The organism is Nonomuraea sp. NPDC004354, assembly GCF_053602555.1.
Genome location: NZ_JBSGDV010000004.1, coordinates 278,856 through 335,697 on the forward strand (window position 1 = coordinate 278,856; position 56,842 = coordinate 335,697).

A 56,842-nucleotide genomic window follows, 5' to 3' on the forward strand; every position below is an offset into this window, starting at 1 on the left:
GTGATCAGGAAGATGAACACGAACTTGGCCGGGCCGTGCTCGAAGTGCTTACCCTCCTTCAGGGGAGGCAGCTTGGCCTGCCGCTCAGCGATGCGCTCCTCCAAAGGCTTGCGGTAAAACACGGGTGTCCTCCAGGGGTCAGCCGACCGATAGGTTTGCGTGCAGGTTATTGGTGGGCTATTAGTTTGTACACAAAGTAACCTACCAGGGAATGGAGGAGGAAACCTCATATGGAGCCTGTGACAGGCGTAACAGACCTGCTGGCGCTGGATCGGCAGGTGTGCTTCGCCTTGAGCATCGCCTCGCGCAGCGTCATCGGGCTGTATCGGCCACTGCTGCAGCCGCTGGGTCTGACTCATCCGCAGTACCTGGCCATGCTCGCGCTCTGGCAGTACGAGCCTCTGTCGGTCAAGGAGCTGGGAGAGCTGCTTCAGCTCGATCCGGGCACCTTGTCTCCGCTGCTCAAGCGGCTTCAGGCCCTCGGCTACATCCATCGCGAGCGCAACAGCAAGGATGAGCGTGCCCTGGCGCTGACCCTGACTCCAGCCGGTAAGGAGCTACGAGCCGAAGCGGAGAAGATCCCACCCGCCATCGTGGCACGTCTCGGCATGGACATCGAAGAGTTGCAGCACCTGCACCAGTCGTTGATGCGAGTGATCGCGGCAGCACGCGGCGCCGACGAGCCCAAGCCGCACGATTCCTGACCGTTCCACGTCATTCGTCCAGGTCGAGCGACACGCCCATACTCCCTGAGGACACCGGTCACGCCGGCGGACGTCGAGCCGGGTGATCCGCGGTGGTGCCGCTCCGGCGACGGCTCAGCACCGCGGCGATGGGAATGGCGGCGGCCAGGCCGCTCAGCAGGACGGCCGCGAGCGCTCCAAGGACGGCCGGTTCGTCGCCGAAGGCGAGGCCGACCGCGGCGAGCGCCGGTCCCACGTTGCGCACCGCGGTGACTCCCCCCATGGTGGTACGGAGTGCCCGCGGCCCGGTGGCCATGGCCGTGCCGAGGCCGAAGGCGATGGCGGAGAAGACGAAGCCCGCGAGCGGGCTGAGTGAGCCGATCAGCGCGACGACGTCCCGCCAGTTGCCCAGGAGCATGCCGGCCAGCACGACGAGGAAGGTCACGTTCGACGCTCCGACCGCCACGGGATGCCATGACAGGGCTGTGGGCGACGCGTAGTGGCGCACCGTCAACCCGACGGCGAACGGCACGAGCTGGAGGACCGCCACGGTCAGCATCAGTGCCGGGACGTCCAGTGCGACTCCACCGCCCACGCCGGCCGCCTTGAGCATCACGTTCGCCGTGGGACCGAAGGTGATGCTGCCGACGGCGGCCAGCAGGACCTGCATCGCCGCACCTGCGACCACGTCGCCCTTCTGCACCATGCCGAGTTTCGCGCCGAGCGGCCCACCCGGTGAGGACGCGATCAGGAGCAGCGCGATGTACGCCGCCGTGGGCAGGCCGAACAGGGCGGCGAGGCCCCAGCCGAGGAGCGGGACGGCGACCAGGTTGGCCAGGAGGACCAGCACCAGCAGCAGGACATTCGCGAACACGGCGCGCAGGGCCGACAGTGTCGCTCCGAGACCGGCGGCGAACATGGTGGCCGCGATGAAGACGACGGTGACGGCGTTGAACAGCAGCTGCAGCGTGTCCATATGGATCCCCGGTCGTCGGGCCAGAACGGCGTCACCATGCTCAGTCCGTGAGGTCGCCGAGCCAGCGCAGTGCGGTCAGCCCTGGCATGAAGCAGTATTCGCCGCCTCGCGTGACCACGAACCGCGGTGTGGAGAGCAGCCGCCGCCGTACGGGACGCCGGGGAATGGTGAAGTCGCCGGAGCCGTCGGTGGAGCCGATGACAGGGTCCTTCGCGTCACCCGCGCCGAAGAAGACGCCGTCGTTCATCCATTCGGACTGGACGAACTCGAACTGCCGCCCGAGATGCGCTCCGACGAAGGCGAACATCAGCCCGCGGTCGGCCCCGTCGTCCTCCAGGACGCCCTCGGGCAGCGGCGGCCCGTACGCGGTGCCGCGCCTGATCATGCGATGCAGCCTCGGCACCCCGGCCACCCTCGCGTCACGAGGATTGCCCCGGCGGATGTGGCAGCCGCCGGGAGTGGTGAAACCTGCCGGATCGTCCTGCTCGAACAGGAAGATGTTGTTGCGCGTCCGGTCGGCGCCGAGGCCGGGGTCGTCGTGTCGCGGGCTGAGCGCCAGCGGAGCGCCGCTGCGCCAGCGTCCCATGAGCTTCGCGGCCAGCAGTTCCTCGTCTTCAGGCCCGGTGGCGTTGTCCTTCAGGTATCGCCGGAACAGGGCCACGCGCTGGTGGAGCTTGCGGAAGACCACGTAGGTGCCGTTGCGTCCGAGGACATCGGGTTGCGGGGTCTGGATGCCGCCGAGCTCGTCGCGATAGCCGAGCACGAACTCCCCCGCCTTGAGCGGCGCTTCCAACGGGTTCGAGCCGGCGATGCCGCTGCCCTCGACGGCGGGATGGCTGATGCCGTCGCGGTAGCCGAAAGGTTCGGTCTCGGTGGGCAGCGCGTGGCAGTTCTGCCGCCAGATCGCCGTCACTCCGGGCAGGGCCTCGTAGGCCGGGCGAGCACGGTCGATGGCGGCCTCCAGCCGTGCGCTGTCGGGCGCGAGCGCCACCAGCACCACGTGGACGTCGGGTGTGCCGAGCGGCGACTCCCAGTTGTCGGGGCTGCTCTCGCCGACGTCGCCCAGCACGGTGGCCCGTGCGGCCATCCCCTGCCGGAACTCCCAGGCGAAGGTGTCCAGCCACTTCTGAGGGACACCGAGCGCTTTGAGACCGTGGTAGGTGAGCGCGACGCTGACCCAGGTCTCGCCCAACGGGCTGACCGTGTCGGCGGCCGAGGTCACCACGGCGCTCACGCGCCGCATCAGCTCCCGCCCATGGTCGCGGTCGTCGATGCGGAACAGGATGTAGGTCGCCGCGTACGGCGTCGGCCGGGGGCTGAGGACCCCGCGCTGGATGTCGTCGAGCTCGAGCTTGACCTGGGTGTCCTCGCTCACCGGAACCCGCCTCCTCGTAGCGCTACTTCGCCGAGACGATGTTGTTCCAGAAGGCGCGCAGGCTCTCGTCGACGCCGAACAGCGAGCTGAAGATCGTGGTGTCGGCGAAGATCACGTCACCGGCGCGGTCACCGCCGGGTGGCATCCACAGGAACATGTTGAACTCGGTGTTCCCGGCCTCGGTGAACGGGTGGGGCCTGGACATGTCGATCGGCTGCCTGCCCAGCACGTGGATGGCGCTCGGGTCGTCGGTGGTCACGGCGTAATGAGGCAGGTGCTTGTGGAAGTTGAAGCTGGACACCCCTTCCAGCCAGCCCTTGGTGTCCAGGTCCCTGACGATGGACAGCGGGGCGCTCCTGTTCCCGTCCGTCACCGCGGGACGGAGCCCGTACCGGTTCTCGACGGGTATCCCCAGCCCTGCCATCAGCGATCGGGTGTACCTGCCGAAGCGTTGCTGGCGGGGCACCAGCGCGTCGCCGTGGTGGTGGTATTCCATGTCGCGCACCACCATGTCGTTCGACGCGCCGACGTCGTGATGCGGTCCCAGTGCCAGGCAGGTTCCCTCGCGGGAGAGGAAGTCGCGCACCGCCTCGATCTCCGCGGGTGTGGCGTCCTGGCCGGTGATCATGTGGTCCAGTCCCCACACGAACAGGGTGTCGGTGTCCGCAAGGACCCGCTCGTCCAGTGGAGTGTGGAATCCGGCCTGGTCGACGCGCTGGTACACGGGTACGACGTGCCCGCTGGTCTCCTCGACGAACTGCTGGAAGGGCAGCCATCCCCAGAAGAACAGCTCCAGCCCGCCCGCGATGCCTTGCTGGAACCGCAGCGGATCCGACCATTTCGGGTCCTCGTAGGCAGGCCACGTCACGCGCCGCACTTCGGTCATCGTGGAGAACCGGTTGTCCAGTTCGGCGGTGTTCCTGCCGGCCTCGGCTGGATAGCTCCATGCGACGTAGATGGTCAACCGCCGCCGGCCGGGAGTGTACTGGCGCGGCACGTGGTTCTGGTTGTAGGTGCGCGCCGTTCTCAACTCGCTCATCTCGTCTCCGCATGGCGCCGGCGGGCATCACTGCATCTGGTCGAGCATCTCCGACAGGGCGCTCTTGACCAGCAGAGCCTTCTTGATCTCGTCGGCGGTGACGTACGGGTACTCGCCGTACTCGATGAAGCTCGGGCAGTGGTGCTCGCGAACGAATCTGATGAACGCCTCCGGGTTGGTCTTCCAGTCCTCGGGGAAGCCCTCGAGGTTCTCGAAAACCGTGTTCACCCCTGATCGGGCGAACAGTGCGATGGCGTCTTCGGTGTACTTGTCGAAATCGGTGTCGAAGATTCCCTGGTACATGAAGCGGGTGTCGTCGTCGAAGAGCACCCAGCGCAGGTAGTGCAGCTTCAGAGGGGCGAGCAGGTCCGGGTCGTCCTCCAGCGCCTTGGCGAGCGTGTGTCCGTAGCCTCGGATGACCTCAGCTCGGCCGGGCTTGACGTCCGCGATGATGGTGAACCCGTAGCACGCAGGGGTCCGCGGGTAGACGGGACCGTACTTCCCCTGCTCCAGGTGGTCGGTCTCTTTCGGGATGACGACCGCCTGCGGCCTGATCTCCATACCCGTCCCTCTCCATCGTTGTACACCAAGGGGGAAACGGTGGAGCGACCTGACTGCGGCCATTATCCCATAATGCGGCGCTGTACGGCAGGCGCGTGCACGCCCAGGGGCCGGCCGCGTCCAACGGAGTGGACACGGCCGGCCGTGAGTTTCGTCGTTCAGCCGGCGCGGTCGGCCGCACCGGACTTGATGGTCTCGATGAACTCCCCGAGCTTGTCCTCGGGCAGGTTCTGGGCGAGGTCCGACTCGCTGATCATCCCGACGAGCCGCCGATCGTCGATCACCGGCAGTCGCTTGACCTTGTGCTGCATCATCTGCCGGAGCACATCATCGACGTCGGCGGTCGCCTCGACGTAGACGGGCTTGCCCTGGGCGAGCTCCGCGGCGCGGCACTCCTGCGGATCCTTGCCCTCGGCCAGGCACTTGATCACTATGTCGCGGTCGGTGATGATGCCGTGCAGCTTGTTGTCGGTGCCGCAGATCGGCAACGCTCCCACACCGAGGTCACGCATCTTGCGTGCGGCATCGATGAGGGTCTCGTTTTCGCCGATGCACTCGGCACCCACATGCATGATTTCCCGTGCCGTCGTCATCCGGGCCCTCCTCAGGTGTGTCCTTCCTTCCGTGCCGCCTACCCCATTCATCAGCGGTCATCCGCGCGTTCCAGAGATCGGCGGTGCGAACGTTCAGCTCAACGCCTTCTCCAGTTCCGTCTTGGACATGCTCGACCGGCCTCTGATGTTGCGGCGCTTGGCCTCGGCGTACAACTGATCCTTCGTGCGACCGCCCGCGCCGGAGCCGGAGCGCCGGCTGGAGGAGGTGTCCTTGGTCGAGGTGGAGCCGGCGGCGCGCGGGCTCTCGCCCAGCCCCCTACCCCTCCCCCACTCCCGGATTCGTCGTCGGCGCAGCCTCCTGTGGCCGTATTCCGGGCCTGCGCTCGCGCCCGCCGTCCCGCGCGTCCCTCGACTTGCGGCTACTAATGATGGCTGTTTTCATTTGTCTGCGACGTTGTTCATCGAGGGAGCGGCATGCGAGTACGCGGCAGTGACACTTCCAGGCTGAGACGGATCAACATGGTCACTGCCCTGCGCGCGCTGCGTGGGCACGGCGCGATCGGCCTGACCGAGCTGGCCTCGCGGGCCGGGCTGTCCAGGCCCACCGTCGAGGGGCTGGCCGAGGACCTGCTGGCCTCGGGCTGGCTGGCCGAGTCGCCGCCGGAGACCGGTCAGATGGGCAGGCCCAGGAGGCTGTTCCGCTTCCGCGCGGAGGCCGGGTACGTGCTCGGCGTGGACGTCGGCTCCTTCTCCGTGCGCGCGCTCGTGTGTGACCTGGAAGGCCACATCGTGGGCCGGTCCGTCACCCGGCTGACGTCGGAGGCGAGCCGGGTGGACAGGCTGGACGGGATCAGGAGCGCCGCCCGCGGGGCGTTGCGGGACGCCGGTCTCGAAGCCGGCCGCCTGATGGCCGCCTGCGTCGGCACCACGGGCGTGGTGACACGGGAGGGCGTGGTCAAGCTCTCCGTGGCCCTGCCCGAGTGGACGGGCGTCGACCTGGTGGCCGAGCTGGGTGACGACATCGGACCCGTGGTCCTGGTCGAGAACGACTGCAACCTCGCGGCGCTGGCCGAGCGGTGGACGGGCGTCGCGACGGGCGCGCGGGACCTGGTCTTCGTGCTGTCGGGCGTGCGTACCGGCGCCGGTCTGCTGATCCGCGGCGAACTGCACGCAGGCGGACGCGGCATGGCCGGCGAGATCGGCGCGTTGCCGCTGATCGGCTGGCATCGTGCCCCCTCACACCTGGCCGCGTTCCCCGGCCTTCCGGCGGGAACGGCCGCCGAGGAGGTGGCCGGGCTGGTCTTCGCGGCCGCCAGGCAGGGCGATCCCGCCGCGCGCTGGGCGGTCGAGCAGTACGCCCATGACCTGGCCGAGGGCATCGCCGCGCTGGTGCTGACGATGGACCCCGACCTGGTCGTGGTCGGCGGCGGCGTCTCCCGGTCGGGTGACGTCCTGCTGGAGCCGTTGCGCCGCCATCTCGACCCGCTCTGCCTGGAACCGCCGGAGCTGGCCGTCTCGACCCTGGGAGACCAGGCGGTCGTGCTCGGCGCGGTACGGCACGCCCTCGACCACGTGGACGCCCGCCTCTACGACGTGGACGCCACGCTGCCCGAGGCCCAGCCCTCCTGACGGCGGGGCGGCAGGAACCGGCCGGCGCGACGGGCACGCTGCGGACTCTTGACGGGAAGGCGCTTGCCGCCACATATTTAGCCTTGCTTCGTTAATAAGTCGGGCAGGCGCTCGACGCGCAGGAGAAGAGCGCTTCCATGTCCATGAGCCGCCGCTTCCAGGTCACCCGCCAGGCCCTCACCCTCGACGGTGAGCCGTTCCAGGTGTTGTCGGGCGCCATGCACTACTTCAGGACGCTCCCCCAGCAGTGGCCCGACCGTCTCGCCAAGCTGCGGGCGATGGGGCTGAACACGGTCGAGACGTATGTGCCGTGGAACCTGCACGAGCCCCGTCCGGGCGAGTTCACCTTCGCCGGCCTGGCCGACCTGGAGGGCTTCCTCACCGCCGCCGAGGAGGCCGGGCTGTACGCGATCGTCCGCCCCGGCCCCTACATCTGCGCGGAATGGGAGAACGGCGGCATCCCGGCCTGGCTGGAGTTCCGGCGGCGCTGCCATGACCCCCGCTGGCTGGAGCCCGTCGACCGCTGGTTCGACGAGCTGATCCCGCGGATCGCCGCGCGGCAGGTCAGCCGGGGCGGCAACGTCCTGATGGTGCAGGTCGAGAACGAGTACGGATCCTACGGCGACGACCACGTCTACCTGCGCCACCTGGCCGGGGGCCTGGTCCGCAGGGGGATCGACGTGCCGCTGTTCACCTCCGACGGGAGCTGGGACCTCATGGTCACCGGCGGCACCGTGCCGGAGATCTACGCGACGGCCAACTTCGGCGGCGACCCGGCCGGTCACTTCGCCGAATTCGCCAGGAACCGCGACGACCCCGAGTTCTGCATGGAGTTCTGGAACGGCTGGTTCGACCACTGGGGCGAGAAGCACCACGTACGCGACCCGGACGAGGTCGCCAAGCTGCTCGACGAGATGCTCAGCCGGGGCGCGTCGGTCAACCTCTACATGGCGCACGGCGGCACCAACTTCGGCTTCATGGCCGGCGCGAACGCGGGGGGCGAGCAGGCCGACGGCCGGTACGAGCCGACGGTCACCTCCTATGACTACGACGCGCCGATCTCCGAGCACGGCGAGCCGACCGCCAAGTTCTGGGCCTACCGCGAGGTCCTCGGCCGCCACACCGAGCTGCCGCCCGCGCCGTCCCGCGAGCCGGTCGCCACGCTGCCCGCCCGGGAGATCGCCTGCGAGGCCCGCCTGAGCCTGCTGGACTGCCTGGACGAGCTCTCCACGGGCACGGTGCGCAGCGCTGTTCCCCGCACGTTCGAGGAGCTCGGCCAGGCATACGGGCTGGCCGTCTACCGGGGCCACGTGCCCGGCCCCCGGCCGGAGCCGCTGCCGCTGACGGTCACCGGGCTGCACGACCGGGCCTGCGTGCTGATCGACGGCGTTCCCCGGGCGACCCTGGAGCGCGACGCCGTCACCTCGCTGCCCCTCGCCACCCCGGAGCGCGGCGTGGAGGTGACGCTGATCGTCGAAGCGATGGGCCGCGTCAACTACGGCCCGATCCAGGGCGAGAGCAAGGGCGTCACCGGCGGCGTGCGGCACGAGCGGCAGTTCGTCTTCGGCTGGGAGATCGACCCCGTCCCGCTCGACTCGATCGAGGGCCTGCCCTGGGGGCGCGAGACCAGCGCCGCCGGGCCGTCGTTCCACCGCGCGACCCTGCACGTGGAGGAGGTCAGGGACGGCTTCGTCGCCCTGCCCGGCTGGGGCAAGGGCTACGTCTGGGTCAACGGCTTCAACCTCGGCCGCTACTGGTCGCGCGGCCCGCAGGTCACCCTCTACCTGCCCTGGCCGCTGCTGCGCCGGGGCGCCAACGACCTCGTCGTGCTGGAGCTCGACGAGGCGCCCGCGCAGCCGCGGGTCGAGATCCGCGCGGCCCCCGACCTGGGAGAGCCGTGACCCTGCCCGCGGCCGTCACCACCACCCGGCTGCGCCTGGTCGTCAAGGCGGCCAACCGCACCTGGGGCAACCTGTCCGTCAACGAGATCAGGACCCGCTGACCCATCCGCGCGACGACCCCGGCGGGCCCCACGCCCGCCGGGCCCTCGGCGACCCTTGGCACGGCCGCGGACACCCGCGGATCCCGCCCTTGACAGTCTCGGGCGGCGATTAATAAAACAAGCAACGATTAATAAGTCGGCCAAGCCGGAGAGGACACTCATGGTCACACTCGCCGTCATCGGGGCGGGACTGCGCGGGCTCGGTTACGCCCGCCACGCCCTGGAGAGCGGCCGGGCCCGCGTCGTCGCGGTGGCGGAACCGGACCCGCGCCGGCGGCAGAGCCTCGCGGAGGAGCACGACATCCCGGCCGGGAGCGTCTTCGCGGACTGGCGCGACCTGCTGGCCCGCGACCGGCTGGCCGACGCGATCATCGTGGCCACCCAGGACCGCATGCACGTCGAGCCCGCCGTACGGGCCGCCGAGCTCGGCTACCACATCCTGCTGGAGAAGCCGATGGCGCCCACCGAGGCCGACGCCGCCGCCATCGCCGAGGCCGCGCAGCGGAACGGCGTGCTGCTGGCCGTCTGCCACGTCATGCGCTACACGCCCTACACCAGGACGCTCAAGGCGCTCATCGACAAGGGACGCATCGGCCAGGTGATGAACATCCAGCACCTGGAGCAGGTCGGCTGGTGGCACCAGGCGCACTCCTTCGTGCGCGGCAACTGGCGCAACGAGGCGGAGTCCGCCCCGATGCTGCTGGCCAAGGCGTGCCACGACCTGGACTGGATCATCCATCTGAAGGGCGCGTTGCCCGAGCGGATCTCCTCCTTCGGCAACCTGGTGCACTTCCGCGCCGAGCAGCGGCCCGCCGGCGCGGCCGACCGCTGCCTCGACTGCCCGATCGAGTCCGCCTGCCCCTACTCGGCCAAGCGCATCTACCTCGGCTGCCTGGGCGACCCGCTCAAGGAGTTCTGGCCGCTGTCGGCGGTCACGCACGACCACACCGAGGCCGGCGTGCTGGCCGCGCTGCGCGAGGGGCCCTACGGCCGCTGCGTCTACGCCAGCGACAACGACGTGGTCGACACGCAGGTCGTGACCATGGAGTTCGCCGACGGCACCTCCGCCACCTGCACGGTCACCGCCTTCGCCGCCCTCGAGCACCGCAAGACGCGCGTCTTCGGCACCCACGGCTCGATCGAGGGCGACGGCGTGACCTTGCGGCTGCACGACTTCCTCACCGACAAGGTGTCGGTGATCGACACCCGCGCCGACGCGGACGCCTCGGCCGCCACCGGGCACGGCGGCGGCGACGGGGCGCTGCTCGACGCGTTCGTCGCCGCGGTCGCCCACGGCGACCCCTCGCTGGTGCTGACCAGCGGCCAGGAGAGCCTCGCGACACACCGGGTGGTCTGGGCGGCCGAACGCGCCAGGCACGCCGGGACCGTCGTCCCCCTCACCCTCCCATGAAAGGCCCCCCATCATGCGTAAGTTGACGGCCGTCCTCACCGTCGGAGCCCTCGCCCTCGGCCTGGCCGCGTGCGGCAAGAAGAACAGCGAGCCGGGCACCGTCCAGGCGACGCTGGCCTACCGCTCCCTGTGGGGCGCCGACGAGCCACAAGGCAAGATCATCAAGGCGATCTTCGACGACTTCGCCCAGCAGACGGGCACCAAGGTCGACCTGAAGTTCGTCGGCCGCAAGGGCAACGAGAACCTGTCCACCGAGATGGCCGCGGGCCGCGGCCCCGACCTGTTCGACACCTCCACCGACAACCTGGCCACCTACGCCGCGCAGAACCTGGTCGCCCCTCTGGACGACGTGCTGGCCGCTCAGGTACCGGGCGAGGGCAGGACGGTCCAGGACGTCCTGCCCGAGTCGGTGCGGCAGGCCTCCTCGAACGACAAGGGCCTGGCGTTCGTCCCGCACACGGTGATCTCGACCGCCGTCTGGTTCGACGCCGCCAAGCACTCCGACCTGGCCGGCGCGCCGCCGCAGAGCTGGGAGGACTTCATCGCCTACCTCGACCGGGCGAAGAAGGACGGCCGCACCCCGATCGGCCAGGACGGCACGATCAACTTCTACAACGTGTACTGGTTCTACAGCATCCTCGTCCGGGCCAACGGCGCCGGCAGCCTCAAGGCGCTGGCCACCGACGCCGCCGCCTGGGACAAGCCCGAGGTGCTCGCGGCGGCCGAGAAGGTCGCCCAGCTCGCCAAGGGCGGCTACTTCCAGAAGGACTTCATGGCCACCAAGTTCCCCGCCGCCCAGGACGCCTGGGCGCAGGGCCGCTACGACCTGAACCTCAACGGCACCTGGCTGGCCGGCGAGACCAAGCCCAAGCTGGCCGCGGGCGCCAAGATCGCCTCCTTCCAGCTCCCGGTGGGCGGCAAGGACTCCGTCGAGGTCGGCACGCTCGGCTGGGGCGTCAACATCAAGGGCACGAACGTGGCCACCGCCAAGAAGTTCCTGGCCTTCGCGCTGCAGAAGAAGTACGTCGAGCAGATCTCCACCAGCGCGCTGAACATCCCCTCGCGGGCCGACGTGCCCGCGCCCGAGCACCTGGTGGCCGTGCAGAAGGCGGTCGCCGACGCCGCGGCCACGCACCGCACCTACGACGACGCCGCCGCCGACAAGACCTGGTGGAACGACCGGTTCCTGCCGCTGCACGACAAGCTCATCTCCGGCGCGATCGACCCCGCCGCGTTCGTCGCCGAGGGCAAGAAGACGACCGCCGACTACCTCGCGAACAAGAACTGAGCCGATGGGAGCGGGAACCCTCACCCAGGCGCCCCCCGTGGCGCCGCCGGTCAAGGCCAGGGCTCTGCGTCCGGGGCGGGAACGGGCCTTCTGGCCCTTCCTGCTCCCCGCCCTCATCGCCTACACCGCGCTGTTCGTCGCGCCCTCGCTGTTCGGGTTCTGGGTCAGCCTCAACGCCTGGGCGGGGCCGGGCTCGGAGATGACCTGGCGCGGGCTGGACAACTACCTGGCGCTGGTGGGCGACGACGCGTTCCGCACGTCGTTCGTCAACACGTTCGTGCTGGCGCTGGCCGGCGGCGGGCTGGTCTTCGGCTTCACGTTCCTGTCGATGGTGGTGCTGCGGCACATCAGGGGCCGCGCCTTCATCCGGTCCGTGATGTTCCTGCCCATGATCATCTCGATGATCGCGGTGGGCGCCGCCGTCGGCTTCCTGCTGAACCCCGACGGCGTGGTCAACACCGCGCTCGGCTGGCTCGGTCTGGACCCGCGGCCCTGGCTCGGGCCCGACCTGGTCTTCCGCTGCGTCGTCGGCGGCCTGGTCTGGTCGAGCACCGGCTTCTACGTGGCGCTGATGATGTCGGCGGCCGACTCCATCCCGGCCCACGTCTACGAGGACGCCCAGCTCATCGGGGCCACCAGGTGGGAGCAGTTCCGGCACATCACGCTGCCGCTGACCTGGGACGTCTTCGCGGTGTCCGCCGTGCTGTGGGTGGTCAACAGCCTGAAGATCTTCGAGATCGTGCTCGCGTTCACCACCGGCGGCACGCCGGGGAGCCCGCCGCTGCAGGCCAGGACGGTGGCGGTGCAGCAGTACTCCCTGGTGGCCGGGAACGGCGTGCCCCAGCTCGGCAACGCCGCCGCGATGGGCGTCGTGGTGCTGCTCGTCACCGTCGTGCTCATCGCCCTGACCCGGCGCATCACCAGGCGCGACCGAGTGGAGCTGTCATGAGACGCCTGATCGGCGACGTCCTGCTGCCGCGGGCCACCGCGATCGCCCTGTGGGCATGGGTGGCCGTCAACCTCGCGCTGGTCGTCTGGGTGGGCGCGCAGTCGCTCAAGGACTCCGGCGAGGTGTGGCTCGACCCCTTCTCGCTGCCCGCCGACCCGCACTGGGACAACTACGCCTCCGCCTGGCAGGCGGCCGAGTTCTCCGCCGCCGCGCTGAACAGCACGGTCCTGACCCTGCTCGGCTCGCTGCTCATCGTGGCGTTGTCGGCGCCCGCGGCGTACGTGCTCGCCCGCTCCAACCGGCCCGTGGCCGGCCCGCTGACCGGCTACTTCGCGATGGGCCTGAGCATCCCGCTGCAGACCCTGGTGATCCCCGTCGTGGTGATCAAGCTGTCGCTCTACACCTTCATGGAGGACTGGGTCACCGGCTGGTGGGACAACCGCATCACGCTGCTGGTCTTCCAGGTGGTGCTCTCGCTGCCGTTCGCGGTGTTCGTCCTGACCGGGTACATGCGCTCGCTGCCGCACGAGATCGAGGAGGCCGCCGAGATCGACGGCGCGGGCCCGCTGCGCTCCTTCGTCCGCATCGTGCTGCCGGTCGCCAGGCCCGGCGTGATGACCGTGCTCGTGCTGAACATCATCGGCCTGTGGAACGAGACCCTGCTCGTGCTGCTGATCTCGCCGCTGCCCGAGGAGCGCACGCTGCCCGCGGCGCTGCTCAACCTCTACAGCTCCATGCAGTACAGCTCCGACTGGGGCGGCCTGTTCGCCGGGATCGTGATCCTGATCTACCCCATGATCGTGCTCTACCTGTGGCTGGGCCGCCGCATCGTCGACGGCATGACAGCCGGAATCGGCAAATGACCCCCCGAAAGGAACAGAGTTTGCGTACGCGATTCGGGTGGGCGGGGCTCGCCCTGCTCGCCATGTTGGTGTCGCCGGCCGTACCCGCCCAGGCGGCGGCCGGCCCCGGGAAGACCTTCTACGTCGACGCCGCCTCAGGCGACGACGCTGCCTCGGGACGGAGCCCGGCCGCGGCCTGGCGGAGCCTGGACAGGGCCGGCCAGGTGCGGCTGGGCCCGGGTGACCGGCTGCTGTTCCGCGCCGGGCAGCGCTGGGTGGGTCAGCTCAGCCTGCGGGGTGCGGGCCTGCCGGGGCGTCCGGCGCTCGTCGGCTCCTACGGCGAGGGCGCCAAGCCGGTCATCGACGGGCAGGGCCAGGTGGACGCCGCCATCCGGATCAGCAACGTGCACGACTTCACCGTCGACGGCCTGGCGGCCACCAACCACAGCGCCGACACCTCCCTCTACCGCAGCGGCGTCAACCTGTTCGCCAAGGACGCGGGCCGGCTGGAGAACGTCACGCTGCGGAACCTGAACATCCATGACGTCAACGGCCAGGGCGGCCACAGCGTCGCCGCGGCCGGGCTGCTCGTCTCCATCCGCGGCAACACGACGCCGACCTACTTCCACAACCTGGTCCTGGAGCGGAACGAGATCTCCAAGATCGGCTCCTACGGCCTCATCATGTGGTCCACGTGGTCCCGTCGCAGCGGCATGACCAGCCTGTACCCCGTGGAGACCGGCATTCCCGACAGCGAGGTCGTCACCTGGACGCCCAGCACCGGCGTCCGCATCCGGGACAACTACGTGCACGACGTGACCGGCGGCGGCATCACCCCCATGCACACCGCGGGCGCCGTGATCGAGCGCAACCGGGTGGAGCGCGCCGTACGCGGCAGGACCAAGACCACCGGCGGCAACGTCGGCATCTGGTGGCAGGGCAACGACGACATCGTGGTCCAGCACAACGAGGTCTCCCACACCGGGTTCAACGGCCCGGGCAGCGACGGCCACGGTTTCGACGCCGACGCCGACAACAACCGCAGCCTCGTCCAGTACAACTACAGCCACGACAACGACGGCGGCTTCTTCCTGGCGGTCTCCTTCGCCGCCGCCCCGACCAGGGACACGGTCGTCCGGTACAACGTCAGCAGGAACGACGGCTACGAGGGCCTGGCCGCCTCGACCTCCACCACCGGCACCCACTTCCTCAACAACACGCTCTACATCACCGACCGTGCCGTCGAGGTCAAGCCGCCCTACAGCGGGGCGGGCACGTACCGCTTCGAGCGGGTCGTGCGCCTGTACAACAACGCGGCGGGCGTGGTCGTGCGCAACAACGTCTTCGTCAACCTCGCCGGTGCCGGCTTCGACAACAAGAACGGCGTCATCTACGACCACAACCTCTACTGGGGCACCGAGCAGCCGCCGACCGGCAACGACCACGCGGCGGTCGTCGCCGACCCCCGGCTGGCCGCACCCGGCCAGGACAACCCGGAGGGCTGTCGGCCGCTCGACGGCTCGCCCGCCTTCGACGCGGGCGTGAGCGTGCCGGCCGAGCACGACTACGCGGGCACCCCGATCCCCGACGGCGCCCCCGACCTCGGCGCCTTCCAGCGGGAGATCGCCCCCGCGAAGGTGAGCGCGTCCTTCGAACCCAAGGGCCACCTGCGGCGCCTGGCCGACCGTGACCCGGCGACCGCCTGGCGAAGCGTGCCCGAGCCGCGCCTGCCCGGCACCATCGACCTGACCGGGGCCACCGGACGCGCCTTCCGCACGGTCACGGTGTCGGCCGCGCACGCCGCCTCCCACGCGATCACCGAGGTCGAGGTGCAGACCCGCGACGGCGAGGACTGGGTCACCAGGGCGAGCGGGAAGCCGGCCTGGACGACCGACGACGACACCGTCGAGCAGCAGGTGATCACCCTGCCCGAGACGGTCAAGGCCGCACAGGTCCGCCTGGTCGTCAGGGCGGCGGCGGGTGGCCCGATCCAGATCAACGAGATCGCCCTCGGCGTGCCCGCGGCGAGCGAGCCGTACCGGCCGGGACCGACCGCGGTGGCGAGCACCACCTTCCCGACCTCGCCGACGAACACCGTGGACGCGCTCGTCGACGGCGATCCGAGCAGCCCTTGGGCATCGGTGAGCACCGGCGTGACCTTCCCCGGCGAGTTCGTGGTGGACTACGGCAAGGACCGGCGGATCGCCGCCGTCACCCTGCACACCGCCTGGGCGAAGGGCCAGGGCGTCACCGACGTCTCGCTCGACACTTGGGACGGAACCGCTTGGGTGCCGCAGGCGGCCCACCATCTGACGAACTGGCAGGAACTCAGCGCGAAGGTGGAGGCCAGCACCATCACCCTGCCGAGCCCGGTCATCGCGCGCAAGATCCGGCTGACCGTCCACGACGCGAACCTCCAGTGGGGCAACATCGCCCTCTACGAGATCGTCGCCTCCTGACCCACGTGCGGCCCGCGCATCGGCGCGGGCCGCACCCTTGACAGAAAGGACGGCGGCCGTTGCCCGGGCAGCCGCCGCTACGCGTGGCCACCTTCAACATCCACCACGGACGAGGTCCGGACGACCGGCTCGACCTGCGGCGCGTCGCCGACGTGATCCGTGCCGGCCGGGCCGGCATCGCCGGTCTCCAGGAGGTGGACCGGCACTGCTCGCGCCGCAGCGAGTTCGTCGACCAGGCGGCCTGGCTGGCCGCCGAACTGGGCATGGACGTGGTCTTCGGCGCCAACCTGGACCTCGACCCGCCCGCTCCCGGAGGCCCGCGCCGCCAGTACGGCACCGCGATCCTGTCCCGCTTCCCCATCCGCGATTCCGGCAACACCTTCCTGCCCAGGTTTCCCGGCAGCGAGCAGCGTGGACTGCTGCGGGCCACGATCGTCGTCCACGGCGTGCCCGTCCAGGTCTGCAACACCCACCTCCAGGACGGCGACGCGGCCGAACGGCTGGAACAGGCACGAGCCGTTCGAGCGCTGATCACCGAACGGCCGGGGCCGGTGATCCTGACCGGGGACTTCAACGCCCTGCCCGGCGCGCCTGAGATCCGCGTGCTGACCCGTTCGTTGAGGGACGCCTGGCCCCGGCAGGGCGCAGGACCGGGCCACACCTTTCCGGCCACCGGTTCCCGCATCGATTACGTGTTCATCTCGCCGGACGTCGAGGTGAGATCGGCGGCAGTCGTGCCCTGCGACGCCTCCGACCATCTACCGGTCTTCGTGGACGTGCTGCTGCCAGATCGCGTCGGGGTTCATCCGTAGGAATTTTCCTCCATATCATTCCAGGAAGAGTTCGACGACGGGCACCAGGACGTCGGGGCGTCGCACCGGCAGCTCCAGCGTGAGCGTGCCCGGCGCCTGGCCGCCCATCCGGGTGTTCTGGGCCTCCTGGTCCGGGTCGGTGCTGACGAACCTGATCTCCGAGGCGTCGTTCAGCAACTGCGCGTAGCGCACCTGGCCCGCCAGCCCCGGCAGGTGCACGTGGCGCAGCGGCCAGCTGAACAGGTGGAGGTAGAGCCGGTCGCCGCGGCGGGTGTAGCGGCAGTCGGCCGGGGCGGGATACTCCGCCGGGCCGCACCCGCGGATGGAGCGCTCGTGCAGCTCCATCCAGCCGCCGATCCCGGCCAGCAACGCGGTGGCGCGCGGGTCGATCCGCCCGCGCCCGTCAGGACCGACGTTGAGCAGCAGGTTGCCGCCCTTGGACACCCCGTCGACCAGCATCTTCACCAGCAGGTCGGCGCTCTTGTAGTCGAGGTTGTCGCGGTCGTAGCCCCAGCTGCCGTTCAGCGTCTGGCAGGCCTCCCAGGGGCGTGGCATGGGCGCGGAGGGCTGGTACTGCTCAGGGGTGACGAAGTCGCCGGGAATCCCGAGGCGGTCGTTGACGAGGATGTCAGGTTGCAGCTCGCGCACCATCGCCAGCAGTTCCTTCGAGCCCCAGTCCTCGGGGCCCTTTCCGCCCCACCATTCGCTCCGGCCGGCGTAGGAGAAGTCGAAGAAGAGATAGTCGATCGTTCCATAACGGGTCAGGAGTTCCCTGACCTGGCCATGCAGGTATTGCCGATACACCGAGATATCACGTACGGGAAGGGGACGGTCATCGCGCAGCGGATGGGTTCCGTCCACGGGGAACTGCGGGTGGTGCCAGTCGATCAGCGAATGGTAGAAACCCACCTTCAACCCTTCGGCGCGGCACGCCGCCACGAACGGTTCGACCAGGTCACGGGAGGCCTTGTAGTCCGTCAGGTCGCTGTCCCACAGACAGAATCCGTCGTGGTGCTTGGTGGTCAGCACGGCGTAACGCATGCCCGCCGCCCTGGCGGTCCGCGCCCACGCGGTGGGGTCGTACAGGTCCGGCGAGAAATGGTCGACGTAGGGCTGGTATTGCGCGTCGGTCAGTTTCTCGCGCGCCTTCACCCATTCGTGCCGGGCCGCCAGCGAGTACGGCCCCCAATGCACGAACATTCCAAAACGATCATTGACCAACCAGTTCATGAAAAATCATCCCTTGAGGGCGCCCGACGACAATCCATGGACGAACGAGCGCTGGAAGAACAGGAACACGATCACCGACGGCAGCAGCGCCAGCAACGAGGCCGCCATCACCACACCGGGCGTGACGACCGGGTCGATCCGCAGCGTGCGCAGCGCCAGCGGCAGCGTGTAGGTCGAAGAGTCGGCGGCCACCAGCATCGGCAGCAGGTACTGGTCCCAGATCATGGTGAACCCGCACACCCCGATGACGCCCAGCGCCGGACGGCACATCGGCAGGATGATCTGGGCGAAGATCCGCAGCTCCCCCGCCCCGTCGATCCGCGCCGCCTCCTCCAACTCGCGCGGCACGTCCCGCATGAACTCCGTCATGACCAGGATGGAGAACGCCCACGCGCCCACCGGCACGATGATCCCGGCCAGCGTGCCGATCAGGTTGATGTGCAGCACCGGCAGGTCCGACAGGATCAGCGACAGCGGGATCGCCAGGATCTCCTCCGGCAGCATGAGCGTGGCCAGGATCGCCACGAACACGACCGTCATGAACCTGAAGCGCTTGCGGGCCAGCGCGTAGGAGGCCAGCGTCGAGACGACCACCTGCAGCAGCAGCCCGAAACCGACCACGAAGAAGGAGTTCAGCAGGTACTTCAGCACCCCGTGGTCGACGGCGACCGCGAAGTTGTCCAGCGTCGGGCGCGAGGGCACGACGCTGAGCTGCGTCGGATCGGAGACGTGGTTGAACGCGCTGACGAGCAGCGCCAGCAGCGGCCCGGCGAACACCACCAGGACCAGCGCGTAGACGACGAGTTTGAGCAGCCGCGCCTGCGGCGTCCTGCTCTCCTTGAGCCCGAGTGCGGTCTCGCTGGCCGCGCTCATTCCCTCTCCCTCCGCCTGAGGACGGACACGACGACGGTCAGCAGCAGCGTGGCCAGGAACAGCAGCACCGCCCCCGCGGAGGCCACGCCCAGCCGGTTCTGCTCCAGGCCCAGCTTGGTGATCAGGGTCATGACGACCTCGGTCGAACCGTTCGGCCCGCCGTTGGTCAGCAGGTAGACCTCGGTGAAGACGCGCAGGCCGCGGATCGCCGCCAGGATGAAGAGGATCGAGAACACCGAGCGCAGCCCCGGCAGCGTCACGTGCAGCAGCCGCCGCCACCGCGACGCGCCGTCGACGATCGCGGCCTCGTACAGGTCCCTGTTCACCCCCGCCAGCCCGGCCAGGAAGATCATCATGTCGTACGGCGCGCCCCGCCAGATCCCGGTGGCGATGACCGACGCCATCGAGGTGTGCGGGTCGTTGATGAACCCGGACGGCCCGAGCCCGACCAGGCCGAGCAGCGAGTTCAGCATGCCGTCGCCGGTCGGGTGGTACATGATCCGCCACAGCTCGGCGATGACCGCCATCGGCACCACGACCGGCAGGAACGCCGCCGACCTGATGAAGCTCAGCCTGCGACTGCGCCCCTCCATCAGCAGCGCGAGCACCAGCCCGAGCAGCATCGAGCCCGCCGTCTGGAACACCGCGAGCAGCACGGTGTGCCAGGCGGCCTGCTGGAAGCCGTCGGAGGTGACGACCTTGACGTAGTTGTCCTGGCCCACCCACTGGTTGCCGAGGAAGGGCTGCACGTTCTGGAAGGACATCACCAGGGCGTTGCCCATCGGGATGAACTTGAAGTACAGGAACAGGACGAGCGCGGGGGCCAGGAACAGCCACGGAACCCACCAGCGCCCGCTCCGGCCGCTCACGCGCTCCTGCGTGGCCGGAGCGGCCGGAGCGGCCGGTTCGACCTTCACCGCCGTCATGACGCGGCGACGCCCTGCTCGGCCAGGATCCCGGCGAGCTTGGTGTCCAGCTTCTGCAGCTCACCCTTCAGGTCCAGGCCGCAGTCGGCGACCAGGGCGTTGACGGTGTCGGCGGTGGCCTGCCGTACGGGGGTCCAGTTGGGGATCGACGGCGGGTAGTGGCCCGAGCTCTGGTAGACGTCGGCGTAGGTCTTCCACCTGGGGTCGGGGCGGACCTGGCTGATGTCGACGGTCTTGTTGACGGGCAGTTGCACGATGTAGGCGGTGTCGCCCTCCATGCCGATCTTCTGGCCCTCGGCGGAGATGGCGTAGGAGGCGAAGGCGTCCTGGCCCGCGTTGTTGGGCGAGCCCGCCATCAGGTAGATCGCGCCGCCCTCGGCGAGCACGTCGGCGTTCTTGGCGCCCTGGGGCATGGGCACGACCTCGTACTTGTCCTTGCCGAGCGACTTGTCGTAGCGGGGCATCAGGTAGGGGCCGACGACGTACATGCCGGTCTTGCCCGACTCGAACGTCTCGTTCGTCGGCGGGGTGTCCATGGTGACGGCGCCCGGCTGGATGACCTTGTCCTTGCACGCCAGGTCGCGGAACCACTGCGTGGCCGCGATCGACTCGGGGGTGGACATGGCGGGCTTGAACCTGCCGCCGCCCGCGTCGGCGACGAAGTCACCGCCGCCCGCCCACAGGAAGTTGGAGAAGTACCAGGAGGCGTAGCCGCGTTTGGTCGACAGCGGCGCGGCCAGCCCGGAGGTGTCGTTCCGGCCGTTGCCGTCGGGGTCCTTCTCGGTGAACGCCTTGGCCAGGGCCGCCAGATCCGCCCAGCTCCGCGGCGGCTCGAGCCCCAGTTTCTCCCGCCAGTCCTTGCGGATCAGCAGCGCCGTGGCCTGCGCGGAGTACGGCACGCCGTACTGCTTGCCGTCCACGCCCTTGCCGGAGGCGAGCGCGCGCTCGGACAGGTCCTTGGCCCCGGCGAGCTTGGCGAGGTCGATCTCCCTGAGCAACCCCTGGCCCTGCATCGTTCCCAGCTGGGCGACGTCGTTCATGACGATGTCGGGCAGGTCCTTCTGGGCGGCCCGCTGCTGCATCTTCGTCTCGAAGTCGTCGAAGATCGCGGTCACCTTGACCTTGTAGCCGGTCGCCTTCTCGAACGCGGCGGCCAGCTTGAGCGTGCCCTGCTCGCCGGGCCCGCCCGGCGAGGTCCTGGTCCAGAGCTCTAGCGTAGCCTTGGCGTCCTGCTCGACGTTGGTTCCGGCTGCGCCTGACGAACATGCTGTGAGCACCACCAGGCACGCCAGCATTGTGGAGACGGTTCGCATACGTGGACGGCTCCCTCTACTTGGCAAGCGATTCCCGGAAGGTAGCGGTGGTGACGTTCCCCGGTCAATGCTCCGATGACTAAACCGTCACCGATAAAGCTGTTCCGTCATACGACACCATGTCTCCCCAGACATCCGACGAAACGAGGAAGAGATGATCAAAGCGCTGCTGGTGATGGAGGAGCTCAGGCGGGCCGACGTCTACCCCGCGCACGTCCTGGAAAGGCTGGCTGACCTGGTCGAATGGCAGGCTCCCGCGATGACGCGCGAGCAGCTGGCCGCCGATCCCCGCGTGCTGTCGGAGGTCGAGATCCTGCTGTCCGGCTGGGGCGCGCCGGTGCTCGACGCCGGGCTGCTCGGTCACGCTCCGCGCCTGCGCGCGGTGCTGGTGGCGGCGGGCTCGGTGCGCCCGCTGACCACGCCGGACTTCTGGGCGCGGGGCATCCCGATCGTCTCGGCCGCCTCGGCCAACGCGATCCCGGTGGCGGAGTTCACGCTGGCCCAGATCCTGCTGGCGCTCAAGCAGTTCCACCGGATCTCCCGCGAGATCAAGGAGTTGGGCCGCTACCCGGACGAGGTACGCGTGGCCGGGGCCTACCGGTCGCGGGTGGGGCTGCTCGGCCTGGGCGAGATCGGCCGCCTGGTCGCCTCCCACCTGCGCGCCTTCGACCTGGAGGTGGTCGCCCACGACCCGTACGCCCCCGCCGGGCTCGGCATCCCGCTCCTCCCGCTGGCCGAGCTGTTCGAGACCTGCGAGGTCGTCAGCGTGCACGCCCCACTGCTGCCGGAGACCACGGGTCTGGTCGACGGCCCGCTGGTGGCGCGGCTGCGCGCGGGCGCGACGCTGATCAACACCGCCCGCGGCGCCGTCCTCGACGAGCCGTCCGTGGTCGAGGTCCTGCGCGGGCGGCCCGACCTCACCGCGGTCCTCGACGTCACCTGGCCCGAGCCGCCGGAGCCGGGATCCCCGCTGTACGGCCTGCCCAACGCGGTCCTGACCCCGCACCTGGCCGGGGCGATGGGCGCCGAACGGGGCAGGATGGGCGAGCTGGTGCTGGCCGAGGTCGCCCGCCTGGCCGCGGGCGAACCGCTGCGGCACGCGGTGAACCCGGCGTTGGCGAGCCTGCGGGCGTGACGGCGATGGACCCGGCACTCAGGGAGCACCTGCGGCGGCTCGACCTCGACCTGCTCATGGCCGGGCACGCCGATCCCGTCCCCGCCGGCTGGGGGCGGAAGGCGCGGACCGACGGCTACAACCGGATCTACCTCATCCTCGACGGGGTGGGGTCGATCACCCTGGACGGCGTGGAGTACCTGCCGCGGCCCGGCCAGCTCTACTTCCTGCCTGCCGGGTCCGCGCTGGCCTTCTCCAGCTCGAAGGAGCGCCCGTTGCGCAAGTACTGGGCGAACTTCACCGCCACCGTGGCCGGGCGCGAGCTGGCCTCGCTGGTCGCGCTCCCCCGGGTGGTGGAGGTGGAGGATCCGCGGGCCGTACGGGAGATGTTCACCAGGCTGCTGGCGGCGGGCAGGGGCGCGACGCAGGTGACGGGGCCGCTGCGGCAGCGGGCGGTGCTCATGGAGCTGACGGCCTACCTGGTGGACCACGCGCCGCTGGGCTCGTTGCGGCCGCTCAGCCAGGGGCCGGGGCGGATCCTGGAGTACATCGACGCGCACCTGGCCGAGGTGCTGACGGTCGGGCGGCTGGCGGAGGTCTTCCACTACAACCCGACCTACTTCATCACCTACTTCGCCCAGCTCTTCGGGGTCTCCCCCAACCAGTACATCCGGCAGCTGCGGGTCGAACGGGTCAAGCAGGCGCTGATCCACACCGAGCAGAGGATCGAGGAGATCGCCGGGACGGTGGGCTGGGAGGCCGCCTACCTGTCACGGGTCTTCCGCCAGGTGACCTCGCTGACGCCCACGCAGTACCGGGCCTTGCACCGGGCCTCCTGAGGATCGTCCTAGGAGTGCCCGAGTTTTGCCCATGCCCAAGGGAATACGCTTTCCCTACGTTGCCGGTATGAACCGATTGGCAGCCCTTGTCGCGGCGGCGTTCCTGCTGCCCGCCGCGCCCGCCCTCGCCTCGGCGGGCGGGGAACGGCTTGTCTCGAACCAGGCCGAGCTGAACGCGGCGATCGGGACGGCAGACACCATCGTCATGGCCGACGGCACCTGGCAGGACACCGTCATCGACCTGCGCGCCCCAGGACCCCTCACGCTCAGGGCGCAGACGCCCGGCAAGGTGCTGCTCACCGGCAGGTCGGCGCTGTCGCTCAACAGCCCCGACCTGACCGTGAGCGGCCTGACCTTCACTTCCGGCCAGGCGCCCGTCGGCGCGGCCTCGGTCATCTCCTTCAACAGCGACCGCGGCAGGGTCACCGACACCGCCGTGGTCGACTTCAACCCCGCCGACCCGGCCACGCCGTACTACTGGGTCTACTTCAAGGGCGGGCACAACCAGTTCGACCACAGCCTGCTCAAGGGCAAGGCCCACCAGGAGCCGGTGGTCGGCAACGACCGGGGCCCGGCGGCCGTCTACAACCGGGTCGACCACACCCGCTTCGCCGACGTCCCCAACCTCGGCCGCAACGGCATGGAGGCGCTGCGCATCTGGGGCTACGGCCAGTGGGCGGAGGAGGGCGCCGAGGAGGGCGCGTACTTCACCATCGACAACAACCTCTTCGAGCACGTCAACGGCGACGACGAGATCATCTCGCTGAAGTCGAACCACAACACGGTCCGCAACAACACCATCAGGCAGTCCAGCGGCGGCCTGGTGCTGCGCTACGGCAACTACAACACGGTGGAGAGCAACGCCATCATCGGCGACCGCTACCCGGCCAGCGAGGGCATCCGCGTCAGCGGCGACCACCACGTGGTGCGCGGCAACTACGTGCAGGGCGTCTCCGGCTACGGGCTCAAGGTCACCAGCGGTGAGCACCTGTTCGACGAGAACCACAAGCTCGACTACCTGACGCCGGACTTCGTCCCGCAGCCGAACCCGCTCACGCCCCACGGCTACCTGTTCCACTACGGGCAGGTGACCGACAGCGCGTTCACCGGCAACGTGTTCACCGACAACGCCAAGAACGACATCCACATCGGCTGGTTCTACAAGAACCACTGGCCCGGCTACCAGATGGTGCTGCTGCCCGAGGGCAACACCTTCACCGGCAACCTCAGCTACAAGCCCAAGGGCGGCGTGGCCGTGACCACCTCGGTACAGGACACGGCGGGCCCGCTGGCGAAGTTCTCCTTCCAGCCGAACACCTTCCGTGGGAACGTCGTCTACGGCGGGACGCTCGACGTCAACCCGCCCAACAGCACCAAGGGCATCGTGGTCGTCCCCTCCCGCGACCGGACCCCGCCCGCCCCGCCGCGGACGGAGGAGACCGGGCCGTCCTGGCAGGCCGGCTAGGACCACTCGACACAGCCCGGGTGACCCCGCCGGAGGCCGTATCGGCAGCCAAGCGAATGTTTTAAACGCTTGTTTGCGGCATTGGTAGGATCGCCCGCGTGGGAGTGCCTGAGGATTTGCTGGCCGCGGCCAAGCAGTGCCTGTCCGAGCGCGGATATGCCCGTACAACGGTCCGAGACATCGTCGCCGTGTCCGGCAGCAACCTCGCTGCGATCAACTATCACTTCCGCTCCAAGGACGCCCTTCTCACCCAGGCGATGATCGAGGCGACCGGGGAAGCGGTCGCGGAGGTCCTCAAGGCGTTCCCGGACGACTCCAAGGAGTGGTTCGAAGCGTTCTGGGCGGAACTGATCGAATCCTTCCGAGTCAATCCGATGGTGTGGCGAGCCAACGTCGAGACGCTGGCGCAGGCACCTCACCTCCCCGAAGTACGAGCCCGCCTGACTGAAGGGCAGGCGCTCGCCCGGCGCGAGCTGGGCCGGCGCCTGCCACGCCAGGACGAGGCGGGTGCGCAGGTGCTGTTGACGCTGCTCATCGGTCTGCTGGTGCGCTGGCAGATCGATCCGGACAACGCCCCGACGGCTCACGACCTGGCCGCCGGTCTCCGATCGGTGGCCGAAGCAGCCGCCGGCTAACCCGTCACGTGCCGTCCGGAGTGGTCCGGGCGAGGTTGCGGCCGGCCTGCACGCCGTACGGAACGCAACATGATGGGCGCGAGCAGCGCCATCAGGCACAGACCCGTTGCTGCGGCGATCATGGCGTAGTGCTGGCCTTGAGCGAAGGCCCCGCGGGCCGCGCCGGCCAGAGCGGTCCCAACCGGTTCCGGCAGGTGCCGCGCCGACTCCAGGGCGCCGCCGAGGGTGTCCAGCGCCGATGCGGGAGCGCCGGCGTCGCTGAGGTGCGCCCGGTAGACGGCGGTGCCGATGCTGCCGAGCAGGGAGATGCCGAGCGCACCGCCGAACTCGGTGGCCACCTGCGACAGCCCGGCGACCGAGCCCGCCCGCTCCGGCGGGGCGGTGGCGATGATCAGGTCGGAGGAGATGGTCAGGACGAGGGTGACGCCGCCGGCCATCAGCATGATCCCCGTGATCAGCAGGCCGGTCTGCCCGGTCACGTCCAGCCTGGACAGCAGCGCGAACCCGCCGGCGCCGACGAGCAGCCCGGCGCACACCACCAGCCCGGGACGGATCTTGCGGACCAGGACGGGGGCCAGCCCCGCGGCGAGCATCGCCATGCCCGCCGAGGGCAGCGCGTACAGGCCGGCGACGAGCGGCCTGGCGCCCATGACCATCTGCAGGTACTGGGTGGTGAAGAGGCTGGAGCCGACCATGGCGAAGACGCCGAGGGTGTTGGCGCTGATGGCGGCGGTGAAGGCGCGGCTGCCGAACAGGCGCACGTCCAGCATCGGATCGGTCATCGAGCGCTGGCGGCCGACGAAGGCGACTCCCAGCGCCAGGCCGGTGACTATGGCCAGCGCCGGCGGCCAGCCGAAGCCCTCCTGGGCGATGTGCTGGATCCCGTAGATCATGGGCAGGATCGCGCCCAGCGACAGGACCACGCTGGGCAGGTCGAACCGGCTCGGGTGCGGGTCACGCGATTCGGGGAGCAGCAGTGGCGCCAGGATCAGCAGCAGCGCCATCACCGGCAGGTTGACCAGGAACACCGAACCCCACCAGAAGTGTTCCAGCAGCGCGCCGCCCATCAGCGGGCCCAGCATGGCGCCGCCGGCGAACGCTCCGGTCCAGATGGAGATGGCGATCCGGCGCTGGCCGTCGTCGTGGAACATGTTGCGGATCAGCGAGAGCGTCGAGGGCATCAGCGTGGCACCGCCCACCCCGAGCAAGGCTCGGGTGATGATGAGCAGGTCCGCGCTGGGAGAGAAGGCGGCGACCGCGGAGGCGGCGCCGAACGCTGCCGCCCCGCCCATCAGCAGCCGTCGCCGTCCGACCCGGTCACCCAGCGTGCCCATGGGCAGCAGCAGTCCAGCCAGCATGAACGGGTAGATGTCGATGATCCACAGCAGCTGGGAACCGCTCGGCGCCAGGCTGGCGCTGATGAAGGGCAGCGCGTACGACAGCACATGCAGGTCGACGGAGATCAGAAGGACCGGCAGGACCAGGACGGCCAGCCCGATCCACTGCTTGCGTCCGGCTTTCATCGGCGGCCTTTCTCGCGGAGGGAGGCACCGGCGTGGTGCAGGTGGCGGAGGGCCTCTCCGTGCGAGGCCACAAAACTGACTTCGTGGTACGGCAAGCCGAGCCGGCGGCAGTAGGCCCGCACGATGGGTTGCGCCAGGCGCAAATTCGGGGTGGGCATGTTGGGGAACAAGTGGTGTTCGATCTGGTAGTTGAGCCCGCCCATGGCGATGTCGATGAAGCGGCCGCCGCGCACGTTCCGGGTGGTGAGCACCTGTTTGCGCAGGAAGTCCAGGCCGGCTTCCCCGGTCAGCGTCGGCATGCCCTTGTGACCGGGGGCGAAGACGCAGCCCATGTAGAGGCCGAACAACCCCTGGTTCACGGCGAAGAAGGCCAGAGCCTTGCCCGGTGACAGAACCCAGGCGAGCGCGCCCAGGTAGAGGGCGAAGTGGGCGAGCAGCAGCGCGCCTTCCATGACGCGGTGTTTCATCCAGGGCTGCCGCAGCGCGCGGACGCCGCCCAGGTGCAGGTTGAGCCCTTCCAGCAGGAGCAGCGGGTAGAACAGCAGCGCCTGCCGGCCGCCGATGAGCCGGGCCGGCCCGCGGCTGGCGCGTGCCTGCTCCTGTGACCACACCAGGACGTCGGGAACGACGTCCGGATCGAGCTCCTCGTGGTTGGGGTTGGCGTGGTGGCGGGTGTGCTTGTTCATCCACCAGCCGTAGCTGAGGCCGATCCCGAGATTGCCGCCGAGGCGCCCGAGGGTCTCGCTCGGCCCTCGGGTGAGAAAGATCTGCCGGTGCGCCAGGTCGTGCAGCACGAGGGCGACCTGGGCGAAGACGATCGCGAAGCAGGCGGCCAGCGGCACCTGGAGCCAGGAGTCGCCGAGCCAGAAGAACGCCGCCACGCCTGCCAGGTAGAGACCTGCCACCGCGCTGAGCCGTACCAGGTAGTGGCGGGGGCGGCGGTCGAGGAGCCCGGCTCGCCTGATGCGTCTGGACAGGCGGCTGAAGTCGCTCGCGGCCGTTGCGGTTGCTTGTGCCATGCCGCCGACCATACACACGTTTGAAACAACTGTACAAAACATATGTTTGTGACAGTTGTTTGGATATGGTGACGGCATGGAAGAGCGAGACGAGGGCGCCGAACGCTGCCTGCAGGAACGCGGCTATGCGCACGCCACAGCGCGTGACATCGCCAAGACCTCCGGCGCCGACCTGGCCTCCATCGGCCACCACGTCGGGCCGGAGGACGCGCCGCTGGTCGAGGCCATGCTTGAGGCGACCACCGACCGGGCCGACGCGTGCCGCCGGATGACGGCGCTGCCTCCGCTCACCCTGCGTCAAGCCCTGCTGATCGTCGATGCCGTGAACGGGCTGGACTCACCGACCGCCTGGCCAGGACGCGACTACTGGCGCGGGAAGTGGCGGCAGTGATCGCACTGGGCGCGCCAGAGATATGGGCGGCCGACGGGCGCGCCCTGCTGCGCATGATCGAAGCATGGACGACATGCCGGCGCCTGGCCGTCATGGATGCCGCCGAGCGATTCTGGGCATGCTCCGAGGGCGGCTATGAGGAGGGGCTGCGGGCGGTAGGGCTGCTGCCCGAGCCGAGAGTTCGATAGCACGTTCCACCGGACCATCCACATGTCACCCGCGCTGGACGACGGCGCAGCGCCGAGATCACCTCACCGTGACCCCGGGAACGTATCAGGGTCTCGCCCATGTCAACTGTCAGCCGAGCAGCAGGGCGACGAGCACACCGCCAAGGACGAGCAGGGAGGTGACACGAGGAAAGCGCAGACGCAGGAAATGCACGACGTCGAACCCAGGCAGGGCGTCACCGGCCGACATCACCCCAAGGTGTGAGACGGCACCACCCGGCAGGATGGGATCTCAGTCAGGCAGATCGTTGCGACCCACGAGCCCGTTCTCGTACGCGTGGATCACCGCGTGCACGCGGTCGCGCAGGTCCAGTTTCTGCAGGACGGCCCGGACGTGCGACTTCACCGTGTTCTCGCTCAGCACCAGTTCCGCGCAGATCTCGCCGTTGGACCTGCCGCGGGCGAGCAGGCCGAAGATCTCGACCTCGCGTGGGGTGAGGCCGTCCAGGGCCGCCGTCCTCCGCATCGGCACCTGCCGTACGAGATCGAGGACCGTCGCGGCCGCCCCCGGGGCCAGCGCCGACGTCCCGGAGGCGACGTCGCACACGGCCTGGGCCAGGGCGGCGGGCCGGACGTCCTTGGTCAGGTAGCCGCTCGCGCCGGCCCGGATGGCGGCCACCACCAGTTCGTCATCATCGAACGTCGTCAGCATGAGCACCCGGGTCGCCGGCGCGATCCTGACGATCTCCGCCGTGGCGGCGACCCCGTCCATGCGCGGCATGCGGATGTCCATCAGCACCACGTCGAGGCGGTGCCGCCGGACGACCTCGATCGCGTCGCTGCCGTTCGCGACGTCGTGGGTGACCTCGATGCGTTCGTCGGCCGACAGCACCGTACGGAGCGAGGCCCGCAGCAACTCCTGGTCGTCGACGAGCATGACCTGGATCCCGGTCAAGCCCCCTCCTTCGTGGGGAGCCGCACCCGCAGCACCCACCCGTCGTCCCCGTCGTCGATCGACAGGGCGCCGCCTGCGGTACGCACACGTTCCTCGATCCCTATCAAGCCGGTCCCCTGGCTGCCGGCGTCGCGAAGCGCCCTGCCGCCGTCGTCGCGCACCTCCACCAGCACCTCGGCCGGGGTCCAGCGCAGGCGAACGGTCACCTCGACCGGTGGTTCGAGGTGGCGCAGCGCGTTGGTGATGCCTTCCTGCACGGTCCGGACCGCCGCGACCTCGGCACTCAGGCTCAGCGGCCGTCGCTCGCCCACCTCCGCGAACGTCACCACATGGAGCGGGCTCGCCGCCGAGGCCACGAGGTCTGGGAGGGCGTCGAGCGAGATCGGGACCTCTCTGGGCCGGGAATCGGCGCGCGGCGCCACGGTGGCCGGGCGCAAGGTGGCCAGCATCGCTCGCAGGCCTTGGTGGGCGTCCCGGCCGGCCTCGGCGATGTCGCCGAGTTCGCGGCGGGTCGCCGGATCCGCCGTCGTCACCGCCGCGGCCTCGATCCGCGCGACCATGACGGTGACCGTGTGGGCGATCACGTCGTGCAGGTCGCGGCGGATGCTGGCCCGTTCGTCCGCGACCGCTGCGGCCAGTCGTTCGCTCTCGGCTCGTCGGCCGGCCTCGTGCCTGCGGCGTACCAGCAGGGCCGCAAGCCACACACCGCCGACCACGAGCATCAGCAGCCCGCCCTCGACCAGGCGGGTCCACCCAGGGGTGTCAGGGGGCAGCCGGGTCCACGCCACCAGTTGGGTGAGGACGATCCCGAGCGCGGCGACGGCCAGCGCGACCACCGAGGACCTGACCGAGAGCAGGCTGGTCAGCCGCCACAACGTGAGGGGGAAGCACACAGCCGAGGGCAGCATGGTCAGTGACCAGCCCGGGAAGGGCGTCATCACCAGGACGAGCATTGCCAGCGCGCCGATCGCGTACCCCACCCACGGCCGTCGACGGGCCACCACCGCTCCCGCATGGAGGAGGACGGCAGCGCCCGCCGCGGCGAAGACCTGCCACAGGTCCGCGCCGAAGTGCCAGGCGCCCGCCAGGATGATCACCGTCAGGAGAGCCAGGACCGCGTGCGCCACCACCGTCACGGCCGGCCATGTGCTCCGGCGCTCGGCGGCTGTCACGGTCGTCGCCTCCCGATGGACTCGTGGTGGGGAGCCGTGCCCGGCTCGACGTGCCACAGGATAGCCAGCAGCGGCAGCCGTCATGGGAGCGGGCCACAGTGACGACCGGCACGCCGGCTTCGGCGTCACAGCCGGCCTGACCACACGACCGGCTCGCCGCCGCCCGCCTTTTCCGTCCGACCCTGGGCGGGGCGGCGGCTGCATCTGACGGCCGGACACCGCTCAGACCGGACACACCCGTTTGCGGTCGTGCGGTCAGGGCAGCGGCCGCTCATACTCCAGCCGGTCTGACATCCCGACACGAAGGGGACGACAGCCATGAGCACACCCACCGACAACGACGTCATCGCCGTCCTCACCCACGACCACCGTGAGGTCGAGCGGATGTTCACCGAACTGGAGCAGCTCGGCACGGCCGACGTCGACCGGCGCCAGACGCTCACCGAGAAGGTCATCATCGAGCTGGTGCGCCACTCGGTCGCCGAGGAGGCCTACCTGTATCCGGCCGTCCGCGATCTTCTGCCCGACGGCGACCAGCTGGCCGACCGGGAGCTGGCCGAGCACGCCCAGGCCGAGGAGACGATGAAGCAGCTGGAGCGGACCGACGCCGACGAGGCCGGGCACGCCGAGCTGCTGGCGCGCCTCATGGCCGAGATCCGCGATCACGTGGCGGAGGAAGAGGGAGAGCTGTTCCCGCGGCTGCGCAGTGCGGCCGATACCGAGCAACTGGCCGAGCTGGGCCGCAAGGTGGAGGCGATCAAGAAGATGGCCCCGACCAGGCCGCACCCGTCCGCGCCTGACACACCGCCCGGCAACAAGATCATGGGACCGCTCACCGGCCTGATCGACCGGATGCGCGACACGCTCAGCGGCCGCGGCAAAGACTGATCGGCCAGGCAGCCGGGATGGGCTACCAGTCCGACCACGGCGGCACCCCGATCCCCAGACCAATGGCGCCCCTACCCGAGGGCCCCCGGGGAACCCCGCCTGGTGGCGCGCCACATCGTCCGGAACGGCTCGCCGTACCGCGCGTGTGATGGCCCCGCCGCGGTGTCACCAGGTTTTCGTCCCGTTCCGTGGGAACCAAGCATGGTGAAAGGCCTGCAGCTGAGGGGGCGGGAGGCGTGCCGGAGCAGACCATGAACCGGCCCATCGGTGACCCGCGCGTCGGCGCCGTCGTCATCACGTGGAACCGGAAGCAGGAGGCGCTCGCCTCCGTGGGCCGGCTCCTGGCCCTGCCCGAACGTCCGCGTGTGGTGCTGGTCGACAACGGCTCTGGCGACGGTACGGCCGAGGCCGTACGGCAGGTCCATCCCGCCGCGGAAGTGATCGCCTTGCGCGAGAATCTCGGCGCGGTCGGCCGCAACGTCGGCGTCAAGCACCTCGACACCCCTTACGTCGCCTTCTGCGACGACGACACCTGGTGGACCCCCGGCTCCCTGACCAGAGCGGCCGACGTACTGGACGCTTTCCCTCGTCTGGCAGCCGTGACCGCGCGCATCCTGGTGGCGCCCGGCGGACACGCCCGGCGCGAGCCATGACATTCCGATCAAGTACTTCCTGCCGGTGACGGGCCCGGCGAACGTCACCGTCACCACCAGAAGCGGCAGCTCGTACGGGGTGGCCACCGGCAACGCCCGCGGCGCCGCCGCTCCCGGCCCGGTGGACGACGGCGGCTGCCACGCGCCTGACTGGGATGCCGCCAAGCTCTACGACCCCGCCGCGGACGGCACGGCCGAGGCGCTCACGGTCAGGTACAACGGCCGCTACTGGCGGGCCAAGTGGTGGACCAGGGGCGACAGGCCCGGCACCGGGGCCGACGCCGACCACGAGCCCTGGAAGGACCTCGTGCCGACGGAGTGAACCCCACGATGGCAAGGGTCGCTGTGCGCAGCGACCCTTGCCATCGGTCAGCGAGATCCCCGCGGCCTCCGGTCGGTCAGCGGTTGAGATAGGCGAGGACGGCCAGGACGCGGCGGTTGTCGTCCTCGGACTCCGGCAACTGGAGCTTGCCGAAGATGCTCGCGATGTGTTTGGTGACCGCGCTGGCGGAGATCGTGAGCTGATGAGCTATCGCCGCGTTGGAGCGCCCCGCGGCGATCAGGCTCAGCACCTCGCGTTCGCGGGGACTCAGTTCGGCCGTACGGCCGCGCGCGTCCCCTCGGGTCAGCAGCTTGGCGACGACCTGCGCGTCCATCGCCGTGCCGCCGTTGGTCACCGATGTGACCGCGTCGATGAACTGTCTGGTGTTGGACACCCTGTCCTTCAGGAGATAGCCGACCGCCCCGGCTCCGTCCGCGAGCAGTTCACGGGCGTAGAGCTGCTCCACGTACTGCGACAGCACCAGCACCGGGAAGCCGGGCCGCTCGCGACGCGCCAGGATCGCGGCCTGCAGGCCCTCATCGGTGAACGACGGCGGCAGCCGTACGTCGACGACCGCCACGTCGGGCCGCTCCTCGGCCAGCGCCTTGCGCAGGGACGGGCCGTTGTCGACGGCGGCCACGACCGTGAAGCCGTGCTCGGTGAGCATGCGGACCAACGCGTCCCTGATGAGGAACAGATCCTCGGCGACCACTACTCGGACCTGATCGCGCACGGCACCTCCAGACGCACGCGAGTGGGCCCGCCGGGCGGGCTGTCCACGGCGATCGTTCCGTCGAAGACGGCCAGCCGGCTTTGGACGCCACGCAGCCCGGTGCCGTTGGCCGGATCGACGCCACCGCCGCCGTCATCGACGACATCGCACCTGAGCACACCGTGCCGGTAGCGGAGCATGACCCGAACCAACGCCGCACCCGCGTGCTTGCTCGTGTTGGCGAGCAGTTCGTTGACCGCGAAGTAGACGGCCGACTCGACCGGCGGCGGCGGCCGTCCTGGCAGGTCGGACGACACCTCGACATCGAGCAGGCAATCCAGCGCCAGGGCTCGGATCGCGTCGGCGAGGCCCCGGTCGGCCAGGACCGGCGGATGGACGCCCCGTACCAGGTCGCGCAACTCCTCCAATGCCTTCGACGAGGTCTCCCGCGCCGTGACCAGCAGGGCGCGGGCCGCCTCCGGATCCTGGTCGAACAGCCGCTCGGCGTTGCCGAGCCCCATGCCCAGCGCGACCAGTCGTGCCTGCGCGCCGTCGTGCAGGTCGCGTTCGATCCGGCGCAGTTCCGCGGCCTGCGCGTCGGCACCCTCCGCGCGTGTCTCCACCAGCGTCTCGACCCGCTGCTCCAACTCGGTCGTTCGCGACGGCCCGAGCAGCGCGAGCGTCCACCGGGCGCGCACCCGCAGCACCTTCGGCCCGATGTACAGGCCGAGCGCGATCAACGCGAGCCCGATCGGGATCGCCGCCAGCGCGGCGGCTGTCGAGGTCACATGGATGACGCCATAGGAGTTGGTCCCACCGGCCCGGGCGTTGGCCTGCCACACGAACGGCTGCACCGCCGCGCCGTACAACCCGTAGAGCGGCATGCCGAGCGCCAGCGCGGCCGCCCACGTGCCGATGATCGGGTCGAGGACCGCCCAGAGCACGTCCCGCCACGTCGCCCGATCCTTCAGCAGCGCGACCGCATCCGTTCGGGGGCCGTAGGGACGCTCGATGTCCACGCCGACCCGGCCCGCCACCCGCCGGGCCGCGTCCGCGACCGTCCGCAGCAGCGACACCGCCGGCGGGAACACGTACCGGCCGACGCCGACCGCCATCAGTGCCGCGCTGACCACGACCAGGACGGCGGCGCCGACACCGGCGGCTGACAGGCCGATCATCGCCAGCGCGAGCACCGGTGTCTCAAGCCTGGCCCTCATCCCTTGTCTCCCCGTTTCGCGCTGGGTGGCATCATCGCACTCTCATCCGGAAAGCCCACGATCAGCCCTGGAGTCCGGTTCGCCGGACAGCGGCCAACGCCGCCAGCCCGACCACGCTCGCGACGCAGAGCCAGGCGAACAGGTCGCCGACCAGCCCATAGACCGTCCAGGTGCCTCGCGTCGGCACGGACACGACCATGCTCTGCTGCGCGGTGCTGAAGTAGTTGGTCCTGGCCAAGCTCGCACCGTAGGCGTCGACGGCGATCGAGATGCCGTTGCTGGTCTGCCGGACGAGGGCGTATCCGTTCTCGACGGCGCGGAACACCGCGTTGGCCGAGTGCGTGCGCTCGATGCCCTTCCAGTCGTTGGCGGGGACGAACATGATGTCGGCGCGCGTGCGTAGCGTGCTGGGGAAGTCGGCGTCGAAGCAGATGACGTTGGCCAGCCTGCCGTACGGCGTCGCGGACACCGGCACGATGCCGTCGCCCGGCCGCAGGCTTTCCATGCCGGGCACGGGATGCGCCTTGTCGAAGATCGACAGCACCTTGCCGTCGGGTGCCACAAGCACGACGATGTCGCGCGAGTGCGGTTGCCCGTCCAGGATGACGGCTATGCCCATGTCGAGATAGATCCGCTTCTCCCTGGCCAGGTCCTGGGCGGTCCGCAGGAAATCGGGAAGGTCCTCGTCGAGCACGACCGCGGCGGTCTCCGGCCACGCCACGATCTTCGCGCCGCCGTCGGCCTCGATCCGGGTGCGGGCGAACAGGTCGTCGTTGAGCGCCGCGAACGCCTTGCGCAGTGTCGGCTTCTGCTCCGGCAGGACCTGCGGCGTATGGAAGTTGTTGATCTGTCGCATCCGGCCCTCTGCCGCGAGCGACGCGCTGATGCCGGCGACGCGCACCAGGCTCGGCGGTGTCGGCGCCATGGCCAGCCGCAGACCGCCGCCGACGAGGACGAGAACGAGCACCGAGACGTACGTCAGCGCGACGGTCCGGATCGACGGCCGGCTCAGCCGGCGCTCCAGCGCGAGGTTGACGACCGATGCGAGCCACGCCATCAGAAAGCTGATCCCGTAGATGCCGGTGACGGACACCGTCTGGAGCAGCGGCAGGTTCGCCGACTGCGTCGCGGCCAACGGCCCGAAAATCGTTCCGAGCGGGCTGATCGCCGCGACCAGGAATTCGACCGTCACCCGGGCCGCCGGGAAGACCAACGTGGCCAGGAACGGATTCAACCGCTGGAAGAGCAGCCGGTCGACCAGCAGCGGAATGCTCAGGATCAGGCTCAGCACCAGGCAGCCGAGCAGGATCGGCAGGACACCGGACTGGCCCGCGGCCGCTACATGGACAACCGTCGTCGCCGCCGACGACAGGCCGACGCACGCGAGTCCGGCGAGCACTGTGGAGCTTCTGGTGAACCGCATCAGGCCGATGGAGAACAGCCAGCCGGCGATCGGAATCGACCATTCACTGTTCGTGCCGAACAGTCCGAGCGCTGTGCCTGCCGCCAACCAGCCGTATCTGCGCCAACCGGTGGCGAGGTATGTGTTTACCATGCGTGCGAGCCTGTCCGACCGCACGGACGCCGCCATTGCGGATGACTCTCCACTCTCCCTGTAGTTATCTCCACCTCCAGCCCAAGCCGGGTGGTCGCCCTGTGCGGGACGTGGCCGTTCCGCGCTCGATGAGGCATGGCCAGACCGGCGGCTCGCCCCTGTTTATGCTCGGAGACATGACCATTCAGCGGATGGACAACGTCGCCATCGTCGTCGACGACCTGGACGCGGCTGTCGCGTTCTTCACCGAACTCGGCATGGAGCTGGAAGGCAAGGCCCAGATCGAAGGTGTTTGGGCGGACCGCACCGTCGGACTCGACGGCGTCCTGAGCGACATCGCGATGATGCGTACCCCGGACGGCCACAGCAAGCTGGAGCTGACGAAGTACCACACCCCCGCCGCGGTCGGCGCCGAGCCGCAGAACCCGCCGCCCAACACGCTGGGCCTGCATCGCGTCATGTTCGCCGTCGACGACATCGACGACACGGTCGCCCGCCTGCGCCCCCACGGCGCCGAACTCCTCGGCGAGGTGGCGCAGTACGAGAGCATCTTCCGGCTCTGCTACCTCCGCGGCCCCGCCGGCATCATCGTCGCCCTGGCCGAGCAGACCGGTTGAGCGAGCCCCTGCTGGTAGTCGATCTCATGGACACGGAGGACACCATGACGACCACGCCGGACGACCCGACCACCGCGCTGCCCGGACGCCCACCCGTCGTCGACCTGGCCACCTGGCAGGCCACCCGCGACGAGCTCCTGGTCCGTGAGAAGGCGCACACCCGCGAGGGCGACGCCATCGCCGCGGCCCGCCGCCGGCTGCCGATGGTGGAGCTCGACGGAACGATCGAGGTCGTCGGACCTGACGGCCCGGTCCCGTTCCTGGACCTCTTCCAGGGTCGCGACGAGCTCGTGGTCTACAAGCACATGTGGTACGACGGCGCGCCGCACCAGGGGCAGTGCGAGGGCTGCACCACCACGGCCTGGCACCTGAAGGACGCCGTCTACCTCAACGCCCGCGGCGTCTCGTTCGCCGTCCTGACCACGGGCCGGTGGGACGAGGTGGCCTCCTATGTCGAGTTCATGGGCTACACCCAGCCCTGGTACTCGGTGCGCGACGTGGACGCGCCGGTCGGCGGCGACATGGGGTACATCACCTGCTTCCTGCGCGACGGCGACCGCGTGTTCCTCACCTACTCCACGACGGGCCGCGGCAACGAGCGGGTCAACGGGTCCCTCGGCCTGCTCGACATGACGCCCTACGGCCGCGGCGAGGCGTGGGAGGACAACCCCGAGGGCCGGCCGGAGGGCCGCCACGCGTGCTGGTCCTGGCGCTCGGACGCGGACGGGACCGCCACCTGGGGCCCGACCAGCCGCCCCGTGCCGCAGTGGACCCGCCCCGGCGCGACCCCCGTGGAGACCCTCGGCCGGCACGGCCACCACCACTGACAGTCCTTCGTCGACGGCGTCGTGGGCGGAACCCTCCGGACGATGCGACGGTCCGCCCGCGCGCCCGCCCGTCGCGGCGGCACAGCGCTCCGGTCGTGCCATACGACAATGGGAGACGTGCCCTTTGCGACGACGAAGGACGGCGTGAAGCTGTCCTACCAGGTGAGCGGCGACGGATACCCGCTCATGCTGCTGCCCGGCCAGTCCAACGACCACCACTGGTGGGACGGCGTGCGGTCGGACTTCGAGGACTCCTATCGCACCATCACCTTCGACTACCGCGGCACCGGGGACAGTGACAAACCCGACGAGCCCTACACGACGCGCGGCTTCGCCCTCGATGCGCTGGCCGTACTCGACGAGCTCGGCGTGGAGCGCGCGCACGTCTACGGCACCTCCATGGGCGGCCGCGTCGCCCAGTGGCTGGCCGCCGACCACCCGGAGCGGCTGGCGGCGCTCGTGCTGGGGTGCACGTCTCCCGGAGGCGCACACGGGGTGGAGCGAAGTCAGGAGGTGCGCCGCTCGCTGGCCCAGCGTGACCGGGCCGCCGCCCGGCGGGCGCTGCTCGAGCTGATGTACACCCCGGAGTGGCTCGCCACCCACCCCGGCCCGTATCGCACGATCGGCGATCGCGGCATGCCGGCCCACGCCCGCCGCCACCATTTCGCCGCCAGCGCGCATCATGACAGCTGGGACGCCCTTCCCGGCATCGTCGCGCCCACCCTCGTGATTCACGGCGCCGACGACGTCTTCAACCCGGCCGCCAACGCGCCGCTGCTGGCCGGCCGCATCCCTGGAGCGCGGCTGCACCTCATCCCGGGTGCGCGGCACGCCTACTTCGAGGAGTTCCGCGAGGTCGCCGGCCGGGTGGTCGCCGACTTCCTCGCCGGCGTGGCCGGCTGAGGAATCGTGCCGTTCGTGCCGGCGTGACCGCTGAACGCCTGGAGCCTGCGATGGGCCGAGGAGGCGGGCGGCGACGCCACGGAATGACGCCCATCAGCCAGAACGGACGACGACCGCCAAGGCCGTGGCGGCGAGCGAGACCCGTCGCCGGCTCGGGCCCGTGAGCTTGCGCGACGAAACCGCTCAAGATCGAACATGACGAAGCGCTGCCTGAAGTCGCGCTCTATGCCGACTCCCGGGACCCTTGAGGAGCGAGCTGCGACACAGGCCATAATCCCTGTCGTGGAGAGGTACATGGCGGTCTCCCAGGGCACTGCGGTCGGGGTTCTGGTTCTGGCCGGGTCCAGCGGTCGAATCGATGCGGAACGCTGCGATCTGCTGGCGCGGCACGGCGTGACCGCGATGTCCATCCGCTGGTTCGGCGGGGCGGGTCAGCCGCCGGGCATCTGCGAGGTGCCGCTCGAGACGTTCATGACAGCACTTGATGTGCTGGCCGACACAGGGGTGTCGCGGTTGGCGGTGCTGGGAGTGTCGAAGGGTGCGGAGGCGGCGTTGACGCTTGCATGCGTCGAGCCGCGGGTGGACGCCGTCATCGCAGTGTCGCCGTCCTCCGTGGTCTGGGCCAACGTCGGCCCCGGACTGGATGGAGCGACGCAGCCTTACCGATCGTCCTGGACGTGGCAGGGCAGGCCGCTGCCCTTCGCCTCATATCCGGCTGAATGGCCCACTCACGGACCGCCCACTTCCTTCCGCGCCTTCTACGAGCGCGGTCTCGCCACTGCTCCTCCTGAAGCGGCGATCCCGCTGGAACGAGCCCGCGCCGACGTCCTTCTCGTCGCGGGTGCGGACGATCAGATGTGGCCGTCATTGACTTTCGCCGAGGCACTTTCGGAACGTCGCGAGGTCCGCATCGTCAGCCATCCTTCAGCGGGACATCGGCCTCGCTTCCCGGGTGAGCCTCCTTCGCAACCGTCGCCGTCGTACCTGTACGGGGGATCTCCTGAGACCGATGCGGCCTTGGGAGCGGCAGCCTGGCCGCACATCCTCGCCATGCTGAATGCTTGATGAGCCTTCCAGGGCAGACCGGCCGGCAGCGCCGGACCATCCGCATGCCGAACGAAGTCACCGTGGTGCGCCTTTCAACACCTACCTGTCGAACGGAAGCGTCGGCTTGGGCATGACGCGGTAGAGCATGTCGGTATCCAAGGAATGGCGCCGACCGCTGCGGCCCGCGCCGGCCGCCATGGCCGTCTACGTCTTCCTCTACCCATCCATGGAGTGACTCCTGTGGGGTGGCGTGGGCGTTGGCCAGGACGCTACACCCAGTCTTGCAAGAGTTCAATGAAAGTTTTCGCTCGATCAAGCCATCCATGCCGAGGGCCGGCCGCCTCGCCCGCGTACGCGCATGGGCACGCGCGAGGGTAGCCGCCCTCCCTCAACTAAACAACTGTTGACATTGATCTTTGTGAAGCACTCAATAGGCCCCATAGTTCAACATCTTCCAACGCATCGCTCCGGCTTCCTCGCCGAAAGGAATCGATGTCAGATGCGCCGCCTCACCCATGCGCTCCTGGCCTTACTGGCTTCAGCCCTGGCCGTATCCGCCGTCCCCGCATCACCCGCCGAAGCGGCGGGGCCGTACGTTGTCGAGGCCGAGAGCATGGCGCTGTCCAACTTCTCGACCGCCAGCGTGGAGCACACCTTCAACGGCACGCCGGTCGAGACCGTGAATTACATCCAGGGCGTTTCCGGCCAGTCGAGCAGCGCCACCAAGACATTCAGCGGGGCCGCCGGCACCTACGACCTCATCACGCGCTACAACGGCAAAACCGCGGGCGGAGTCACCTACACGCTCGCAGTGAATTCCACCACCGTGGATTCGTGGGCCACGGCGCAGCGAAACGGTCGCGACTACACCGATCCCGCGAACATCGACACCCGCACGTCGAGCAAGATCACGCTCAACAACGGTGACACCATCAAGCTGACGGCCGCGTCCGCCGGCGAGACACCGCGCGTCGACAAGATCACGATCCAGGAGCACGTGGGTCCTCCGACCAGCACGCTGAGCATCGATTCGCCGAACGCGGCACTGAACGACGGCTTCGCCTGGGGCAAGAACCGGGCTTTAGGTATGACGTTCTATCCCGGGAACCCGATGATGGGGCACGAAGCCGAGTGGTGGCGGCTGAAGGATTCCACGCACACCACGGTGGTGCCCGGCTACTGGGGCTCCTACGTGAACCGGGAGGCCTTCTACAACAGGGACATCGCCCACCAGTCGGATGGCGCGCACGCGCTCGGCCTGGACAACGAGACCTTCGCGATGCTGAAGACGTTCGCCGGCGATGCCGACGATCCGGGCCAGAATGGCTGGCCGCTCTGGGCGCACAGCTCCTACGGGAGCATGTACTACGTCGACGGCACAGGATTTCGGGAACTGCCGTCGCCGTTCAACGTGATGGCCAAGGCCTACAAGCAGTACCAGTGGACGGGAAACCAGAACTGGATCAACGATCCGACCCTTTCGGCGTACTACGACTCGACCATGGGTTCGTTCCTGACCAACCACGAGGTGACGTGGAACGACGCGAACCCCTCCAGCGAGCAGCCGGTCGCGAGGATGCAGCCCGGCGAATACACGGCGACATTCTTCGAGTTCCCGAACGAACATCTCGTCTCCGCCGCCGACGCGCTGGGCTACCAGTACCAGTCGATGATCGCGTATTCGGCGATCCTGAAGGAAAAGGGCGACAACGCCAACAGCGCGAAGTGGGCCGAGCGCGCCCAGCGGGTACGCGACCACTTCGAGCGAAACTGGTGGGACTCGGCGACCAACCGCTACATCCGCGGCAAGGACGCCGACGGCAAGGGTTACAGCAGTTGGGGGCATGAGGCCAGCTTCCTGATGATGCTGACGGGGTTGGGCGACCACGGCGCCAGGACCAGCGACTACCTGGACTTCATCGCCGCCAACGACGACGACCTGAATGTCGAGGCGACCTCCTATCTGCCGGAGATGTACTACCAGTACAACCGGCCTTCAGAGGGTTGGGCGTGGCTCAAGAAGCTCATGGCCGACAAGAACGGATATCCGGAAGTCTCGTTCATGGTGGTCAGCAGCATCATCGACGGCATGATGGGCGTGCAACCGGACGCCCCGCACAACAAGGTGACCACCGTCCCGCGGCTGACCGCTGAGGTGCCGTGGGTGGAGATCAACCACCTCAAGGTCGGCGGCAACGACCTCAAGCTCAAGCACACCGGCACGACGGCCTCCACGCTGACCAACAACTCCGGCTCCACCATCACCTGGGAAGCCCAGTTCTACGGGACCCTCTCGTCGATCAGCGTGAACGGCACCCCGCAGACGCCGCAGACCAAGTCGCTGTACGGCCGGACGGTCTCGTACGTGGCGGTGCCGGTGGCCGCCGGCGCGTCGGTGACCGCGACCGCCGGAAGCGCAGGGGGTGACACCACGGCTCCCACCGCGCCGACCGGCCTCGCGGCGAGCAAGGTGACCTCGAACAGCGTGGATCTGAGCTGGGGGGCGTCGACCGACAACGTCGGCGTGACCGGCTACGGCGTCTACCGCGGCACCACGCTGATCGGTTCGTCGACGGGCACGAGCTTCACGGCGACCGGCCTTTCCGCCTCGACGCCGTACACGTTCACGGTGAAGGCCAAGGACGCGGCGGACAACACCTCGACGGCCAGCGACGCGGTCAGTGTCACCACGGCCATCAGCGGAAACGGCCAGACAGCCGATCTCAGCGATCTCACCTGGGTCAACGCCGTGACCGATTTCGGCACTGTTCAGAAGAACAGAAGCGTCGGGTCGAACCCCATCAAGCTGGCCGGGACGTCCTACGCCAAGGGCATCGGCACGCATGCCAACAGCGCCATCACCTACACCTTGAACGGCGGGTACGCGAAGTTCGAGGCGGAGGTCGGCGTGGACGACGAGGTCTCGGCGGGCGCGACGGTCAGGTTCGAGGTCTGGGGCGACGGCGCCAAGCTGTACGAGAGCCCGTCGACACTGACGGCCTCAAGCCCGACCCAGTCCATCGACGTCAGCATCGCCGGGGTGACCTCGCTGGTGCTGAAGGTGACGGACGCGGGAGACGGGATCAACAGCGACCACGCCGACTGGGCGAACGCTCGACTTGTCGGTGCGGACACCCAGGCGCCGGCGGCGCCGACCAACCTGGCGTCGAGCAACGTCACGTCGAGCAGCGTCAAGCTGACCTGGACGGCGCCGACCGACAACGTCGGGGTGACGGGCTACGACATCTACCGCGGGACGGCGCCGGCCGGCTCGTCCACGAGCACGAGTTTCACCGCGACCGGGCTGTCGGCCGCGACGTCGTACACCTTCACGGTGAAGGCGAAGGACGCCGCCGGGAACGTGTCGGGTGCCAGCAACGCGGTCACGGTCACCACCTCCGGCGGCGCCGCGGTGTTCCTCAGCGATCTGAACTGGACCGGTACCCCCGCCATCGGGTGGGGCACCCTTCACAAGGACCGGAGCGTCGACGGGCACACCATCACCCTGAACGGGACCACGTACGCCAAGGGGCTGGGCACGCATGCGACGAGCAGCATCACCTACCTCCTGAACGGCGCCTATTCCCGGTTCCAGTCGGATGTCGGGGTCGATGACGAGGTCGGCGCGAACGCGACGGTCACGTTCGAGGTCTGGGGCGACGGCGTCAAGCTGTACGAGAGTCCATCGGCGATGACTCCGTCCAGCGCGGCGGCCTCCATCGACGTCAGCGTGGCCGGGGTGACCTCGCTGGTGCTGAAGGTGACGGACGCGGGAGACGGGATCAACAGCGACCACGCCGACTGGGCGGGAGCAAAGCTGGTGTCATGATGCGCAGGACCCGGCGGGGAGCCCTTCCAGGGCGACCCGCCGGAGTCGCGCCCACGACGGCCCGTTCCTCGCGCCGATGCCGCTGGTGAGCGCGGCGACGCTCCGCCGTGCTAGCCCTGTGCGGTGCGCTTCGCGGCATGGGTCTGCCGCCACTCCTCGGCCGCCTGGATCATGGCCTGGCCGACGTGCTCGAAGAAGTGGCCGATGTCGTGCATCCGCGTGCCGGCGGGTGTGGCCGTGCCGAGGACCTGGGCACCTTGACGGGCGAAGTCGGCCAGCAGGGTGTTCTGGCGGGCGCTGGCCATCCAGCCGCGGAACCACGCGTCGGCGTCGATGACGTACCGGTCGCGGCGGCGATGGGGGTCGCGTTCGCGCCTGATGAGCTCCTGCTGTTCGAGTTCGCCGACGGCCTTGGAGATGGAGGCGGGGCTGACCTGGAGGCGCCGGACGAGCTCGGCAGCGGTCATGCTGCCGCTGTCGGTGACGTACAGGCAGGTGAGCACGCGGGCTGTCATCCGCGGCAGCCCCGTGCCGACCATCATCGCGGTGAACTGTTCCTCCAGTTCGTGAACCGACTCGGGATCGCGCCCGTGCGCGTCGACGGCGGCGGGCGGAAGCTTGGCCGAGTTCGGCTTGCGGCGGCGGGCGCGTCCTTGGGTCGCCCGCTGTGCCTGGTCGGCCCGGTAGCCGCCGGCGCCGCCGTTGCGGGCCACTTCCCGGGTGATGGTGGAGATGGGCCTGCCCAGATCGCCGGCGATCTCGGTGTAGGTGAGTCCGCCGGCCAGCCCCTCGGCGATCTTCTGCCGGTCCTGGTGGGTCAGCCTGCCTCCGGGCATCGCTCCTGCCTTCCGTGTCACGTCTCGCGGTATGGCCAGTATTGCGTTCGCCAACACTCCATTGCAAGTCACCAGCTTCGTTTTGCACTCACCTTCATTCTCATTGCAAGAGTTAATGGGCTCTGAGCTGCGCAGATATGACTACCAGCCGCCTAGCTTGTTGCCGCTTTGGTGAAAGCAAGCTAGCTTTTAGTCATTCGCGAATGAGCTAACGGACTGCTCGCAAACTGTCGAGCCGTGATCGGAGCCCCCTCATGACTTCCCTCCTCACCCCTGTGCGCACCTGGCACCGTCCCTTGGTGGTCTGCGCGCTCCTCATGCTGGCTGTGATGCTCGCCGCCGGTGTCGGGCTCGTCGTCGACGGCCGGACCCTGCTGGATGAGCCGGTGTGGGTCAAGCCGCTCAAGTTCGGCTTCGCCTTCGCTCTCTACGCAGGCACGCTGGCCTGGCTGCTGACCAGGCTGCGCAAGGGCAGGCGGCTGGGCTGGTGGATCGGCACCGTCTTCGCGCTGGCCGCGACCGTGGAGGTCGGCGCCATCACCGCCCAGGCGGCGCGCGGTACCTTCAGCCACTTCAACGCCGACCAGAGCGATCGGGTCACGCTGGCTCTGGTGCCCATCCTCACCTACGGCGTGATGATCATCCTGATCACGCAACTGATCCTGGCGGTCGTCGTGCTGATCCAGCGCACCGGCGGGGCCGCGGTGAATCGGGCGATCCGCGCCGGGCTGGCGCTGGCCGTCTTCGGCATGCTGGTGCCGGTCTACTGGCTGGTCGCCGAGATCCACCCCCGCACGGTGACCGACGCCAACGGCGCCCGGATCCCGATGTACCAGGGCCACGGCATCGGCGACCCGGACGGCCACGGCATGCCTCTCACCGGCTGGAGCGTCACCGGCGGCGACTTCCGGGTACCGCACTTCGCCGCCCTGCACGGCATCCAGGTGCTGCTCCTGCTCACCGCGGTGCTGGCCGCCCTGGCCGCCAGGCACGCCTGGCTGCGCGCCGAGAAGGTCCGTGCTCGCCTCGTCGGCTGCGGCGCCCTCGGCTACACCGGGTTGGTCGCGGCCGTGACCTGGCAGGCCTGGCGCGGCCAGTCCCTGATCCACCCGGACAGGATCACCCTTCTCGCCCTGGCCGCGGTGCTGCTCCTCACGGCGGCCACCACCGCAGGGGTGATCGTCACCGCCAGGCGCGCGGGCGCCGTACCCGCTGGAACCCCCGAGCGCCGCCGGCCGGCGCCCTGACGACCTCCCCTGACCTTGAGAACCGAACGTCCAAAGGAGAACTGACATGACACCGTCCGCTTCCGCCAAGGGCGGGCTGTTCCTCGCCACCGTGTTGATCGCTGGGGGCGTCCTGACGGCACCCGCGACAGCCGCGTCGCCCGTCCCCGACCACGCCGGCGTACAACGCGCTCTCGACAACGCCGTGGCCGTCGGTGGCGCTCCGGGCATCGTCGCCGAAGTCCGTGACAGCCGCGGCAGGTGGTTCGGTTCGGCAGGCGTGGCCGACACCAGGACCGGCCGCAAGCGTCAGCCGCACGAGCGGTTCCGGATCGGCAGCACCACCAAGGCGTTCACCGCCACCGTGGTCCTGCGGCTGGTGGCCGAGGGCAGGCTGAGCCTGGACGACACCGTGGAGCAGTGGCTGCCCGGTCTGGTCGCGGGCAACGGCTACGACGGCCGTGAGATCACCGTCCGGCAGCTGCTCAATCACACCAGCGGCATCTTCAACTACGGCAACGACGCGAAGTTCTTCGCCAAGGGCGTGGGTGCCGCCTGGTTCGAGCACCGCTACGACACCTACACCCCCGGGCAACTGGTCGAGATCGGCCTGGCCACCCCGCCCCGTTTCAAGCCGGGCACGAGCTTCCTCTACTCCAACACCAACTACTTCCTGGCCGCCATGATCGTCGAAAGGGCCACCGGCAGGACCTTCGCCCAGGAACTCACCAGGACCGTCATCCGCCCCCTGCGCCTGACCGGCACGTCACTGCCCGGTACCGACCCCAAGATCCGCGGCCCTCACCCGGCGCATTACTCCACCCTGTTCTCCTCCGATCCCAAGCCCGAGATCCACGACGCGACCGAGATGAACCAGTCCTTCGCCTGGGCCGCAGGCGGCATCGTCTCGACCACCGGTGACCTGCAGCGCTTCTTCGGCGAGCTGCTCGGCGGACGCCTGCTGCCCGCAGCCCAGCAACAGGAGATGTTCGCCACCGTCGAGACCAAGGGCCCCGTCCCGTGGATCCCCGGCACCCGCTACGGCCTCGGCGTCTTCTCCCAGAGGCTGCCGTGCGGCGTCACCGTCTGGGGCAACGCCGGCGCCACCTACGGATCGTGGACCTACGCCATGGGCACCCGCAACGGCAACCACCTGCTGACCAGCCAGGTCAACGGCGACTGGAGCGGCCTGAGCGTCTTCACCGACACGCTGTCGGCCGAGTTCTGCCCGGCCACGTCCCGATGACCCGCGACCACGCCGTAGGACTCGTGGCGCCCCGTTCATCGCGGAGTCCCAACGGGACGCGCCGATGTTGGCCGGCCGGACAGCGCCACGCCCGCCGCGCTTCGCCATGCTGGAGCGATGCGCCGATCAGGAAATGAAGATGCCGCCGCAGCCGCGATGATCGCCGACATCGAGCGGCTCGTGCGCTGCGAGTCCCCGTCCGAGGACATGGCCGCGGTCGCCCGCAGCGCCGAGGTGGTCGCCGAGGTCGGCGCCCGGCTCCTGGGCGCGGAAGGGGAGCGGGTGGTGGTGGACGGCCACACCCACCTGCGCTGGCGGTTCGGCGGCGAGCCCCGGGTGCTGCTGCTCGGGCACCACGACACGGTGTGGCCGGTCGGCTCGCTGCGGACGCATCCCTTCGAGGTCCGCGACGGGCTGCTGCGCGGGCCCGGGTGCTTCGACATGAAGGCCGGGCTGGTGATGGCCTTCCACGCGCTGGCGGCGCTGGACGACCTGGACGGCGTGACCCTGCTCGTCACCGGCGACGAGGAAACCGGGTCCCTCTCCTCGCGCGAGCTCATCGAGGACGAGGCCCGCGGGTGCTCGGCCGCGCTGGTCCTGGAGGCCGCCGGGCCCGGCGGAGCCCTGAAGACCGCGCGCAAGGGCGTCTCCCGCTACGAGGTGCTGGTGCGGGGACGGGCCGCGCACGCGGGACTGGAGCCGGAGCGCGGCGTCAACGCCTCGGTGGAACTGGCCCGCCAGGTCGTGGCCGTGGCCGGGCTGGGCGATCCCGCGCTGGGCACGACCGTCACCCCGACCCGCATGGAGGCGGGCACCACGGTGAACACCGTGCCCGGGTCGGCGCGCTTCGAGGTCGACGCCCGGGTCTGGGAGGCCGCCGAGCAGATCCGCGTCCACACCTCGATGCTGGGCCTGCGGCCCGCGCTGGACGGCGCCGAACTGGTGATCAGGGGCGGTCCGAACCGGCCTCCGCTCCAGGCCGCGGCGTCGGCGGACCTGTTCGAGCGGGCCCGCAGGCTCGCGGCGACGCTCGGGATCGGCCCGCTCACCTCGCTCGCCGTCGGCGGCGCCTCGGACGGGAACTTCACCGCGGGAGTGGGCACGCCGACCCTCGACGGGCTGGGCGCGGTCGGCGGCGGGGCGCACGCCGACGACGAGCACGTGGTCGTGGCGGAGCTCACGGGGCGGACGCGGCTGCTCGCCGCCCTGGTCGCCGAACTGCTCGCAAGCGCGGAAGTTGTCCACTCGGACGAACCGGAAGCCGTCCTCCCGTGCCCGCCGACCAGCTACAGGACCTGACCGGCTGGAACCATGGCCGGCGTGACTGATCTCATCCGCGACCGTCGCGGGTCCGGGCCCGTCGACCTGGCGTACGCCGCAGCCGAGGCGGCCGCGCGAAGCGCGGGCATCCACATCCGCCCTTTGGACAGCGTCGTCGAGCTCGAGGCCGTCCGCCGCCTGTACGAGCGCATCTGGCGTACCGGTGAGAACAACCCGCCGGTGACGGCCGACCTGCTGCGGGCGATGGCGAAGGCGGGCAGCTACGTCAGCGGCGCCTTCGAAGGGGACGAGCTGGTGGGCGCCTGCTTCGGCTTCTTCTCCCCGCCCGCGCGCGAGGCCCTGCACAGTCACATCGCGGGGGTGCTGGCGCGCGTGCAGGGACGCAACGTCGGCTTCGCGCTGAAGCTGCACCAGCGCGCCTGGGCCATGTCGCGTGGCGTCAGCGAGGTGTGCTGGACCTATGACCCGCTGATCCGGCGCAACGCCTACTTCAACATCACCAAGCTGGCCGCCGACCCGGACGAGTACCTGCCGAACTTCTACGGCCCGATGGACGACGACATCAACCGCAGCGACGACACCGACCGGGTGCTGGTGCGGTGGCGGCTGGAGTCGCACGCCGCGGTGGCGGCCAGCGCGGGCCTGCCCAGGCCGGCCGACGCGGCCTCCGCCCGCGCGGCGGAGGCGGCCGTGGCGCTGGACGTCTCTCCCAGAGGCGGGCCGGTCGCCTGCCGCGCCGACACGCGCACCGTGCTGGTCGGCGTCCCCGGGGACATCGAGACCTTGCGGGCCCACGACCCGGGGCTGGCCGCCCAGTGGCGTACGGCGCTGCGGGACGTGCTCGGCGAGCTGCTCGCCGAGGGCGCGCGGGTGCGCGGTTTCGACCGCGCGGGGTGGTACATCGTGGACCGGCGGGAATCACCGTGAAGCTCCTCGGGGTTGGCAGTCGCCGGATGAGGTGACGGTCGCCTCGGAGTGAGTACCCCTCTCCTGAGCCCGGTCCGGCCCGACGAACCGGATAGCATCCTTTGGTCATGCAGAACGAACGCCGACCCGCCCGCGCTGCGCTAGCTTCGGGCGCGTGCTTGTCCCCGTGACCAGCCTCCCGCGAGCCAGCCTCGCCCGCGTTCTGGAGGAACTCGGTTCTACCCTGCTCGACGTCGTCTGCGGCGATGTCGAGCAGGCCGGCGATGTCGGCGGCGTCGTCATCTACGACCCGCTCGACGAGCCCGAGCTGCCGAGCCGCGCGCTGGTGTTCGGCGTCGGCCTGCACGACCCGGCCGACCTCGCCCGGGTGGTGACCCAGCTCGGCCGGCACGACGCCGTCGGCCTCGTGGTCCGCGCGCCGGTCGTGCCCGACGACGATCTGGTCGCGGCGGCGCGCGAGGCGGGGGTGACGGTCCTGTCCTTCGCGCGCGGCGCGTCATGGACGCACCTGGCGGGGATGCTCCGGTCGCTGACCGCCGAGGGCGGCGGGCTGGACGGCGCGGACGCGCACACGGTCGGCCGGATCAGTTCCGGCGACCTGTTCGCGGTCGCCAATGCCATCGCCGCGCTGCTCGACGCGCCCGTCACCATCGAGGACCGCAACTCCCGGCTGCTGGCCTTCTCCAGCCGGCAGGAGGAAGCCGACCACTCGCGGGTCCAGACGATTCTGGGCCGCCAGGTCCCTGAGCACTACACGCGCATCCTGGAGGAGCGCGGGGTGTTCCAGGCGATCTACCGCAGCGACCGGCCCGTCTACGTGGCGCCCCTGCCCGAGCCGGTCGACCCGGCGCTGCCGCCGGAGCTGCCCCGGGCGGCGATCGCGGTGCGGGCCGGGGACGAGATCCTCGGCACGATCTGGGTGGTCGTCCCCGAACCGTTGGACGAGGAGCGCAGCGAGGCGCTGTACGAGGCGTCCAAGCTGGTCGCCATGCACATGGTGTGGCAGCGCGCCGACGCCGACATGGAGCGGCGGCTGCGGACCGAACTGCTGAGCACCGCCCTGGAGAGCGGGCCGGGGGCGCTGGAGGCGGTCCGCCGCCTCGGACTGAAGGACGAGCCCGCGGTCGTCCTCGCGCTGACCGTCGTCGGCTCGGCGGCCGAGCACCCGCTGCCCGCCCAGTTGGCCACCGAGCGCAAGCGGCTGGCCGACGCCTTCGCCATGCACCTGTCCGCGGCGCACCCGCGGGCCGCCGCGGCGCTCATCGGCGACGTCGCCTTCGGCGTGCTGCCCCTGCCGCAGAGCAGGGAGCAGAACCGCGAGGACACCGAGGAGCGCGCGGTGTGGATCGCCGCCGAGTTCCTGGCCCGCGTCGGCTCGCGGCTGCGCCCGCTGATCGGGGTCGGGCCGCTCGCCGCTGACAGCTCGGCGCTCGCCCGGTCACGGTCGGGGGCCGAGCGCGCCCTGCGCGTCCTGCGCTCGGGGGTCGGTGGGCAGCAGGTGGCCCGCCTGGACGACGTGCACGTCGAGGCACTGCTGATCGAACTCGCCGACCTCGTCCCGCGCGGCGACATCCCCAGCGGGGCCGTCGCACGCATCGTCGCCTACGACAAGGAGCACCAGACCAGCCTGGTCGCGACGCTCCGGGCCTGGCTCGACGCTTTCGGCGACGTCGCGGTGGCCTCGGCCGCGATGTACGTGCACCCCAACACCTTCCGCTACCGGCTGCGCCGGGCCGCCGAGGTCGGCCGGCTCGACCTCGGAGACCCGGGCGCGCGGCTGTCGGCCATGCTGCAGCTGCGCCTGATGTCGATCAGGTCTGCCCCGGACGGCTGACGCCCCGCAGGCCGAGCGTGCCGATCAGGAACGCCAGCCACTCGGCGTCCTGCGCGACGGCGACGTCGTGGGCGGTCGCCGCGCCGTGGCCGGCGTCCTCGAAGACGTGCAGCAGGATCGGCGCCACCCCTTGCTGCGCGGCCTGCAGACGCGCGGCGAACTTGCGCGCGTGCCAGGGCCTGCACCGTGGGTCGGTCGCCCCGGCCTGCAGGTAGACCGCCGGGAAGACGCCGGGCTCGACCAGCTGGTACGGCGAGAGCCCGAGCAGCCGCCGCACCTCGGCGGGGTCGTCCGGGTCCGCCCACGCCTTGCGGATGACGAAGTCGAGGTAGGGGTCGCGGGTGCCGCCGATGAGGTCGAGCAGCGGGGCCCTCGGCAGGACCGCACGCCACAGCTCGGGCCGTCGGGTGACGGCGATCCCGCACATGAGGCCGCCGTCGGAGCCGCCGGTCAGCGCGAGCCGGTCGGAGGTGGTGAGGCCGGTGGCGAGGAGGTGCTCGGCGACCGCGACGAGGTCGGCGTCGCGGACGTGCTTGCGTTCCCGGTGCGCGGCCAGGTACCAGTCGCGGCCGAACTCGCCGCCACCGCGCAGGTACGCCTGGACCAGCACGCCTCCGGCGGCGACGAAGGCGGCCAGGTCGGGCTGGTACTGCGGCAGGAGCGGCACGTTGGCCGCGCCGTACGCGGAGATCAGCACCGGCGCCGGCGCACCGGCGGCGCCGCGCACCACGTGGTACGGCACGGCGACGCCGTCCGGTGCGAGGGCCTCGCCCTCCTCCAGCACGGCGTCGAGGACGACCGCGGGGGGCGTCAGCGTCTCCGGTTCCCTCTCGCCGGGCCGGTGCCGGTAGACGCCCCACGAGCTGGTGAGGGTGGAGAAGGCGAAGACGAAGTCGGCCGCGGGCGTGCCGGTGGCCAGGGCGGTCAGCGGGAAGAAGGGCGCGGCGAGCGCGCCCCTGCCGGGCAGGGGGACCTCGCCGGTGACGGCTCCTGAGCGGTCGAGGATGCGCACCCTGGCGAAGGTCCGGTCGAACTCGCTGAGGTAGAGGTGCTCGCCGACCGGGGTGAGGGAGCGCAGCACCGTGTCACCCTCCGGGACGAGCTCGGTCCACCCGGCCGGGTCGCCGGGGTCGGCCGCGTCGAGCGGGATGGCGACCACCCTGCCGCGCGGGGCGCCGACGTCGGTGACCGCGATGTAGCGGTCGCCCACGACGTGCCCGGCGATCGTCCCCGTGCAGCCGGTGACGAAGGGCCGCCAGGCCGTGTCGGGGCCGGACATGTCGCGCACCGCGACCGGGACGGGGCTGCCCACCCGGTGGGCGGCGACGGCCCAGCGGCTGCCGGTCGACATCTGGACGAGCGTGTACTCGCGGGAGCCCTCGCCGACCGGGATCGGCTCCGGTTCGGTCGCGCCGCCGAGCCGGTGGAGGAAGACCGCCTGCCGGAACTCCTCCGGCGTACCGGTGAGCGCGAAGAAGTAGAAGCCCGTGCTGTCCGGCAGCCACGAGACGCCGCCCGCCCATGCGCTGTGCAGGACCTGCTCGGGCGCGCCGTCGAGCTGCCGCCCGGAGGCGACGTCGACGAGGCGGATGGTGTTGTGCTCGCTGCCGTCGGTGCACAGGCCGAGCGCCAGGACGCGGCCGTCGGGCGCGGGCGCCAGCCAGGACACGACCGGCGGGTGCTCGCCCTCGCCGGATCCGGCCAGGTCGACGACTGTCCGCCCGTCTCCCAAGGGCGTGTCCGCGACGACCACCGCGGGCGCCGAGCTTCCTGGCTGAGCCACGACGCGGAACCAGCGGCCGGAGGCGTACTTGGGCAGGGCCGGGCGGGAGCCGGCGTCGTAGGCGCGGATCAGGTCGCGGACGGCCTCCGGGTCCTGGCCGGCGTAGACGACGGCGGTGGCGAGCTCGGCCTGCCGCCGCTGCCACTGCCGCACCTCCTCGGTCTCCTTCTCCAGCCAGCGGTAGGGGTCGGGCACGCGCACGCCGGCGACGTCCTCGAAGACCTCGACGGTGCGGGCGGGCGGGTAGGAAGCGGTCACGGTGACTCCGGCTCGTGTGGGGGCTGGGCTCCGGTCTCGAACTCCGCGCGGAGCCGCTCGAACGCGCCGGGGACCCGGGTCACCCGGCGGACGTGGATGAGCGCGTCGTAGGCGGCAGGGAAGTCGTCGACGGGGTCGAGGCCGCCGGCGGCCAGCGTGCCGTCCACCCCTTCGAACAGCCCGGCCGGCTCGTGGCGCAGGTCGACGGCGGCGACGGCCGGGCCGAGGCGCTCCAGCCGCGACTCGATGGCGTTCGGCGGCAGGATGCGCTCGTGGAGGGAGACGTCGCAGTCGAACGGGCGCGGCGAGCGCTGGGTGAAGCGCACCTCGGGGCCGGAGCCGTACGTCATCCCGATGACGACGGGATCATCGCCGAGCAGGCCGCCGAGCATCGGCCGGCCGTGCAGCGGCGTGCGCCTGACATGCGCGTTGTGCGCGCTCACGACGACCCGCTCCTCGCGCTCCAGGATCCAGCGCACGGTGTCGGCCATGAACACGTCGCGCGGGTACGGCCCGGCGTCCGGCCCGTCCAGCTCGGCGAGAAAGGCCCCGATCGAGGCCCCGCACCGGCGCACGACCCCGTCGTCGTGCGCCGCCGTACGCTCCACCAGGTCGCGGAGGCCGTCGAGCAGCCGGGTCCGCTCGGCGGCCGGCATGGCCTGGTAGCGGATCGCCGCCTCGGTCCGGCCGCCCAGGTCGCTGAGGCGACGGAGCTCCTTGTCGCCGGGCAGCTCCGGCAGCCGGTCGAGGCAGGCGCGCACCGCCGGTCCGGGTGAGGTGGAGGAGCCGGGCAGGTCCATGCCGTAGAAGCTGACCTTCGTCGGGTTCGCGGCGTTCCACTCGCGCATCCAGGTCAGCTGCCGCCGCATCGGCTCGCACTCGCCGAACCGGTAGGTGATGCCGTCGCGGGCGACCGTCCCGACCTCGCCGGGCCCGCCGTGGATCCACGCGTCGACGGCCAGCCCCTCGGCGAAGCCCGACTCCATCACGAAGGCGGTGAACCCGTGCTCCTCCACGAGCAGGCGGAACAGCTCGTCCTTGAGCTCGTAGAACTCCGTGATGTTGTGCGCGCCCTCGCCGAGGGCCACCACCCTGGCGTCGCCGGCCAGGTCTCGCACTAGCTGTGGAAGTACCATAGTTCCGGCGTGTACAGGAAGCTGATCAGGGCGTTGAACGACGACTGCGGGCCCGACAGGGTGTTCTTCCACACCACCAGCGTGTGCGGGGTCGGCAGGAAGAGCACCGGCAGGTCCTGGGCGAGGCTGGTCACCTCTGCCGACAGCGCCTTCTGGTCCGCCCCGAAGGTCGAGGCGCCGATCAGCTTGTCCACCTCGGCGTTCTTGTAGCTGCCCAGATTGAAGCTGCCCTCGGTGTTGAACACCGTGTTGCTGCTCGGGTAGCCGGCCGCCAGGTAGAGGGGGCCGTAGTCCTGCATCGCCCACTCGTTCTTGGTGGCGGGGGCGAAGGTGTTGCCGTAGTTGGCGTACATGTAGTTGAGCGACTTGGTCACGATCTTGACCTCTATGCCGAGCTTCTTGGCCGCTGAGGCGAAGGCGACGTCACGCGCGCCGACGAAGGCCGGAGAGCTGGCCGAGGCCAGGGTGAAGCTGATCGTCTGCCCCTGCGGGATGTCCGCGCCGCACTGGCCGGGCCCGGTTCCGGGACGCTCGCAGGTGGTGGCGCCGTTCGGCGCCACCTTCCAGCCGTTGTCGGTGAGCAGCTTCTCGGCGGCGGCCGGGTCGTAGGGGTAGGGCGGCTGGTCGCCGAAGGCGGGCGGGTAGGGGGATCCGTTGCCCGCGGTGCTGTAGTTCGGGGAGGCGGCGCCGTTGTAGATGCCGCGGCTGGCGATGTAGCCCTGCTGGTCGACCAGCCGCTGCAGGGCCTGGCGGACGTACGGCTGCGCGATGACCTTGTCGAAGTTGTTGACGGTGTTCGCGAAGTTGATGACGAGCGAGTCGAACCGGGCCGGGGCGGGCGCGCCGTACACGTTGTAGCCCTTGGCCTTCAGCTGGCCGATCTGGGTGGCGAAGCTGGAGTCCAGCGTGCCGACGGTCAGGTTGCCGGCCTTGAACTGGTTGAGCACGGCGGCGGCGGAGGTGAAGGCCTTGAAGTCGATCTGGTCGAGCCGTGACTCCCCCGGCCCGCTGTAGGACTCGTTGCGCGCCAGGGAGAACGAGCCGGTCGTCGGGTCGAAGCTCTTGAGCCGGTAGGGGCCGTTGACGACCTGCCAGAGCGGGTTGCCGGCGAAGGTGGCCTGCGACTCCGACTCCTTGGTGAGGTACTTGTAGATCGCCTTGGCGTTCTTCGGCTGCTTGTAGTCGAGGTGCGGGCCGCCGGTGGCGGCGATGTTCCACTCGGTGGAGGGCAGCACGTACAGCAGCGTCAGCATGGACAGCAGGTACGACGGGTTGTACGCGGTCTCCAGCTTGAGGGTGAGCGTGTCAGGCGCGGCGGCCTCGGCGCTCACGCCGTCGGGGAACTGTCCGGGGGTGTAGAAGCTCCAGTTGGCCGGGCTCTCCTTGAGCGCCGCCTTGAGCAGGGCCAGGGAGAAGACGACGTCGTCGGCCGTGACCGGCTTGCCGGTGGACCACTTGTAGTCCTTCATCTTGATGGTCACGGTCTTGCGGTCCGGACTGTAGACGGGCGGCTCGGCCAGGCTCAGCTCGGCGTCGGCGACCTGGTCGCCCTCGCCGCTGGGACGGTAGAGGGAGCGCCACAGCTGGCCGCGGGCGATGACGGTCCCGTTGGCGGCCGCCGGCGGGTAGGGGTAGATGTAGTTGGGGCTGAGCCCGGGGGTCAGCGCGACCGTGGCGGTCCCACCCTGCTTGGGGGTGCCGGTCTGCACGGGCTTGGCGGTGTAGCTGCCGGCGATGTCCTTCGTCGTGTTCCCACCGCCGCCGGTGCACGCTGTGGCCAGCACGGCGACGGCGGCGACGGCTGCCACGGAGAGGCGGCCTCGGTGCTTCATTGATGGCTCCCTGGAGAAGTGTGCGGGGTGCGTTGACGATGCACCGGCGGCTTCGGCCCGTGTTCGGCGGTGCGGACAATTCCGCGCGCCCGCCTCCGTCCTGGCGAACAGGTCATCAGTCGGCCCGGCGCCCGACCGCGTCGCGGAGCGCGTCGGCGAGCAGGTTGAGCGCCAGCACGGTGAGGACGATGCAGCCGCCGACCGGATAGACCAGCCACCAGTAGTCGGCGGAGATGAAGGTGACGCCGCTGGCCAGCTGGCTGCCCCAGTCGGCGGTGGGGTAGGTCAGGCCGAAGCCCAGGAAGCCCAGGGCGGCCACGACCAGGACGGCGTCGGCGACCTGGAAGGTGATGGTGACGATGATGACGCCGAGCGCGTTCGGGATCAGGTGGGTGAGGATGGTCCGCCGGCGGGAGGCGCCCATCAGCTTGGCGGCCAGCACGAACTCCCTCACCCGCAGGGTCAGCACCTCGCCGCGCACCAGCCGGGCGGAGACGAGCCAGGAGAATCCGCCGATGACGAGGCTCAGCGACAGCGCGTCGGCGTGGAAGCGGGCCGACAGGATGAGCACGAAGAACAGGAACGGGATCGACAACATGACGTCGACCAGCCGCATCATGAACCCGTCGACCACGCCCCCTGCCAGCCCCGCCACGGCCCCGTAGACGGTGCCGATCGTGGTGGCGACAAGCGCGGACAGCAGCCCGATCTGCAGCGACACCTGGCCGCCGGACATCAGCCGGCCGAGTACGTCGAAGCCGTTGGTGTCGGTCCCGAGCGGGTAGCCGGGGCCGGGCGGCAGCGCCGCGTTGACCAGGTCCACGTCGGTCTGGTTGGTCTGGTAGAACAGCGGCCCGAGGAAGCAGAACCCGGCGATGAGCAGCAGGAGCAGCCCGCCGGCCAGGCCGAGCGGATGCCGGCGCAGCCCGCGCAGGACCGACCGGGTCGAGACCCGGTTCCTGTCCGCCGACGTCTCGGCCTCGGGGGATGGAACGGCGGTCAGGTCTGGTGCGGTCATGCGCTCAGCTCGATTCGGCGGTCGGCGGCCGCCACCGCGACGTCGGCGATGAAGTTGCCGGCCACGGTCAGGACGCCGCCGATGAGGGTGTAGGCCAGGAGCACCGGGTAGTCCTCGCGCTGCAGGCTGTTGAGGAACAGCAGGCCCAGGCCGGGATAGTTGAAGAGCGACTCGACGATCAGGTTGCCCGCCAGCAGCGTGGGGACGAGCGTGCCGACCAGCATGACCAGCGGCAGGCAGGCGTTGCGCAGCAGGTGGCGGGTGAGGATCAGCCGCTCGGGCAGGCCCTTGGCGCGCGCGACTCGCACGTAGTCCTGGCCGAGCTGGTCGAGGGCGGCGGAACGCTGGTACTGCGCGAAGATCGCGACGCTGGTGACCGCGAGGGTGATGACCGGCAGCGCCATCGCCCGCGGATCGGTGAAGACGACCCACGGCGAGTGCGACTGCGACGCCTCCGCCGGGAAGATCGGGATCGTCTGGCTGAAGACGGCGATCAGCAGCAGCCCGAGCAGGAACGACGGCGTCGCGTAGAGCACGTACGACGCCGCGGTGGCGACCCGGTCGACGAGGCTGTTGCGCCGGACCGCCTGCAGGATGCCGAGCGGGACCGCGACAAGCAGCGCCAGCACCAGCCCGGCCAGCGACAGCATCGCGCTGCGGCCGGCGTTCCGCGCCAGCAGCGCGCCCACGTTC

Annotated in this window: 51 protein-coding genes (2 of these 51 only partly in view); 28 read left to right on the forward strand and 23 right to left on the reverse strand. The window is 70.0% G+C overall.

Annotated elements, in window-relative coordinates; translation table 11 throughout:
- Positions 1-122, reverse strand: the 5' portion of a protein-coding gene (locus tag ACWENQ_RS16105; protein ID WP_354908293.1) for a hypothetical protein. Its footprint begins 61 nt before the window's first position; 122 of the gene's 183 nt are visible here — the first part of the coding sequence; its start codon is at positions 120-122; its stop codon lies off the left edge, out of view.
- A gap of 108 nt (positions 123-230) precedes the next feature.
- Here ACWENQ_RS16105 and ACWENQ_RS16110 point away from each other — a divergent pair, with 108 nt between their 5' ends.
- A complete protein-coding gene (locus ACWENQ_RS16110) occupies positions 231-704 on the forward strand; it encodes a MarR family winged helix-turn-helix transcriptional regulator (RefSeq protein ID WP_452414776.1) in 474 nt (157 codons plus the stop codon).
- 58 nt (positions 705-762) lie between these two features.
- Here ACWENQ_RS16110 and ACWENQ_RS16115 read toward each other — a convergent pair whose 3' ends face one another.
- The 5 genes from ACWENQ_RS16115 to ACWENQ_RS16135 form a co-directional block, all read right to left on the reverse strand.
- On the reverse strand, positions 763-1,659 hold the full coding sequence (locus ACWENQ_RS16115) for a bile acid:sodium symporter family protein (RefSeq protein WP_449919134.1): 897 nt from the start codon (positions 1,657-1,659) through the stop codon (positions 763-765).
- A 40-nt stretch (positions 1,660-1,699) separates the two neighbouring features.
- A complete protein-coding gene (locus ACWENQ_RS16120) occupies positions 1,700-3,034 on the reverse strand; it encodes a Dyp-type peroxidase (protein WP_452414777.1) in 1,335 nt (444 codons plus the stop codon).
- Positions 3,035-3,056: 22 nt separating this feature from the next.
- Positions 3,057-4,073, reverse strand: a complete 1,017-nt coding sequence (locus tag ACWENQ_RS16125; RefSeq protein WP_452414779.1) for a hypothetical protein — start codon at positions 4,071-4,073, stop codon at positions 3,057-3,059.
- A gap of 27 nt (positions 4,074-4,100) precedes the next feature.
- Complete coding sequence (locus tag ACWENQ_RS16130; protein ID WP_449919129.1) at positions 4,101-4,634, reverse strand: hypothetical protein; 534 nt, start codon at positions 4,632-4,634, stop codon at positions 4,101-4,103.
- A gap of 158 nt (positions 4,635-4,792) precedes the next feature.
- Positions 4,793-5,227, reverse strand: a complete 435-nt coding sequence (locus tag ACWENQ_RS16135; protein ID WP_354908285.1) for a CBS domain-containing protein — start codon at positions 5,225-5,227, stop codon at positions 4,793-4,795.
- 480 nt (positions 5,228-5,707) lie between these two features.
- On the opposite strand from ACWENQ_RS16135, the gene ACWENQ_RS16140 reads away from it, so the two are divergent.
- The 8 genes from ACWENQ_RS16140 to ACWENQ_RS16175 all read left to right on the forward strand — a co-directional run bounded on the left by ACWENQ_RS16140 (position 5,708) and on the right by ACWENQ_RS16175 (position 16,580).
- Positions 5,708-6,817, forward strand: a complete 1,110-nt coding sequence (locus tag ACWENQ_RS16140; protein WP_452414781.1) for an ROK family protein — start codon at positions 5,708-5,710, stop codon at positions 6,815-6,817.
- Positions 6,818-6,954: 137 nt separating this feature from the next.
- A complete protein-coding gene (locus ACWENQ_RS16145; protein ID WP_452414782.1) occupies positions 6,955-8,718 on the forward strand; it encodes a glycoside hydrolase family 35 protein in 1,764 nt (587 codons plus the stop codon).
- A gap of 261 nt (positions 8,719-8,979) precedes the next feature.
- A complete protein-coding gene (locus ACWENQ_RS16150; RefSeq protein ID WP_452414784.1) occupies positions 8,980-10,230 on the forward strand; it encodes a Gfo/Idh/MocA family protein in 1,251 nt (416 codons plus the stop codon).
- Between the two features lie 13 nt (positions 10,231-10,243).
- Complete coding sequence (locus ACWENQ_RS16155) at positions 10,244-11,518, forward strand: ABC transporter substrate-binding protein (protein WP_449919120.1); 1,275 nt, start codon at positions 10,244-10,246, stop codon at positions 11,516-11,518.
- Between the two features lie 4 nt (positions 11,519-11,522).
- Positions 11,523-12,467 (forward strand): carbohydrate ABC transporter permease, encoded by a 945-nt coding sequence (locus ACWENQ_RS16160; RefSeq protein WP_449919118.1) that lies wholly within the window; start codon positions 11,523-11,525, stop codon positions 12,465-12,467.
- Positions 12,464-13,330, forward strand: coding sequence for a carbohydrate ABC transporter permease (locus ACWENQ_RS16165; protein ID WP_449919116.1), 867 nt, complete (start codon positions 12,464-12,466; stop codon positions 13,328-13,330). The genes ACWENQ_RS16160 and ACWENQ_RS16165 overlap by 4 nt, the downstream gene beginning before the upstream one ends.
- A 20-nt stretch (positions 13,331-13,350) precedes the next feature.
- On the forward strand, positions 13,351-15,768 hold the full coding sequence (locus ACWENQ_RS16170; RefSeq protein ID WP_452414786.1) for a discoidin domain-containing protein: 2,418 nt from the start codon (positions 13,351-13,353) through the stop codon (positions 15,766-15,768).
- 59 nt (positions 15,769-15,827) lie between these two features.
- The gene (locus ACWENQ_RS16175; protein ID WP_452414788.1) at positions 15,828-16,580 is read left to right on the forward strand and encodes an endonuclease/exonuclease/phosphatase family protein; all 753 of its coding nucleotides are present in this window, start codon (positions 15,828-15,830) and stop codon (positions 16,578-16,580) included.
- 15 nt (positions 16,581-16,595) lie between these two features.
- Here the strand turns inward: ACWENQ_RS16175 and ACWENQ_RS16180 are convergent, their stop codons facing one another.
- The 4 genes from ACWENQ_RS16180 to ACWENQ_RS16195 are packed head-to-tail and all read right to left on the reverse strand — an operon-like array spanning position 16,596 to position 20,922.
- Positions 16,596-17,810, reverse strand: coding sequence for an alpha-L-fucosidase (locus ACWENQ_RS16180; protein WP_452414790.1), 1,215 nt, complete (start codon positions 17,808-17,810; stop codon positions 16,596-16,598).
- 6 nt (positions 17,811-17,816) lie between these two features.
- Entirely contained in the window at positions 17,817-18,683 is an 867-nt protein-coding gene (locus tag ACWENQ_RS16185; RefSeq protein ID WP_452414791.1) for a carbohydrate ABC transporter permease, read from the reverse strand.
- Positions 18,680-19,609 carry a carbohydrate ABC transporter permease gene (locus ACWENQ_RS16190; protein ID WP_452414793.1) on the reverse strand — a complete coding sequence of 310 codons (930 nt, stop codon included), beginning with the start codon at positions 19,607-19,609 and terminating at the stop codon, positions 18,680-18,682. The genes ACWENQ_RS16185 and ACWENQ_RS16190 overlap by 4 nt, the downstream gene beginning before the upstream one ends.
- Entirely contained in the window at positions 19,606-20,922 is a 1,317-nt protein-coding gene (locus ACWENQ_RS16195) for a sugar ABC transporter substrate-binding protein (protein ID WP_452414794.1), read from the reverse strand. Before ACWENQ_RS16195 ends, ACWENQ_RS16190 begins: the two co-directional genes overlap by 4 nt.
- Before the next feature lie 154 nt (positions 20,923-21,076).
- Between ACWENQ_RS16195 and ACWENQ_RS16200 the strand changes: the two genes are divergently transcribed.
- The 4 genes from ACWENQ_RS16200 to ACWENQ_RS16215 all read left to right on the forward strand — a co-directional run bounded on the left by ACWENQ_RS16200 (position 21,077) and on the right by ACWENQ_RS16215 (position 24,975).
- A complete protein-coding gene (locus ACWENQ_RS16200) occupies positions 21,077-22,057 on the forward strand; it encodes a hydroxyacid dehydrogenase (RefSeq protein ID WP_452414796.1) in 981 nt (326 codons plus the stop codon).
- A 5-nt stretch (positions 22,058-22,062) separates the two neighbouring features.
- Complete coding sequence (locus ACWENQ_RS16205; RefSeq protein ID WP_452415025.1) at positions 22,063-22,875, forward strand: AraC family transcriptional regulator; 813 nt, start codon at positions 22,063-22,065, stop codon at positions 22,873-22,875.
- 67 nt (positions 22,876-22,942) lie between these two features.
- Entirely contained in the window at positions 22,943-24,340 is a 1,398-nt protein-coding gene (locus tag ACWENQ_RS16210) for a polysaccharide lyase 6 family protein (RefSeq protein WP_452414797.1), read from the forward strand.
- A 98-nt stretch (positions 24,341-24,438) separates the two neighbouring features.
- On the forward strand, positions 24,439-24,975 hold the full coding sequence (locus tag ACWENQ_RS16215; RefSeq protein WP_354908272.1) for a TetR/AcrR family transcriptional regulator: 537 nt from the start codon (positions 24,439-24,441) through the stop codon (positions 24,973-24,975).
- Here the strand turns inward: ACWENQ_RS16215 and ACWENQ_RS16220 are convergent.
- On the reverse strand, positions 24,972-26,498 hold the full coding sequence (locus ACWENQ_RS16220; RefSeq protein ID WP_452414798.1) for an MFS transporter: 1,527 nt from the start codon (positions 26,496-26,498) through the stop codon (positions 24,972-24,974). The two genes, ACWENQ_RS16215 and ACWENQ_RS16220, sit on opposite strands and share 4 nt — an antisense overlap.
- On the reverse strand, positions 26,495-27,517 hold the full coding sequence (locus ACWENQ_RS16225) for a fatty acid desaturase family protein (protein WP_452414800.1): 1,023 nt from the start codon (positions 27,515-27,517) through the stop codon (positions 26,495-26,497). Before ACWENQ_RS16225 ends, ACWENQ_RS16220 begins: the two co-directional genes overlap by 4 nt.
- Positions 27,518-27,593: 76 nt before the next feature.
- Between ACWENQ_RS16225 and ACWENQ_RS16230 the strand changes: the two genes are divergently transcribed.
- Positions 27,594-27,908, forward strand: a complete 315-nt coding sequence (locus ACWENQ_RS16230; RefSeq protein WP_452414801.1) for a hypothetical protein — start codon at positions 27,594-27,596, stop codon at positions 27,906-27,908.
- Positions 27,909-28,367: 459 nt separating this feature from the next.
- Here ACWENQ_RS16230 and ACWENQ_RS16235 read toward each other — a convergent pair whose 3' ends face one another.
- Entirely contained in the window at positions 28,368-29,030 is a 663-nt protein-coding gene (locus tag ACWENQ_RS16235; RefSeq protein ID WP_452414803.1) for a response regulator, read from the reverse strand.
- Positions 29,027-30,202: a sensor histidine kinase gene (locus tag ACWENQ_RS16240; RefSeq protein WP_452414804.1), complete on the reverse strand. Its 1,176-nt coding sequence runs from the start codon at positions 30,200-30,202 to the stop codon at positions 29,027-29,029. The genes ACWENQ_RS16235 and ACWENQ_RS16240 overlap by 4 nt, the downstream gene beginning before the upstream one ends.
- Positions 30,203-30,520: 318 nt before the next feature.
- Here ACWENQ_RS16240 and ACWENQ_RS16245 point away from each other — a divergent pair, with 318 nt between their 5' ends.
- The 3 genes from ACWENQ_RS16245 (at position 30,521) to ACWENQ_RS16255 (ending at position 32,065) form a co-directional block, all read left to right on the forward strand.
- Positions 30,521-31,090: a hemerythrin domain-containing protein gene (locus ACWENQ_RS16245; protein WP_449919088.1), complete on the forward strand. Its 570-nt coding sequence runs from the start codon at positions 30,521-30,523 to the stop codon at positions 31,088-31,090.
- Between the two features lie 251 nt (positions 31,091-31,341).
- Complete coding sequence (locus ACWENQ_RS16250; RefSeq protein WP_449919086.1) at positions 31,342-31,743, forward strand: glycosyltransferase family 2 protein; 402 nt, start codon at positions 31,342-31,344, stop codon at positions 31,741-31,743.
- A gap of 25 nt (positions 31,744-31,768) precedes the next feature.
- Positions 31,769-32,065 carry a hypothetical protein gene (locus ACWENQ_RS16255; protein ID WP_452414805.1) on the forward strand — a complete coding sequence of 99 codons (297 nt, stop codon included), beginning with the start codon at positions 31,769-31,771 and terminating at the stop codon, positions 32,063-32,065.
- 76 nt (positions 32,066-32,141) lie between these two features.
- Here ACWENQ_RS16255 and ACWENQ_RS16260 read toward each other — a convergent pair whose 3' ends face one another.
- The 3 genes from ACWENQ_RS16260 to ACWENQ_RS16270 form a co-directional block, all read right to left on the reverse strand.
- Complete coding sequence (locus ACWENQ_RS16260; RefSeq protein WP_449919718.1) at positions 32,142-32,732, reverse strand: LuxR C-terminal-related transcriptional regulator; 591 nt, start codon at positions 32,730-32,732, stop codon at positions 32,142-32,144.
- A 44-nt stretch (positions 32,733-32,776) separates the two neighbouring features.
- On the reverse strand, positions 32,777-33,994 hold the full coding sequence (locus ACWENQ_RS16265) for a sensor histidine kinase (protein WP_452414806.1): 1,218 nt from the start codon (positions 33,992-33,994) through the stop codon (positions 32,777-32,779).
- A gap of 61 nt (positions 33,995-34,055) precedes the next feature.
- Positions 34,056-35,417 carry a nitrilase-related carbon-nitrogen hydrolase gene (locus ACWENQ_RS16270; protein WP_452414807.1) on the reverse strand — a complete coding sequence of 454 codons (1,362 nt, stop codon included), beginning with the start codon at positions 35,415-35,417 and terminating at the stop codon, positions 34,056-34,058.
- On the opposite strand from ACWENQ_RS16270, the gene ACWENQ_RS16275 reads away from it, so the two are divergent.
- The 6 genes from ACWENQ_RS16275 (at position 35,407) to ACWENQ_RS16300 (ending at position 42,772) form a co-directional block, all read left to right on the forward strand.
- Entirely contained in the window at positions 35,407-35,613 is a 207-nt protein-coding gene (locus ACWENQ_RS16275; RefSeq protein WP_452414809.1) for a hypothetical protein, read from the forward strand. The genes ACWENQ_RS16270 and ACWENQ_RS16275 overlap by 11 nt on opposite strands.
- A gap of 127 nt (positions 35,614-35,740) precedes the next feature.
- Positions 35,741-36,166 (forward strand): VOC family protein, encoded by a 426-nt coding sequence (locus ACWENQ_RS16280; protein WP_452415026.1) that lies wholly within the window; start codon positions 35,741-35,743, stop codon positions 36,164-36,166.
- A gap of 44 nt (positions 36,167-36,210) precedes the next feature.
- Entirely contained in the window at positions 36,211-36,993 is a 783-nt protein-coding gene (locus ACWENQ_RS16285) for a DUF899 domain-containing protein (protein WP_452414811.1), read from the forward strand.
- A gap of 117 nt (positions 36,994-37,110) precedes the next feature.
- Positions 37,111-37,896 (forward strand): alpha/beta fold hydrolase, encoded by a 786-nt coding sequence (locus ACWENQ_RS16290; RefSeq protein WP_452414812.1) that lies wholly within the window; start codon positions 37,111-37,113, stop codon positions 37,894-37,896.
- Positions 37,897-38,178: 282 nt separating this feature from the next.
- Complete coding sequence (locus tag ACWENQ_RS16295; RefSeq protein ID WP_452414814.1) at positions 38,179-38,961, forward strand: acyl-CoA thioester hydrolase/BAAT C-terminal domain-containing protein; 783 nt, start codon at positions 38,179-38,181, stop codon at positions 38,959-38,961.
- 481 nt (positions 38,962-39,442) lie between these two features.
- The gene (locus tag ACWENQ_RS16300; protein ID WP_452414816.1) at positions 39,443-42,772 is read left to right on the forward strand and encodes an NPCBM/NEW2 domain-containing protein; all 3,330 of its coding nucleotides are present in this window, start codon (positions 39,443-39,445) and stop codon (positions 42,770-42,772) included.
- Positions 42,773-42,882: 110 nt separating this feature from the next.
- Here ACWENQ_RS16300 and ACWENQ_RS16305 read toward each other — a convergent pair whose 3' ends face one another.
- A complete protein-coding gene (locus tag ACWENQ_RS16305) occupies positions 42,883-43,608 on the reverse strand; it encodes a MarR family transcriptional regulator (protein WP_452415028.1) in 726 nt (241 codons plus the stop codon).
- A gap of 254 nt (positions 43,609-43,862) precedes the next feature.
- Between ACWENQ_RS16305 and ACWENQ_RS16310 the strand changes: the two genes are divergently transcribed.
- The 5 genes from ACWENQ_RS16310 (at position 43,863) to ACWENQ_RS16330 (ending at position 50,122) form a co-directional block, all read left to right on the forward strand.
- Positions 43,863-44,855, forward strand: a complete 993-nt coding sequence (locus ACWENQ_RS16310; RefSeq protein ID WP_452414818.1) for a hypothetical protein — start codon at positions 43,863-43,865, stop codon at positions 44,853-44,855.
- 46 nt (positions 44,856-44,901) lie between these two features.
- Entirely contained in the window at positions 44,902-46,080 is a 1,179-nt protein-coding gene (locus tag ACWENQ_RS16315; RefSeq protein ID WP_452414819.1) for a serine hydrolase domain-containing protein, read from the forward strand.
- 156 nt (positions 46,081-46,236) lie between these two features.
- On the forward strand, positions 46,237-47,379 hold the full coding sequence (locus tag ACWENQ_RS16320) for a M20 family metallopeptidase (RefSeq protein ID WP_452414821.1): 1,143 nt from the start codon (positions 46,237-46,239) through the stop codon (positions 47,377-47,379).
- A 21-nt stretch (positions 47,380-47,400) separates the two neighbouring features.
- Positions 47,401-48,288 (forward strand): GNAT family N-acetyltransferase, encoded by an 888-nt coding sequence (locus ACWENQ_RS16325; RefSeq protein WP_449919058.1) that lies wholly within the window; start codon positions 47,401-47,403, stop codon positions 48,286-48,288.
- 154 nt (positions 48,289-48,442) lie between these two features.
- Positions 48,443-50,122, forward strand: a complete 1,680-nt coding sequence (locus tag ACWENQ_RS16330; protein WP_449919057.1) for a PucR family transcriptional regulator — start codon at positions 48,443-48,445, stop codon at positions 50,120-50,122.
- Here ACWENQ_RS16330 and ACWENQ_RS16335 read toward each other — a convergent pair.
- The 5 genes from ACWENQ_RS16335 to ACWENQ_RS16355 all read right to left on the reverse strand — a co-directional run.
- On the reverse strand, positions 50,100-52,163 hold the full coding sequence (locus ACWENQ_RS16335; protein ID WP_452414823.1) for a prolyl oligopeptidase family serine peptidase: 2,064 nt from the start codon (positions 52,161-52,163) through the stop codon (positions 50,100-50,102). The two genes, ACWENQ_RS16330 and ACWENQ_RS16335, sit on opposite strands and share 23 nt — an antisense overlap.
- The gene (locus tag ACWENQ_RS16340) at positions 52,160-53,281 is read right to left on the reverse strand and encodes an erythromycin esterase family protein (RefSeq protein WP_452414825.1); all 1,122 of its coding nucleotides are present in this window, start codon (positions 53,279-53,281) and stop codon (positions 52,160-52,162) included. Before ACWENQ_RS16340 ends, ACWENQ_RS16335 begins: the two co-directional genes overlap by 4 nt.
- Positions 53,281-55,131 carry an ABC transporter substrate-binding protein gene (locus ACWENQ_RS16345; RefSeq protein ID WP_452414826.1) on the reverse strand — a complete coding sequence of 617 codons (1,851 nt, stop codon included), beginning with the start codon at positions 55,129-55,131 and terminating at the stop codon, positions 53,281-53,283. The genes ACWENQ_RS16340 and ACWENQ_RS16345 overlap by 1 nt, the downstream gene beginning before the upstream one ends.
- A gap of 115 nt (positions 55,132-55,246) precedes the next feature.
- Positions 55,247-56,149, reverse strand: coding sequence for an ABC transporter permease (locus ACWENQ_RS16350; protein WP_449919047.1), 903 nt, complete (start codon positions 56,147-56,149; stop codon positions 55,247-55,249).
- A protein-coding gene (locus ACWENQ_RS16355; RefSeq protein WP_449919045.1) for an ABC transporter permease crosses the window boundary here: on the reverse strand, positions 56,146-56,842 show its 3' portion. The gene runs 254 nt beyond the window's last position; 697 of the gene's 951 nt are visible here — the last part of the coding sequence; the start codon falls outside the window, past its right edge; its stop codon occupies positions 56,146-56,148. The genes ACWENQ_RS16350 and ACWENQ_RS16355 overlap by 4 nt, the downstream gene beginning before the upstream one ends.

What these genes read in the sequence shown, in the direction of transcription:
- ACWENQ_RS16110 (WP_452414776.1), top strand. Translation starts at nt 231, where the DNA reads ATGGAGCCTGTGACAGGCGTAACAGACCTGCTGGCGCTGGATCGGCAG.
- ACWENQ_RS16200 (WP_452414796.1), top strand. Translation starts at nt 21,077, where the DNA reads ATGATCAAAGCGCTGCTGGTGATGGAGGAGCTCAGGCGGGCCGACGTC.
- ACWENQ_RS16205 (WP_452415025.1), top strand. Translation starts at nt 22,063, where the DNA reads ATGGACCCGGCACTCAGGGAGCACCTGCGGCGGCTCGACCTCGACCTG.
- ACWENQ_RS16130 (WP_449919129.1), bottom strand. Translation starts at nt 4,634, where the DNA reads ATGGAGATCAGGCCGCAGGCGGTCGTCATCCCGAAAGAGACCGACCAC.
- ACWENQ_RS16195 (WP_452414794.1), bottom strand. Translation starts at nt 20,922, where the DNA reads ATGCGAACCGTCTCCACAATGCTGGCGTGCCTGGTGGTGCTCACAGCA.
- ACWENQ_RS16265 (WP_452414806.1), bottom strand. Translation starts at nt 33,994, where the DNA reads ATGAGGGCCAGGCTTGAGACACCGGTGCTCGCGCTGGCGATGATCGGC.
- ACWENQ_RS16185 (WP_452414791.1), bottom strand. Translation starts at nt 18,683, where the DNA reads ATGAGCGCGGCCAGCGAGACCGCACTCGGGCTCAAGGAGAGCAGGACG.
- ACWENQ_RS16150 (WP_452414784.1), top strand. Translation starts at nt 8,980, where the DNA reads ATGGTCACACTCGCCGTCATCGGGGCGGGACTGCGCGGGCTCGGTTAC.
- ACWENQ_RS16220 (WP_452414798.1), bottom strand. Translation starts at nt 26,498, where the DNA reads ATGAAAGCCGGACGCAAGCAGTGGATCGGGCTGGCCGTCCTGGTCCTG.
- ACWENQ_RS16260 (WP_449919718.1), bottom strand. Translation starts at nt 32,732, where the DNA reads ATGCTCACCGAGCACGGCTTCACGGTCGTGGCCGCCGTCGACAACGGC.
- ACWENQ_RS16230 (WP_452414801.1), top strand. Translation starts at nt 27,594, where the DNA reads ATGGAAGAGCGAGACGAGGGCGCCGAACGCTGCCTGCAGGAACGCGGC.
- ACWENQ_RS16160 (WP_449919118.1), top strand. Translation starts at nt 11,523, where the DNA reads ATGGGAGCGGGAACCCTCACCCAGGCGCCCCCCGTGGCGCCGCCGGTC.
- ACWENQ_RS16190 (WP_452414793.1), bottom strand. Translation starts at nt 19,609, where the DNA reads ATGACGGCGGTGAAGGTCGAACCGGCCGCTCCGGCCGCTCCGGCCACG.
- ACWENQ_RS16345 (WP_452414826.1), bottom strand. Translation starts at nt 55,131, where the DNA reads ATGAAGCACCGAGGCCGCCTCTCCGTGGCAGCCGTCGCCGCCGTCGCC.
- ACWENQ_RS16115 (WP_449919134.1), bottom strand. Translation starts at nt 1,659, where the DNA reads ATGGACACGCTGCAGCTGCTGTTCAACGCCGTCACCGTCGTCTTCATC.
- ACWENQ_RS16250 (WP_449919086.1), top strand. Translation starts at nt 31,342, where the DNA reads ATGAACCGGCCCATCGGTGACCCGCGCGTCGGCGCCGTCGTCATCACG.
- ACWENQ_RS16280 (WP_452415026.1), top strand. Translation starts at nt 35,741, where the DNA reads ATGGACAACGTCGCCATCGTCGTCGACGACCTGGACGCGGCTGTCGCG.
- ACWENQ_RS16285 (WP_452414811.1), top strand. Translation starts at nt 36,211, where the DNA reads ATGACGACCACGCCGGACGACCCGACCACCGCGCTGCCCGGACGCCCA.
- ACWENQ_RS16210 (WP_452414797.1), top strand. Translation starts at nt 22,943, where the DNA reads ATGAACCGATTGGCAGCCCTTGTCGCGGCGGCGTTCCTGCTGCCCGCC.
- ACWENQ_RS16320 (WP_452414821.1), top strand. Translation starts at nt 46,237, where the DNA reads ATGATCGCCGACATCGAGCGGCTCGTGCGCTGCGAGTCCCCGTCCGAG.
- ACWENQ_RS16310 (WP_452414818.1), top strand. Translation starts at nt 43,863, where the DNA reads ATGACTTCCCTCCTCACCCCTGTGCGCACCTGGCACCGTCCCTTGGTG.
- ACWENQ_RS16305 (WP_452415028.1), bottom strand. Translation starts at nt 43,608, where the DNA reads ATGCCCGGAGGCAGGCTGACCCACCAGGACCGGCAGAAGATCGCCGAG.
- ACWENQ_RS16180 (WP_452414790.1), bottom strand. Translation starts at nt 17,810, where the DNA reads ATGAACTGGTTGGTCAATGATCGTTTTGGAATGTTCGTGCATTGGGGG.
- ACWENQ_RS16125 (WP_452414779.1), bottom strand. Translation starts at nt 4,073, where the DNA reads ATGAGCGAGTTGAGAACGGCGCGCACCTACAACCAGAACCACGTGCCG.
- ACWENQ_RS16140 (WP_452414781.1), top strand. Translation starts at nt 5,708, where the DNA reads ATGGTCACTGCCCTGCGCGCGCTGCGTGGGCACGGCGCGATCGGCCTG.
- ACWENQ_RS16155 (WP_449919120.1), top strand. Translation starts at nt 10,244, where the DNA reads ATGCGTAAGTTGACGGCCGTCCTCACCGTCGGAGCCCTCGCCCTCGGC.
- ACWENQ_RS16300 (WP_452414816.1), top strand. Translation starts at nt 39,443, where the DNA reads ATGCGCCGCCTCACCCATGCGCTCCTGGCCTTACTGGCTTCAGCCCTG.
- ACWENQ_RS16315 (WP_452414819.1), top strand. Translation starts at nt 44,902, where the DNA reads ATGACACCGTCCGCTTCCGCCAAGGGCGGGCTGTTCCTCGCCACCGTG.
- ACWENQ_RS16165 (WP_449919116.1), top strand. Translation starts at nt 12,464, where the DNA reads ATGAGACGCCTGATCGGCGACGTCCTGCTGCCGCGGGCCACCGCGATC.
- ACWENQ_RS16270 (WP_452414807.1), bottom strand. Translation starts at nt 35,417, where the DNA reads ATGCGGTTCACCAGAAGCTCCACAGTGCTCGCCGGACTCGCGTGCGTC.
- ACWENQ_RS16225 (WP_452414800.1), bottom strand. Translation starts at nt 27,517, where the DNA reads ATGGCACAAGCAACCGCAACGGCCGCGAGCGACTTCAGCCGCCTGTCC.
- ACWENQ_RS16145 (WP_452414782.1), top strand. Translation starts at nt 6,955, where the DNA reads ATGTCCATGAGCCGCCGCTTCCAGGTCACCCGCCAGGCCCTCACCCTC.
- ACWENQ_RS16245 (WP_449919088.1), top strand. Translation starts at nt 30,521, where the DNA reads ATGAGCACACCCACCGACAACGACGTCATCGCCGTCCTCACCCACGAC.
- ACWENQ_RS16350 (WP_449919047.1), bottom strand. Translation starts at nt 56,149, where the DNA reads ATGACCGCACCAGACCTGACCGCCGTTCCATCCCCCGAGGCCGAGACG.
- ACWENQ_RS16135 (WP_354908285.1), bottom strand. Translation starts at nt 5,227, where the DNA reads ATGACGACGGCACGGGAAATCATGCATGTGGGTGCCGAGTGCATCGGC.